The sequence below is a fragment of the Paraburkholderia fungorum genome, from assembly GCF_046027215.1.
Lineage (GTDB): Bacteria > Pseudomonadota > Gammaproteobacteria > Burkholderiales > Burkholderiaceae > Paraburkholderia > Paraburkholderia fungorum_D.
Window position 1 is genome coordinate 2,418,621 of the sequence record NZ_JAQQEN010000002.1, and the last position, 57,324, is coordinate 2,475,944.

At 61.7% G+C, this 57,324-nt stretch carries 51 protein-coding genes, 1 tRNA gene and 2 pseudogenes (2 of these 54 running past the window's edge); 18 read left to right on the forward strand and 36 right to left on the reverse strand.

Going from position 1 to position 57,324, the window contains the following annotated elements:
* The 3 genes in view from PQR27_RS31215 to PQR27_RS31225 are tightly spaced (each overlapping or abutting the next) and all read left to right on the forward strand, a layout consistent with a single transcriptional unit that may run on beyond the window.
* A protein-coding gene (locus PQR27_RS31215; RefSeq protein ID WP_120348982.1) for a DUF1656 domain-containing protein crosses the window boundary here: on the forward strand, positions 1–168 show its 3' portion. The gene continues 42 nt to the left of window position 1, outside the view; 168 of the gene's 210 nt are visible here — the last part of the coding sequence; its start codon lies beyond the left edge, outside the window; it ends in the stop codon at positions 166–168.
* Positions 165–1,169 (forward strand): efflux RND transporter periplasmic adaptor subunit, encoded by a 1,005-nt coding sequence (locus PQR27_RS31220; protein ID WP_408527423.1) that lies wholly within the window; start codon positions 165–167, stop codon positions 1,167–1,169. The genes PQR27_RS31215 and PQR27_RS31220 overlap by 4 nt, the downstream gene beginning before the upstream one ends.
* Positions 1,166–2,677, forward strand: a complete 1,512-nt coding sequence (locus tag PQR27_RS31225; RefSeq protein ID WP_408527424.1) for an efflux transporter outer membrane subunit — start codon at positions 1,166–1,168, stop codon at positions 2,675–2,677. Before PQR27_RS31220 ends, PQR27_RS31225 begins: the two co-directional genes overlap by 4 nt.
* A 266-nt stretch (positions 2,678–2,943) precedes the next feature.
* Here the strand turns inward: PQR27_RS31225 and PQR27_RS31230 are convergent, their stop codons facing one another.
* The 6 genes from PQR27_RS31230 to xylA form a co-directional block, all read right to left on the reverse strand.
* Positions 2,944–3,405, reverse strand: coding sequence for a (2Fe-2S)-binding protein (locus PQR27_RS31230; protein WP_408527425.1), 462 nt, complete (start codon positions 3,403–3,405; stop codon positions 2,944–2,946).
* A 43-nt stretch (positions 3,406–3,448) separates the two neighbouring features.
* A complete protein-coding gene (locus PQR27_RS31235) occupies positions 3,449–5,719 on the reverse strand; it encodes a xanthine dehydrogenase family protein molybdopterin-binding subunit (RefSeq protein WP_408527426.1) in 2,271 nt (756 codons plus the stop codon).
* Positions 5,720–6,029: 310 nt separating this feature from the next.
* Positions 6,030–7,229, reverse strand: a complete 1,200-nt coding sequence (locus PQR27_RS31240; RefSeq protein ID WP_408527427.1) for a sugar ABC transporter permease — start codon at positions 7,227–7,229, stop codon at positions 6,030–6,032.
* A complete protein-coding gene (xylG, locus tag PQR27_RS31245; protein ID WP_408527428.1) occupies positions 7,226–8,785 on the reverse strand; it encodes a D-xylose ABC transporter ATP-binding protein in 1,560 nt (519 codons plus the stop codon). The genes PQR27_RS31240 and xylG overlap by 4 nt, the downstream gene beginning before the upstream one ends.
* Positions 8,786–8,864: 79 nt before the next feature.
* Positions 8,865–9,893 (reverse strand): D-xylose ABC transporter substrate-binding protein, encoded by a 1,029-nt coding sequence (gene xylF, locus PQR27_RS31250; RefSeq protein WP_408527429.1) that lies wholly within the window; start codon positions 9,891–9,893, stop codon positions 8,865–8,867.
* A 172-nt stretch (positions 9,894–10,065) separates the two neighbouring features.
* Positions 10,066–11,388, reverse strand: a complete 1,323-nt coding sequence (gene xylA, locus PQR27_RS31255) for a xylose isomerase (RefSeq protein ID WP_408527430.1) — start codon at positions 11,386–11,388, stop codon at positions 10,066–10,068.
* A gap of 273 nt (positions 11,389–11,661) precedes the next feature.
* Between xylA and PQR27_RS31260 the strand changes: the two genes are divergently transcribed.
* The 3 genes from PQR27_RS31260 (at position 11,662) to PQR27_RS31270 (ending at position 14,458) form a co-directional block, all read left to right on the forward strand.
* Positions 11,662–12,879 (forward strand): XylR family transcriptional regulator, encoded by a 1,218-nt coding sequence (locus tag PQR27_RS31260; RefSeq protein ID WP_408528364.1) that lies wholly within the window; start codon positions 11,662–11,664, stop codon positions 12,877–12,879.
* A gap of 33 nt (positions 12,880–12,912) precedes the next feature.
* Positions 12,913–13,995, forward strand: coding sequence for an aldose epimerase family protein (locus PQR27_RS31265; RefSeq protein WP_408527431.1), 1,083 nt, complete (start codon positions 12,913–12,915; stop codon positions 13,993–13,995).
* A 175-nt stretch (positions 13,996–14,170) separates the two neighbouring features.
* The gene (locus PQR27_RS31270; protein WP_408527432.1) at positions 14,171–14,458 is read left to right on the forward strand and encodes a DUF4148 domain-containing protein; all 288 of its coding nucleotides are present in this window, start codon (positions 14,171–14,173) and stop codon (positions 14,456–14,458) included.
* A 114-nt stretch (positions 14,459–14,572) separates the two neighbouring features.
* On the opposite strand, the gene PQR27_RS31275 is transcribed toward PQR27_RS31270, so the two are convergent.
* Positions 14,573–15,226 (reverse strand): ureidoglycolate lyase, encoded by a 654-nt coding sequence (locus PQR27_RS31275; RefSeq protein WP_408527433.1) that lies wholly within the window; start codon positions 15,224–15,226, stop codon positions 14,573–14,575.
* A 281-nt stretch (positions 15,227–15,507) separates the two neighbouring features.
* Here PQR27_RS31275 and PQR27_RS31280 point away from each other — a divergent pair, with 281 nt between their 5' ends.
* Positions 15,508–16,146: a helix-turn-helix domain-containing protein gene (locus tag PQR27_RS31280; protein WP_408527434.1), complete on the forward strand. Its 639-nt coding sequence runs from the start codon at positions 15,508–15,510 to the stop codon at positions 16,144–16,146.
* 27 nt (positions 16,147–16,173) lie between these two features.
* Here the strand turns inward: PQR27_RS31280 and PQR27_RS31285 are convergent, their stop codons facing one another.
* Both PQR27_RS31285 and PQR27_RS31290 read right to left on the reverse strand, forming a co-directional pair.
* Positions 16,174–19,185, reverse strand: coding sequence for an FAD-binding and (Fe-S)-binding domain-containing protein (locus PQR27_RS31285; protein ID WP_408527435.1), 3,012 nt, complete (start codon positions 19,183–19,185; stop codon positions 16,174–16,176).
* Positions 19,186–19,234: 49 nt separating this feature from the next.
* On the reverse strand, positions 19,235–20,272 hold the full coding sequence (locus PQR27_RS31290; protein WP_408527436.1) for a DUF1338 domain-containing protein: 1,038 nt from the start codon (positions 20,270–20,272) through the stop codon (positions 19,235–19,237).
* Between the two features lie 168 nt (positions 20,273–20,440).
* On the opposite strand from PQR27_RS31290, the gene PQR27_RS31295 reads away from it, so the two are divergent.
* Positions 20,441–21,373 carry a LysR substrate-binding domain-containing protein gene (locus PQR27_RS31295; RefSeq protein WP_408527437.1) on the forward strand — a complete coding sequence of 311 codons (933 nt, stop codon included), beginning with the start codon at positions 20,441–20,443 and terminating at the stop codon, positions 21,371–21,373.
* Here the strand turns inward: PQR27_RS31295 and PQR27_RS31300 are convergent.
* The gene (locus tag PQR27_RS31300; RefSeq protein WP_408527438.1) at positions 21,370–22,503 is read right to left on the reverse strand and encodes a 4-hydroxyphenylpyruvate dioxygenase family protein; all 1,134 of its coding nucleotides are present in this window, start codon (positions 22,501–22,503) and stop codon (positions 21,370–21,372) included. The genes PQR27_RS31295 and PQR27_RS31300 overlap by 4 nt on opposite strands.
* Before the next feature lie 204 nt (positions 22,504–22,707).
* Positions 22,708–23,724 (reverse strand): pca operon transcription factor PcaQ, encoded by a 1,017-nt coding sequence (gene pcaQ / locus PQR27_RS31305; RefSeq protein ID WP_408527439.1) that lies wholly within the window; start codon positions 23,722–23,724, stop codon positions 22,708–22,710.
* 107 nt (positions 23,725–23,831) lie between these two features.
* Between pcaQ and pcaH the strand changes: the two genes are divergently transcribed.
* Both pcaH and pcaG read left to right on the forward strand, forming a co-directional pair.
* Positions 23,832–24,536, forward strand: coding sequence for a protocatechuate 3,4-dioxygenase subunit beta (gene pcaH / locus PQR27_RS31310; RefSeq protein ID WP_408527440.1), 705 nt, complete (start codon positions 23,832–23,834; stop codon positions 24,534–24,536).
* Positions 24,537–24,539: 3 nt separating this feature from the next.
* Positions 24,540–25,127: a protocatechuate 3,4-dioxygenase subunit alpha gene (gene pcaG / locus PQR27_RS31315; protein ID WP_408527441.1), complete on the forward strand. Its 588-nt coding sequence runs from the start codon at positions 24,540–24,542 to the stop codon at positions 25,125–25,127.
* A gap of 156 nt (positions 25,128–25,283) precedes the next feature.
* Here pcaG and PQR27_RS31320 read toward each other — a convergent pair whose 3' ends face one another.
* Genes PQR27_RS31320 through PQR27_RS31340 form a run of 5 tightly spaced genes read right to left on the reverse strand, consistent with a single transcriptional unit; the run spans position 25,284 to position 29,325 of the window.
* Complete coding sequence (locus tag PQR27_RS31320) at positions 25,284–25,562, reverse strand: DUF971 domain-containing protein (protein WP_408527442.1); 279 nt, start codon at positions 25,560–25,562, stop codon at positions 25,284–25,286.
* Positions 25,559–26,557: a HEAT repeat domain-containing protein gene (locus PQR27_RS31325; RefSeq protein WP_408527443.1), complete on the reverse strand. Its 999-nt coding sequence runs from the start codon at positions 26,555–26,557 to the stop codon at positions 25,559–25,561. The genes PQR27_RS31320 and PQR27_RS31325 overlap by 4 nt, the downstream gene beginning before the upstream one ends.
* A 9-nt stretch (positions 26,558–26,566) precedes the next feature.
* Positions 26,567–26,812, reverse strand: coding sequence for a 4Fe-4S dicluster domain-containing protein (locus PQR27_RS31330; RefSeq protein WP_030102639.1), 246 nt, complete (start codon positions 26,810–26,812; stop codon positions 26,567–26,569).
* Positions 26,813–26,821: 9 nt separating this feature from the next.
* Positions 26,822–28,555, reverse strand: coding sequence for a fumarate reductase/succinate dehydrogenase flavoprotein subunit (locus PQR27_RS31335; RefSeq protein WP_408527444.1), 1,734 nt, complete (start codon positions 28,553–28,555; stop codon positions 26,822–26,824).
* Positions 28,552–29,325 carry a GntR family transcriptional regulator gene (locus tag PQR27_RS31340; protein WP_408527445.1) on the reverse strand — a complete coding sequence of 258 codons (774 nt, stop codon included), beginning with the start codon at positions 29,323–29,325 and terminating at the stop codon, positions 28,552–28,554. Before PQR27_RS31340 ends, PQR27_RS31335 begins: the two co-directional genes overlap by 4 nt.
* Positions 29,326–29,647: 322 nt before the next feature.
* Here PQR27_RS31340 and PQR27_RS31345 point away from each other — a divergent pair, with 322 nt between their 5' ends.
* The 5 genes from PQR27_RS31345 to PQR27_RS31365 all read left to right on the forward strand — a co-directional run bounded on the left by PQR27_RS31345 (position 29,648) and on the right by PQR27_RS31365 (position 32,979).
* Complete coding sequence (locus PQR27_RS31345; RefSeq protein WP_408522999.1) at positions 29,648–30,589, forward strand: IS5 family transposase; 942 nt, start codon at positions 29,648–29,650, stop codon at positions 30,587–30,589.
* 6 nt (positions 30,590–30,595) lie between these two features.
* Positions 30,596–30,781: a hypothetical protein gene (locus PQR27_RS31350; protein ID WP_408527446.1), complete on the forward strand. Its 186-nt coding sequence runs from the start codon at positions 30,596–30,598 to the stop codon at positions 30,779–30,781.
* A 558-nt stretch (positions 30,782–31,339) separates the two neighbouring features.
* Positions 31,340–31,975 (forward strand): LysE family translocator, encoded by a 636-nt coding sequence (locus tag PQR27_RS31355; protein WP_408527447.1) that lies wholly within the window; start codon positions 31,340–31,342, stop codon positions 31,973–31,975.
* A 294-nt stretch (positions 31,976–32,269) separates the two neighbouring features.
* Positions 32,270–32,473: a cold-shock protein gene (locus tag PQR27_RS31360; protein ID WP_012428559.1), complete on the forward strand. Its 204-nt coding sequence runs from the start codon at positions 32,270–32,272 to the stop codon at positions 32,471–32,473.
* A gap of 281 nt (positions 32,474–32,754) precedes the next feature.
* Positions 32,755–32,979, forward strand: coding sequence for a hypothetical protein (locus PQR27_RS31365; protein ID WP_408527448.1), 225 nt, complete (start codon positions 32,755–32,757; stop codon positions 32,977–32,979).
* 64 nt (positions 32,980–33,043) lie between these two features.
* Here the strand turns inward: PQR27_RS31365 and PQR27_RS31370 are convergent, their stop codons facing one another.
* Entirely contained in the window at positions 33,044–34,675 is a 1,632-nt protein-coding gene (locus PQR27_RS31370; protein WP_408527449.1) for an acyl-CoA synthetase, read from the reverse strand.
* A 181-nt stretch (positions 34,676–34,856) separates the two neighbouring features.
* On the opposite strand from PQR27_RS31370, the gene PQR27_RS31375 reads away from it, so the two are divergent.
* Positions 34,857–35,603, forward strand: coding sequence for a Crp/Fnr family transcriptional regulator (locus tag PQR27_RS31375; protein ID WP_408527450.1), 747 nt, complete (start codon positions 34,857–34,859; stop codon positions 35,601–35,603).
* Positions 35,604–35,801: 198 nt separating this feature from the next.
* Positions 35,802–37,361: a methyl-accepting chemotaxis protein gene (locus PQR27_RS31380; protein WP_408527451.1), complete on the forward strand. Its 1,560-nt coding sequence runs from the start codon at positions 35,802–35,804 to the stop codon at positions 37,359–37,361.
* A gap of 240 nt (positions 37,362–37,601) precedes the next feature.
* On the opposite strand, the gene PQR27_RS31385 is transcribed toward PQR27_RS31380, so the two are convergent.
* From PQR27_RS31385 to PQR27_RS31465, 17 genes and pseudogenes are all read right to left on the reverse strand, one after another.
* Complete coding sequence (locus tag PQR27_RS31385) at positions 37,602–38,744, reverse strand: porin (RefSeq protein WP_408527452.1); 1,143 nt, start codon at positions 38,742–38,744, stop codon at positions 37,602–37,604.
* Between the two features lie 944 nt (positions 38,745–39,688).
* Positions 39,689–39,925: a hypothetical protein gene (locus PQR27_RS31390; protein WP_408527453.1), complete on the reverse strand. Its 237-nt coding sequence runs from the start codon at positions 39,923–39,925 to the stop codon at positions 39,689–39,691.
* 486 nt (positions 39,926–40,411) lie between these two features.
* A pseudogene (locus PQR27_RS31395) lies at positions 40,412–40,633 on the reverse strand (FCD domain-containing protein); the annotation flags it as partial.
* A gap of 184 nt (positions 40,634–40,817) precedes the next feature.
* Positions 40,818–41,486, reverse strand: a complete 669-nt coding sequence (locus PQR27_RS31400) for a response regulator (protein ID WP_408527454.1) — start codon at positions 41,484–41,486, stop codon at positions 40,818–40,820.
* 538 nt (positions 41,487–42,024) lie between these two features.
* On the reverse strand, positions 42,025–42,339 hold the full coding sequence (locus PQR27_RS31405; protein ID WP_408527455.1) for a hypothetical protein: 315 nt from the start codon (positions 42,337–42,339) through the stop codon (positions 42,025–42,027).
* A gap of 4 nt (positions 42,340–42,343) precedes the next feature.
* The gene (locus tag PQR27_RS31410) at positions 42,344–43,930 is read right to left on the reverse strand and encodes a methyltransferase domain-containing protein (protein ID WP_408527456.1); all 1,587 of its coding nucleotides are present in this window, start codon (positions 43,928–43,930) and stop codon (positions 42,344–42,346) included.
* Positions 43,866–44,264 (reverse strand): response regulator, encoded by a 399-nt coding sequence (locus PQR27_RS31415; protein ID WP_408527457.1) that lies wholly within the window; start codon positions 44,262–44,264, stop codon positions 43,866–43,868. The genes PQR27_RS31410 and PQR27_RS31415 overlap by 65 nt, the downstream gene beginning before the upstream one ends.
* 223 nt (positions 44,265–44,487) lie before the next feature.
* Positions 44,488–45,315: an EAL domain-containing protein gene (locus tag PQR27_RS31420; RefSeq protein WP_408527458.1), complete on the reverse strand. Its 828-nt coding sequence runs from the start codon at positions 45,313–45,315 to the stop codon at positions 44,488–44,490.
* Complete coding sequence (locus PQR27_RS31425; RefSeq protein ID WP_408527459.1) at positions 45,315–45,686, reverse strand: transposase; 372 nt, start codon at positions 45,684–45,686, stop codon at positions 45,315–45,317. Before PQR27_RS31425 ends, PQR27_RS31420 begins: the two co-directional genes overlap by 1 nt.
* Before the next feature lie 331 nt (positions 45,687–46,017).
* Positions 46,018–46,209: a hypothetical protein gene (locus PQR27_RS31430; protein ID WP_408527460.1), complete on the reverse strand. Its 192-nt coding sequence runs from the start codon at positions 46,207–46,209 to the stop codon at positions 46,018–46,020.
* 38 nt (positions 46,210–46,247) lie between these two features.
* Entirely contained in the window at positions 46,248–46,613 is a 366-nt protein-coding gene (locus PQR27_RS31435) for an Arm DNA-binding domain-containing protein (RefSeq protein ID WP_408527461.1), read from the reverse strand.
* Between the two features lie 174 nt (positions 46,614–46,787).
* Positions 46,788–46,875, reverse strand: a tRNA-Ile gene (locus tag PQR27_RS31440).
* A gap of 153 nt (positions 46,876–47,028) precedes the next feature.
* Positions 47,029–49,431 carry an RNA polymerase sigma factor RpoD gene (rpoD, locus tag PQR27_RS31445; protein ID WP_408527462.1) on the reverse strand — a complete coding sequence of 801 codons (2,403 nt, stop codon included), beginning with the start codon at positions 49,429–49,431 and terminating at the stop codon, positions 47,029–47,031.
* An 84-nt stretch (positions 49,432–49,515) separates the two neighbouring features.
* Positions 49,516–51,387: a DNA primase gene (dnaG, locus tag PQR27_RS31450; protein ID WP_408527463.1), complete on the reverse strand. Its 1,872-nt coding sequence runs from the start codon at positions 51,385–51,387 to the stop codon at positions 49,516–49,518.
* 78 nt (positions 51,388–51,465) lie between these two features.
* A complete protein-coding gene (locus PQR27_RS31455; protein WP_408527464.1) occupies positions 51,466–51,912 on the reverse strand; it encodes a GatB/YqeY domain-containing protein in 447 nt (148 codons plus the stop codon).
* A 225-nt stretch (positions 51,913–52,137) separates the two neighbouring features.
* Positions 52,138–52,355: pseudogene (gene rpsU, locus PQR27_RS31460) on the reverse strand (30S ribosomal protein S21).
* Between the two features lie 49 nt (positions 52,356–52,404).
* On the reverse strand, positions 52,405–53,640 hold the full coding sequence (locus tag PQR27_RS31465; protein ID WP_408527465.1) for a BaiN/RdsA family NAD(P)/FAD-dependent oxidoreductase: 1,236 nt from the start codon (positions 53,638–53,640) through the stop codon (positions 52,405–52,407).
* Positions 53,641–53,761: 121 nt separating this feature from the next.
* Here PQR27_RS31465 and tsaD point away from each other — a divergent pair, with 121 nt between their 5' ends.
* A complete protein-coding gene (gene tsaD, locus PQR27_RS31470; RefSeq protein WP_408527466.1) occupies positions 53,762–54,790 on the forward strand; it encodes a tRNA (adenosine(37)-N6)-threonylcarbamoyltransferase complex transferase subunit TsaD in 1,029 nt (342 codons plus the stop codon).
* An 85-nt stretch (positions 54,791–54,875) separates the two neighbouring features.
* Here tsaD and folE2 read toward each other — a convergent pair whose 3' ends face one another.
* Both folE2 and dxs read right to left on the reverse strand, forming a co-directional pair.
* Positions 54,876–55,682: a GTP cyclohydrolase FolE2 gene (gene folE2 / locus PQR27_RS31475; protein WP_408527467.1), complete on the reverse strand. Its 807-nt coding sequence runs from the start codon at positions 55,680–55,682 to the stop codon at positions 54,876–54,878.
* A gap of 156 nt (positions 55,683–55,838) precedes the next feature.
* A protein-coding gene (gene dxs / locus PQR27_RS31480; RefSeq protein WP_408527468.1) for a 1-deoxy-D-xylulose-5-phosphate synthase crosses the window boundary here: on the reverse strand, positions 55,839–57,324 show its 3' portion. It continues 422 nt past the right edge of the window; 1,486 of the gene's 1,908 nt are visible here — the last part of the coding sequence; its start codon lies beyond the right edge, outside the window; the stop codon is at positions 55,839–55,841.

Sequence of the window (57,324 nt, forward strand, 5' to 3'; positions counted from 1 at the left end):
GTGCTCGTGCTGATGTTGATCGCGTATCTCATCAACCTGGTCATCCGCACGGTGCTCGCACGCGTCGGCTTTTACCGCTTCGTCTGGCACCGCTCCATCTTCGATCTCGGCATCTACGTGCTGGTGCTGGGCCTTGTCGTTGTCGTTTCGCACAGACTAATAACGTGAAAAAAACCTGGTTCTCCGTCGGTCAGATTCTGCTGACCCTGATCGTCGTCGTGATCGCGGCCGCTGTGCTGTGGAAACTGGTCGCCTACTACATGTTTGCACCGTGGACCCGCGACGGCCACGTGCGCGCCGACGTGATCCAGGTCGCGCCGGATATCTCGGGGCTCATTTCGTCGGTGGAAGTGGTGGATAACCAGCAGGTCAAGCAAGGCCAGGTGCTGTTCGTGATCGACCAGGCGCGCTATACGCTCGCGCTGCGTCAGGCGCAAGCCACCGCGCAACAGCGCCGCGCCACGCTCGATCAGGCGCGCCGCGAGGATGTGCGTAACCGCAAGCTCGGCAACCTGGTCGCGGCGGAAGTCTCCGAGGAAAGCCGCTCGCGCGTCGAGCAGGCCGAGGCAGCGCTGGCCGATGCGAACGTGGCGATCGATACGGCCAAACTGAATCTGCAACGCGCCACGATCCTGAGCCCGGTGGACGGCTATCTGAACGACCGCGCGCCGCGGGCCGGCGAATACGTCACGGCGGGGCGCGCGGTGCTGGCGGTGGTCGACCTGCATTCGTTCCGCGTCGACGGTTATTTCGAGGAGACCAAGCTGCGCGGTATCGACATCGGCCAACCGGTGGATATCAAGGTAATGGGCGAGCCGAACGTGCTGCGCGGTCACGTGCAAAGCATCGTCGCCGCGATCGAAGACCGCGACCGTACGCAAGGCTCGAATCTGCTGCCGAATGTCAACCCAGCGTTCAGCTGGGTGCGGCTCGCGCAACGGATTCCGGTGCGCGTGGTGCTCGACGATATTCCCGCCGATTTCCGCATGATCGCCGGACGTACCGCAACGGTGTCGGTGCGCGATCTGTCGCCGGGCGGCAAGCGCCGGCCGGCCGCGGCCACGTCGGGCGCGGTGGATGCATCGGCGGCTTCGGCTGGGCCGGCTGCGTCCGCTGCTTCCGCTGCACAATCGGCCTCCGCCGCCGCTACCTCGGGCGCATCGCAATGAAGCTGTCGCGTACCCTGCCCTTACTGCCGCTGCTGCCGCTGGCTGTAGCGCTGAACGGCTGCATCAACGTCGGGCCCGATTACGCGCTGCCGAAAGAGGCGCTTGTCAACGCGCCGCTCGCCAATACGCCGATTGAAGGCGCGGATGCGAAGCTCACCTCGCAGCAGAACGTGCCCGCGGTATGGTGGAAACTGTATGACGATTCCCTGCTCAACGGCCTCGTCGATGAAGCGCTGCAATCGAATACCGACCTGCGCGTCGCGGCGGCCAATCTTGCCCGCTCGCGCGAGGCGCTGGGCGTCGCCGAGGCGCAAGGCGGCTTCTCCGGCAAGTCCTCGGCCCTGGTCTCACGCGCGCAGGAGTCGGCCGAGCAGTATCTGATGTTCAACAAAATACCGGTCGCCAACGAAGGCGATTTCGGCATCAGCATCTCCTACGAGATCGATCTGTTCGGCAAGTTGCGGCGCGGCGTGGAAGCCGCGCAGGCCGACACCGAGTCCGTGCAGGCCGCCGCCGATCTCGCCCGGGTCACGGTGGTGGCGGACGTGGTGCGCTCCTACGTCGAGCAATGCTCGGCAGCCGAGGAGCTCCACATCGCGCAGCAGTCGCTCGCCTTGCAGAAGGAGCGCGTGGACGTGTCGCGCCGTTTGCGCGACGCGGGACGCGGCAATCAGACCGACGTGACGCGTGGCCAGACCCAGGTCGATACTTTGTCGGCGGATATTCCGCGCTTTACGGCGCGCCGCAAGATCGCGCAATACCGGCTCGCGGCGCTGCTCGCCCGCGCGCCGTCCGACCTGCCGCCGGCCGTGCTGGCCTGCAACACGCTGCCGCGGATTCGTCAGCCGATTCCAATCGGCGACGGCGCCGCGCTACTCAAGCGCCGTCCCGATGTGCGCGAGGCCGAGCGTCAACTCGCGGCGTCGACCGCACGTATCGGCGTCGCCACCGGCGCGTTGTATCCGACGGTGAGCATCGGCGCATCGGCCGGTCTGACCGGCGTGCTCGAAGACATTGGCACGCAGCCAACCGCTCGCTGGTCCTTCGGCCCGCTGATCAGCTGGACCTTTCCGACGAACGGCGCGCGCGGCCGGGTGCGCGAAGCGCAGGCGTCGAGCCAGGTGGCGCTGGCGAAGTTCGACGGCGTGGTGCTGACCGCGTTGCGCGAAACCGAAACCAGCCTCGCCACCTACGCATCGGACTACGCCCGCGCCGACGCTTTGCAGGCTGCGCTGAAGTCGGCCAGCCAGTCCGCGGACGAAACGCATCGGCTGTATCAGGCCGGACGCGAGTCGTTTATTTCGGACCTCGATGCAACGCGCACACTGACCTCGACCAAGTCCCAGGTGGCGGCGGCGGAAGGCCAGGTGGCGATCGATCAGGTCAACCTGTTCCTCGCGCTCGGCGGCGGGTGGCAAACCGATCCGCCGCCGGCGGCGCCTGCGACGGCAACGACGAAGCGTGCTGTCGCCGTGCCGACTGCCGCGACGGCGACCCACGCCCCCTGACAGCCATCTGATTTCCCCTGAAGAAAGCCGCTCGACGCAGCAGCTCGCGGCCTTCAAAACCTTACAGAATTATTTTTGACAAGCTTTCTTTTAGCTTTCAGTTCAGGTTAAATACGTGCATTCACATCACGTTTCGGGGGCACGTATGTCGCAGTTCATGCAAGGCGCAGCAACGCTGGGCGGCTGCATCGGCGTTTTCACGGTAGTGGTCGCGATGGTGGAGATGCTGGCGAATTAGGCGGCATACAGCATGAGCGGCGGCGGCCCTAACCCGTCCGCCGCTTCGCCGCCGCCTGGTGAATCGCGGCCCGCACCCGCGGATACGTGCCGCAACGGCAAACAATATTGGACATCGCCGCGTCGATGTCGGCATCCGTAGGATTGGGCTTCCGCTTGAGCAGCGCACACGCCGCCATGAGCTGTGCGCTCTGGCAATAGCCGCACTGCACCACGTCGAGATCGATCCACGCCGCCTTTAGCGCCTGCGCTTCCGCGCCCTGCACGCCTTCGATCGTCGTCACCTTCTGCGCATTCAGACTCGATATCGGCGTCTGACATGCAAGGGCCGCCTTGTCCTCGAGATGAATCGTGCATGCGCCACAAATACCCACGCCGCAGCCGAACTTGGTGCCGGTCATGCCGAGTTCGCAGCGCAGCACCCACAACAGCGGCATATCCGGTTCGGCCTGCACGGCCACTGCGCGGCCATTGATATTCAGCGATCCCATTCCGTTCTCCGTGTGCGTGTGCGTGTGCTGTGCGTCTGCCGTCTCAGGCAAGCTTTAAAGGCAACCTGCGCAAGCGCTGGCCGGTCAGCGCGAACACCGCGTTCGCCACGGCCGGCGCGACCGGCGGCACCCCCGGCTCGCCGACGCCTTGCGGATGCATCTGGCTCGGCATGATGTCGGTCTCGATGACCGGACAGTCGTTCATCCGCACCACCGGGTAGTCGACAAAGTTCTTCTGCTGCACCTGGCCACCGTCGATCACAATCGCGTCCTGCAGCGCGGTGGAAAGGCCGAACACGATCCCGCTTTCCATCTGCTGGCGGATCAGGTTGGGATTCACCGGCAAGCCGCAGTCAATCACGCAGATCACCCGGTGCACGCGAATCCGTTTGTCCGGTGCGAGCGACACCTCCGCCACTTGCGCGACGACGCTGCCGAACGCCTCGTGCAGCGCCACGCCACGCGCTCGCGGTGCGCCATCGGCCGCATGGGTCAATGGATGCCCCCATGCCGACAAGACCGCCACGCGCCGCAACACGGCCAGATGGCGCGGATGCCGCGCGAGCAGCGCGGTACGAAACGCAATCGGGTCCTGGCCCACGGCCGCGGCCAGTTCGTCGGTAAAACTCTCGGTGAAAAACGCCTGATGCGAATGGCCAACCGAGCGCCAGAAGCCGACCGGCACCGGCAACTCGACGATTTTGTGCGCGACGCGCGCGGTGGGCCATTCATAGGGTTGATCGAAGGCGCCTTCGCAAGTGGTCTTGTCGATCGGAATACGTGGCACACCGTAGTAACGCACAAGCGACTCCGGCACGATGGCCTGACCCGCCGACGTGGCATGCCACGCCACCAGCCTGCCGTCCTTGTCGAAACCGCCTTTCAGCCGGGACACGCACGCCGGACGATAGAAGTCGTGCGTAAAGTCTTGCGCGCGCGACCAGATCGTTTGCACCGGATGTCCGCCGCCTTCGCGCGCAATCGCCGCCGCCTGCGAGATGAAATCGAGCTCCAGCCGCCGGCCGAACGCGCCGCCGATCAATTGGGTCTGCATGTCGACCTTATCGACATCGATATCCAGCACTTTCGCGACGTGATGTTGCGCGAGGCCGGGCATTTGCGTCGAGACCCAGACGGTGGCCGCGCCGTCCGCCACCTGCACCGTGCAATTGACCGGCTCGACCGCGCCATGCGCGAGATACGGCGCATGGTATTCAGCGCTGACGGTGTGCGCCGCACCGCTCAAGGCCGCATCGACGTTGCCGAGATGGTAGTAGGCGTGGCCGTCGCTGTCGTCCAGTGCCGCCATGAGACGGGAGTCCACTTGCGCGCTCGACAGATTCGCCGCCGGACCCTCGTGCCAGTTCACCTTGATCGCGCTGACCGCGTTCATCGCGCGAAACGCATTGTCGGCGATTACCGCGACACCGCCGGTCCCGCCGTTGTAGGGTGCCACCGCAAATGCCTTGATAAAGCCGGGCATTGTTTTGGCCGCCGAAGCATCGAAATTCGCTACCGTGCCGCCCAGCGTCGGGCACATCACGACGCTGGCGTACAGCAGGCCGTCGGGTAAGACGTCGATGCCGAAGCGCGCCGAGCCGTTGATTTTTGACGCAGCCTCGATACGCCGCACCGGTTTGCCGATCAACTTGAAGTTGGCGGGATCCTTTAGCGTGACCTTGCGCGGCAGCGACTGTTGCGCGGCCTCCACCGACAGTTCGCCGAAGCTCGCCTGATGGCTGGACGCATGCCGCACGTAGCCGCCTTGCGTGCGGCACTCGCCGGGCGGCACCTTCCATCGCGCCGCCGCCGCGCCGATCAGCATCATCCGTGCCGAAGCGCCGGCTTCACGCATCGGCGTCCATAGATCGTTAATGCTCGACGAGCCGCCAGTCATCATCGTGCCGCCTTCGCGCACCAGCTTGCGGGTCATCCACACAGCGACGCGTTTGATCTCGCTGTCGTCGTCCGGGCGAAACGGCAGATCGTCGATGATGTTCTGCACGCTGTTATAAATCTTGTCGATCGGCGCATTCTCCACCCGCACCTGCGACCAGTCGGCGTCCAGTTCTTCGGCCAGCAGCATGGCAAGGCCGGTGTGAATACCCTGCCCCATTTCCGCCTTGGACATCATGATCGTCACGCTGTTATCCGTGGCGATCTTGACCCAGCCGTTGAGCGCCACCTGGGTCCCGTCCACCGGCAAGGGCGTGGAGGTGGTCAGGCGCTGCCCGGGCGGCAGCACCGACCAGCCGACCAGCAGCACCCCGACAGCGCCGACGCCGCCGAGCAGAAAGGTTCTGCGCTTTACCATGACATGACTCGCTCCGCGTGCACGAAGGCAGAAAAGCTGCGAAAGCGCCGCTTGGCGCCGGAGGCCACTTCTTCGGAACAGTAATAAGACGCGCGAGTGCGGGCTCGACTGAAAGCTCGCGCGCTTTAAGCACTTGGAGCGGTGAGTGGGCGGAAGGTCGCCATGGACGGAAGGCGCAACCCGTGTGTCATTTCATTAAATGTCATTGGAGACACAACGGCACGCTGCAATGCAAACTGGACTACGCGGGCACGTGACCGTGCCCAGGGTTAGTAGAGACATGAGCCATCAGATGATGACGCTCCGTTCCTTAGCGCCGGTTCGACCCCGACACCACATCGATCCACACGGCCAGCACCAGAATGCTGCCCTTCACGATCATCTGCCAGTACGCGTCGACATCGAGCATCGACATGCCGTTGTCGAGGCTCGCCATCACCAGCGCGCCGATCAACGCGCCATAGACCGTGCCGGAACCGCCGCGCATCGACGTGCCGCCAATAAAGCACGCCGCAATCGCGTCGAGTTCGCCCATCGAGCCCGCAGACGGCGAGCCTGCCGCTAGCCGCGCCGTATTCACGATTCCGCCGAACGCGCACATCAGCCCCATCAGCGCGAAAATGGCCAGCTTTACGCGATTCGTATTCACCCCGGACAGCCGGGTCGCTTCGAGATTCGACCCAACCGCATAGATGCGGCGGCCAAACACGGTCTGCGTGGCAATCCACGTGAAAATGCCCAGCAGCGCGAGCAGCAAGAGAACCGGCACCGGAATGCCGCCGTAACGGTCGAGCGTGGCGACGAACGCGGCGAGAATCACGCCCGCGCCAACCACCTTCACGACGTCCTGCCACACCGGCACGACGGTCAACTGATAGCGCTCGCGGTTGCGCCGCTGCCGCACCGTCAGAAAGGCCAGCAACAGGAACAGCACGACGGCGAGCGTGTCGCCCGCGAGGCGCGGCAAATACCCCTGACCGACAAACACGAAACCGTCCGAGACGGGCGCGATTGTCGAGCCGCCCGTGACGCCAAGCAGAATGCCGCGATACGCCAGCATGCCGCCGAGGCCGACAATAAATGACGGCACGCGCCGGTAAGTCGACCACCAGCCGTTGAACATCCCAACCAGCACACCGAGCAGCATCACGACAGGCAGCGTGACACCGATCGGCCAGTGCCGGTTGACGTCGAGAATCGCCGCAACGCCGCCGAGCAGACCGAGCAATGATCCGACCGACAGATCGATCTCACCGGCGATGATCACGAACACCATGCCGCACGCGAGCATGCCGGTGATCGACATCTGCCGCAACAGATTCGACAGATTGCGTGGCGTGACAAACGCGCCATGCGTCAGAGCCGAAAAGAAAATCCAGATGACGGCCACGGCGATCAGCAGCGCCAGAATCTTGTAGCGCGCGAACAGTTGCTGAATGCGCTGCGGACCGCCGAATGCGCCTCGCGGCACGGCCTCGTCGGCGCGTTGGGAAGTGACGTCGGGAGTCATGCGGCACTCGCTGCGGTTGGGTTCGGGGATCGCTGCACGGGAAGAATCGCGGCGCTGAGAATGTCCTCCTGCGTGAGACCGTGGTTGACGAAATCGCCACGCAGTTCGCCTTCGCCGATCACCAGCACGCGATCGCTGATGCCAAGCACTTCAGGCAATTCGGACGACACCATCACGATCGACATGCCGCGCAGCGCCAGTTGGAAAATCAGCTTGTAGATTTCGTATTTCGCGCCGACATCGACGCCCCGCGTCGGTTCGTCGAGAATCAGCACTTTCGGGTCGGTCAGCAGCATGCGCGTCAACACGGCTTTCTGCTGATTGCCACCAGACAGGCTCGCGATCGACAGCATCGGATGCGCCGCGCGCACCGACAGCCGCTTCATCTCCGTGTGGATCGTATCGAGCTCGGCAGCGGAATCGATCCGGCCGCCAGTAGCAAAGCGCTGCAATACCGCAAGCGTAATGTTGTGGCCCACGCTCAGACCCGGCACGATGCCATGGCGCTTGCGATCCTCAGGCACCATGCCGATGCCCGCGCGAATCGCATCGATGGGCGCGCGAATCTTCAGCGGCTTGCCCTCCATCACCACTGTCGCCTCGCTCACGCCCGGATAGGCGCCGAAGACCGCCTGCATCAACTCCGTGCGCCCCGCGCCGACTAGCCCGGCCACGCCAAGTATCTCGCCACGCCGCAGCGCGAACGACACGTCGTTCACCCGCTTACGGCGCGGATTGGTGACGTCGAAGCAGGTTACGTGGCGCGCTTCGAAAATCACGTCGCCTATCGGATGCGGCTCGCGCGGAAACAGATTCCTGATCTCGCGGCCTACCATCAGCGAGATGATGCGGTCAGTGGTCAACGCGCGCATCGGCTCTGTTGCGACATGGCGGCCATCGCGAATCACGCTGATCGTGTCGCACACGGCTTCCACTTCATCGAGTTTGTGCGAAATATACACACAGGCCACGCCGCGCCGCTTCAGATCGCGCACGATGTCCAGCAAAATGCGTATTTCAGACGCGGTCAGTGACGACGACGGTTCATCCAGAATCAGCAGCTTCGCACGCTTGTTCAACGCCTTCGCAATCTCGATCAGTTGCTGATGGCCGCCCCCGTAGTTCATCACCGGCTGCGCGGCGTTGATGCCGTTTATGCCGAGCTCGCGCAGCAGTTCGTCGGCACGCTGATACATCGCGGCGTAATTCATCCGGCCGCCGGGCAACGTGATCTCATTGCCGAGGAAAATGTTCTCCGCCACCGACAACTCCGGCACCAGCATTAATTCCTGATGAATGATGATGATGCCGGCGCGTTCGGTATCGCGCACGCTGGCGGCCTTCAACGGCTGGCCTTCCCAGATTATTTCGCCTTCCCAGGTACCGTGCGGATAAACGCCGGACAGCACTTTCATCAGCGTCGATTTGCCTGCGCCGTTCTCACCACACAAGCCGACGCATTCGCCCGGCGCCACCGTCAGGTCGATGCCATCGAGCGCCTTCACGCCTGAAAACGCCTTGACGATGCCGCGCATCGTCAGCAATGGTTGCGTCATTCGCTATGCCTCGCTGCAAGGCGCGCGGCGAAACCGATGCGCGTAACACGCACCGACCCCCGCCGCACACTCGTTACGCTCATTGGCTCGCGAGCTGGGCCTGGGTATAAAAGCCGTCCTTGACGACTACATCGACATTGCTCCTGGTAAGCAAGGTGGGTTGCAGCAACACCGTGTCAACTTTCTTCTTGCCGTTGTCATATTGCGAGTTAAAAGCCGGTTTCTCGCCCTTCGCAAGCGCGACAGAGAGTTTGGCGGCTTCGCCCGCAATCAGCTTGAGCGGCTTGTACACGGTCATGGTCTGCGTGCCGGCGATGACGCGCTTCACTGCGGCGAGGTCGGCGTCCTGACCCGATACCGGCACCTTGCCGGCCATATGTTGCGCGGCGAGCGCCTGGATCGCGCCGCCCGCCGTGCCGTCGTTCGACGCGACGATGGCATCGATCTTGTTGTTATTCGCCGTCAGTGCGTCTTCAACGATACGCAAAGCGGTCGAAGCACTCCACTCAGGCACCCATTGCTGACCGACGACCTTGATATCGCCCTTATCCATCGCGGGCTTCAATATCTTTAACTGGCCTTCGCGCAGCATTTTCGCGTTGTTGTCGGTCGGCGCGCCGCCCAGCAGGAAGTAGTTGCCCTTCGGCTGCGCGTTGAAGACCCCCTGCGCCTGCAACTCGCCCACCTTTTCGTTATCGAACGAAATATACGCATCCACATCGGCATCGAGAATCAGCCGGTCATATGAGACCACCTTGATGCCCGCTTTTTTCGCTTCGGCAACCACGTTGCCCAGCGTCTTCGAGTTGAAAGGCACGATCACAATCACATCGACGCCGCGCGAGATCAGGTTCTCGATCTGCGAGATCTGCCGCTCCTCGCTCGCATCGGCCGATTGCACCGACACTTTCGCGCCGAGCTTTTCCGCTGCTGCAACGAAATAATCGCGATCGCGCGACCAGCGCTCGACGCGCAGATCGTCGATACAGAAACCGATTTCCGGATGATCCTTGCTTGCGTGCGCGAGCGGCGCAACAAGCGACAGGCTGGCGAGCACCGCTCCACATACGAGCGAACTCAGAACGGTACGGCGCGTTGCGAATTTCATATCTGTCTCCTTCTTGTAATAGCCGGAATACCGGATTGGACGGCCTGCGCTGCGAGCCGCATAGCCGGACAAGCGACAACCCAAAGCTCCTGTTTGTCGCGCGGTCAACGTGGCCGCGCGATTCTTCTAATGTGTGACTGCCCACCGTTCGCGGCGGGCACTGCGACGCGCGTCAGCGTCCGCTGTAGATGGCCTGGTTCACGACGTTTTCCAGCTGCTCCTGATGACCGCTCGCGTGCTGTGGATTCAGGCCGCGCGTCAACGCGTCCGCGGCCAGCGTCGACAGCGAAAAATCACCCGACAGGATCTTGCGGCCGAATTCCGTATCCCAGCCCGCGTAGCGCTGGCGTTTGAACGCTTCGAGACGATCGTTCCCGATCAGCACCGCTGCGCGCTCGACGGCGAGCGCGAGGTTATCGATTGCGCCGATGTGACCGTAGAACAGATCTTCCGCGTCCACGCTCTGCCGCCGCACCTTCGCGTCGAAGTTCATGCCGCCGGTCGTAAAGCCGCCATGCTTGAGAATTTCGTAGAAAGCGAGCGTGAGTTCCTCGACGCTGTTCGGGAACTGATCGGTATCCCAGCCGTTCTGCGGATCGCCGCGATTCGCATCGACGCTACCGAAAATACCGAGCGCAAACGCCGTGGCGATTTCGTGATGAAACGAGTGGCCAGCCAGCGTGGCGTGATTGGCCTCGATATTCACGCGAATCTCTTTCTCCAGGCCGTGTTGCAGCAGGAAGCCGTGTACGGTCGCGACGTCGTAGTCGTATTGATGCTTGGTCGGCTCCTGCGGCTTCGGTTCGATCAGCAAGGCACCTTTGAAGCCGATCTTGTGCTTGTGGTCGACCACCATATGGAGAAAACGGGCGAACTGGTCGCGTTCGCGCGGCAGGTCGGTATTGAGCAACGTGTCGTAGCCTTCGCGGCCACCCCACAATACGTAATTCTCGCCACCAAGCCGTTGCGTCGCGTCGAGCGCGTGGCGCACCTGAGTGGCGGCAAAAGCAAAGATCTCCGGATCCGGACTGGTCGCGGCGCCCGCCGCGTAACGCGGGTGCGAGAACAGGTTGGCCGTGCCCCACAGAAGCTTGATGCCGCTATCCTGCTGCTTGCGCGCCAGATAGTCCGTAATGCGGGAAAAATTCTCGCTGTATTCCTTCAGACTCGCGCCTTCCGGTGCGACGTCGGTATCGTGAAACGTGTAGTACGGTGTGCCGAGCTTAGAAAACAGTTCGAATGCCGAATCGGCTTTTTGATGCGCCCGCTCCATCGCATCGCCGGCTTGCTGCCAGGGACGCCGAAATGTTCCTTGCCCGAAAATATCCACGCCGGGCCAAACGAAGGTATGCCAGTAACACACCGCAATGCGAAGGTGTTCTTCTAGCGTCTTGCCGAGTACATGCCGGGTTTTGTCGTAGTGGCGATACGCAAGCGGATTATCCGATTGCGGGCCTTCGTAGCGGATCTCGGGAATGTGTTCGAAATAGGACATCAGCGTCTCCTGTTTATGCTGCATTGCAACCCACGCGACATTGCCGCATCGGCCGACAAGGTGACGCCATGCTGACGCTTGCACGATGCCTCGGCAATTGCGAAATTGCGCAGCGTGCTTGATGTTTCTTACCGCCCGCGCGTTTGTTTCGCACCGGCGAGAGATTCGGGGCCTAGAATAACCAGACGCTTAAAAAACGGTGCAGCCTTCCGGGCGCACTCAACAGGAGACGATGGCGTGACGGGTCTGCCGATCCGCGCGCCGCCCACCACCATGACCCGCCCGCAAACACCACAGACGACCCATCGGATCGCCCTGCTGTTCAACGCGAACAAGGTGTACGACCGCGAGATCATCACCGGCATCGGCAACTATCTGCTGTCCACACGCGTGGCGTGGGACCTCTTCCTGGAAGAGGATTTCCGGTGCCGGCTCACGGGCATCGAGCGCTTCGACGGCGACGGTATCATCGCGGATTTCGACGACCCCGCAGTGGGCGAAGCGTTGCGCGATTGTCCGTTACCGGTGGTAGCAGTGGGCTCGTCGTTTGAAGATCCGGCGCACTACCCTCCGGACTTACCCTATATCGCTACCGATAACGCGAAACTCATCTCGCTCGCTTACACGCATCTGATCGGCGCAGGGCTCGAGCACTTCGCTTTGTATAGCCTGCCGCAAGCGCAGGAGAATCGCTGGGCCCAGCAACGCGAACTTGCGTTCGCGCATCTGCGCAAAGCGGACGGCCACAGCGCCGAGCAGATCGACACCGAGATCTATCGCGGTCTGTCCACCAGCGCGCCGTCGTGGAATCAGGCGACCGAGCAACTCACCGCGTGGCTGCGGCAGTTGCCCAAGCCGGTCGGCATCATCGCCGTGACTGACGCCCGCGCCCGGCATCTGTTGCAGGCCTGTCTGATCGCGGGTATTCCCGTGCCGGAAGAAGTGGCGATCATCGGTATCGACAACGATCCGCTCACGCGGACGCTGACCCGTATACCGCTTTCGTCGGTGATTCAGGGTACCGACGAAATGGGTCGTACGGCCGCCCACCTATTGCATCAGATGCTGCGTGGCGCGCGTTTTCCGGGGCGACGCATTCTGGTGCCGCCGGTCGGCATCAACGTGCTCGAATCGACCAGGCACCAGCCGCTCGCAAGCCCGTATGTGATGCGTGCCCGGCACTTTATCCGGCAATACGCCTGCCAGGGGATTCGCACCGAACAGGTTGCCGATTATGTCGGCGTGTCGCGATCGTCGCTTGAAGAGTACTTCCGGCGCGAACTGCAGTGCACGGTGCATCAGGAAATCCTGCGCCACAAACTCGATGTCGCCAAAGCACTGCTTGCCAGACGCGACGCGTCGAGCGCCGAAGTGGCCATCCGTTGCGGCTTCACGTCGTTGCAGTACATGTACGCGGTGTTTCGCCGCGAACTCGGTTGTACGCCGCGCGAATATCAGGAACGAGCGAATTCGACGGTAGCGCCGGGCTGAGCGTGCCTTTTCTCCTTTATCCCGACCGACGACATGATCAGCATCGCACCACTTTCTTCTGAGCCCTGGGGCGCGTTGCCCGGCGGCGATCCCGTGCGGCTCTTCACGCTGCGCAACGCGCATGGCATGAAGGTCGCCATCAGCGATCTCGGCGCGACACTGGTCTCGTGGCTCGCGCCGGACCGCGCGGGACGTCTGGGCGATATCCTGCTCGGCCACGACACCCCCGCCGAATACGTCGCGGCGACCACCTATATGGGCGGCCTGATCGGCCGGTGGGCCAACCGTATCGCCGACGCACGCTTCACGCTCGACGGCATCGAGTACACGCTCGATCGCAATGAAGGCTCGAACCTGCTGCACGGCGGCACACTGGGTTTTCATCGTGCGCTGTGGGACGTGAGCGAAGACAACGGTGCACTGGTCATGCGTCTCGACTCGCCCGAAGGCGACGCCGGCTTTCCCGGCAACGTGACGGTGCAGGTGCGCTACACGCTCGACGACGACGGCACGCTGACCATCGCCTATGAGGCCGTGACCGATGCGCCGACGCCGCTCAATCTGACGAGTCATCCCTACTTCAACCTGACAGGACGTCCAGGCATCGACATTCGCGGTCACGTATTGTCGATCGACGCGGACCAGTTCTTCGAGGTCGACTCAGCGATGATTCCGTGCAAGCTCGCCGAAGTCGCCGGCAATGCGTTCGACTTCCGGCAAAGCGCACCGATCGGCGCGCGTCTGGACTGGCCGCATGCGCAACTGGCGACGGCTAAGGGCTTCGATCATTGCTACGTGTTGCGCGACACGTCTGGCGCGTTGTCAGCAAGCACGCCAACCGTGCGCGAGGTGGCCTGGGCCTACGACCCGGGCAGCGGACGCGAATTGACCGTCTCGACCGACCAGCGCGGCCTGCAGTTCTATACCGGCAACTGGTTGAATGGCGACGCGGGTCGCGGCGGCGTCGCGTATCAACCGCACGCCGGCTTATGTCTCGAAGCGGGTGGCTACCCCAATCAGCTCAATATGGCTGATCAGGAAACGGTCATCGTACGGGCCGGTAATGCGTACCGTCAGGTGACGACGTACAGGGTCGGCGTACGTTCTGGAATCTGAAGTAATCCTTCATATCCCTATGCGTGCCATTACATAACGCCGACTTATCGTTTGCTGCAACACTGAATTCCGTGATTAGGGGTTTCCCCTGGGGCATCCGCTTCCTAGAATCTCTCCATAGGTCGCCGCACACATGTTGTGGCGCTACATAAAACAATCCTTGGAGGGAAGCGTCATGAAATCGCTCATTAAAGCAGTCGCACTGGCAATCGTTCTTGCAGCCCCGGTGGTGTCGTTCGCGCAATCCGAACAGCCGCTGACGCGCGCGGAAGTGAAAGCCCAGTTGGTCCAGCTCGAAAAAGCGGGTTACAAGCCTGCTGTCGCAACCGACGCAACCTACCCCGCGGATATTCAGGCCGCCGAAGCACGCGTTGCCGCGCAAAACGCGACCAGCTATGGGCCCGCTGTAAGCGGTTCGTCGCAATCGGGTCACAGTGCCGATCCGACGAACAACAATCAGTAAGCGTCAGTGAACGATGGTCCGAGAATGGCGGTCGCGCTGCTGTCTTTGCGTTGTCTAATGCGAGCGCATGGTTTTACATGCGCTCGCAAGCGTACTTAATGGACGTGTGCGCGCTTACGCGCCGCTCGCGATCGGTGCCTCAAGAAGACAATCGAACTCCCGCGCAAAATCGACAGAGACGCGCGCGTGGACGGCGCCCTGCTTGTCAAAGAACCGCTGCGTCCCTTCAAGCGTGAACACACCTTCATGCCAGATGTTTGGATGAATGTAGAGACCCTGCTTTCCATCGAAGCGAAAGCACACGAACTTCTCCGGCGTAACGTCGTCCCCCGGCAAGGCCAGTGGAACGTAGAACGGGCGGTGGTCGAGCGGAAACAACAGTTGTCCGCCGTCGGGGTGGTAGTTCGCGTGCCACAGCAACATACGGTCTGGCGCATTGGCGTGGTCGTCGCGAGCCGCTTCAGGCTCTTTCGCGTACGCGAGAATGTAGTTGCCGCCCACGGCTTCATTGCGACCGTAGAGAATGTCCCCGCGCCATTCGCTGACAAACGTGCCTTCGGTGGTGCCTGCTTCATCACCGGTTCCGGGGTCTACGGGCCTTGATCCGAGCGCCGGCCACCGCACAATCTCGATCGGGCACTCGCTCGGATCTGTCACGAGCCGGCCAAATCCATCAAGCGTTGCAGGGGTGGCGTCGACCACGGGCATTGACACGCGCCGAAGGCCGGCAGGAAGGGCGGGGTTGAGATAGTCGATTTCTTGGGACATCGCCATAGTTTCTTGGGAAATCGGCTTAGTTTACACGAGCCGACCATCCGGCCACAGATGCTCGAGCAACTCGAGCGATCGAGACTTCCCGTCGTTTCCGATGGGAAAAGTTGGTCACTATTCCACCAGAAACGCCGTTCGATCCACTCGTCGCCAGCGAGGCGTCCATTGAACGACCGGCATGCCCGCCTTAAGGCGGCCAACCGCCGCCCGCCCACTCAAATGTTATTATCGGAAACACGACCCGCCTTTCAAGGCGCGCAATCAAGACGCTGGACCCCATGGACACCCACCTCACGAAACCCGTCGATCAATCCACCACCGACCTCGGCCGCCGGGTTCGCGCCGCCCGCCAGGCGCAGGATTTGACCCTGGAAACCGCGAGCCGCCTGTGCGGCGTGTCGCGCTCGACGCTCTCGAAAGTGGAAAACGGCCTGATGTCGCCGACTTTCGACGTTCTGCAAAAAATCGTCCTTGGTCTGAAGATCGAAATTGGTGAGCTGTTCGGCTCCACGCCGAAAGTCAGCGCCAGCGGCCGGCGTGCCCTGACGCGCAAAGACGCGGGCCAGCGCCACGCCTATCGCGGCTACCAGATGGAATTGCTCGCCACCGATCTGGCGCACAAGGCGATGCTGCCGTTCCGCATCCGCATCTCCGCGCACACGCTCGACGCGTTCGACGACTGGGGACGCCACGAAGGCGAAGAATTCCTGTACGTGATCAGCGGCAGCGTGTGCCTCTATTCGGAGTTGTACGCGCCAACGCATCTGAACGCCGGCGACAGCCTGTATTTCGACAGCCGCACCGGCCACGCCGCGGTCTCCACCAGCGACGAAGACGCGGAAGTCTTGTGGATGGCGACCAGCGCCGACATCCCGCCGGTCGCGGCAGTCGCGCCAGCCGATACGCCTAAAAAATAGCGTCCATGTCCGTGAACGCGCGGCGCTTTATCGCGCCGCCAGCGCCCGCTGCGCCAGTTGCGCGATATGCAGCGCGTGTTGCCCGGTCCCCTGCTCGATCTGCTCACGGCAACTAAAGCCGTTGGTCAGCACGATCGTTGCGGCATTCGCCGCCGTGGCGTCGCGCACGGCTGGAAATAGTGTGTCTTCGCCGATCTTTTCTGAAAGCGCGTGATGCTCGTCGTTGAAACCGAACGATCCCGCCATGCCGCAGCATCCTGTGTCGAGCAATTTCCACTTCACGCCGAGTTTGTTCAGCAGCGCGGTATCGCCTTGCATGCCGAACAGCGCCTTCTGGTGACAATGCCCATGCACGATCACATCGGCGGCGAGCGTCGGCCAATCGAACGGCTGGCGTGCGACAAAATCGGAAAACAGGAAAGTCTGCGCCGACAGCTTTTTGGCCAGCGTGTGACCGGGGAGTTGCTTCAGCAGTTCATCCTTGAACACGGATAAGCATCCGGGTTCGAGACCGACCAGTGGCACGCCAGCGGCAATATCGTCCGCGAGATCGTCGAGAATATGCGTGAGCAATTCACGCGCACGGTCGAGCAAGCCGAAGTCATACAGCGGACGCCCGCAGCACAAACGGTTCTTGGGCAACACGACGTGCCAGCCCAATTGCGTCAACACATCGGCAGCAGCTTGCGCGATCTCGGGCGTGAAGTGATCGTTAAAGGTATCCACCCACAGGATGACTTTCTTGACCTCGCCACGACTACGAGCGTCACGCTCTGCCTGCGGCGAGCGCCGCGCGATCTGCCGGTAGGTGTGCGTCGCGAACTTCGGTAATTCACGCGCTTGCGCAACACCCGCGATCCACTTGCCCACCGAAGACAACCCCGGCGCCGACGTCATGAAGTTCGTCAGACGCGGAAAGCGCGCCGCCCACGGCGCCCATTCGCCGATACGTCCCATGAACCACGCCTCGCGCGGACGACGATTCGTCTCGTAGTAATGCGAAAGAAATTCCGCTTTGTACGAAGCCATATCCGTATGCGTCGGGCAGTCGGATTTGCAGCCCTTGCACGCGAGACAGGTATCGAGTGCCTCTTTCACTTCGCGGCTGTTCCAGCCGTCCGCGATCACATCGCCTTGGAGCATTTCCCAGAACAGATGCGCACGGCCACGCGTCGAATATTTCTCTTCACGCGTCGCGCGATAGCTCGGGCACATCGTGCCGCCGTCGAGCGAACGGCACTTGCCCATGCCGATGCATCGCTCGATCTCGCGCTGGAAACCGTCGCCTTCCTGGCTGGCGAAAGTCAGCTTCGTTTGCAAAGTGACCGGCTTGTACGTTGGCCCCATCCGCAGGTTTTCGTCGACACGATAGGCATGGACGACTTTGCCGGGATTCAGCCGGTTGGCCGGGTCCCAGATTGCCTTGAACTGCTCCATCGCCTGCATCAGTTCTGGGCCGTACATGATCGGCAGAAACTCGGCCTTGGCCTGGCCGTCGCCATGTTCGCCCGATAGCGAGCCGCCGAATTCGACCACCAGTTCCGCCGCCTCACGCAGAAACTTTCGCCATGTCGCAACACCTGCGGCGCTGCGTAGATCGAAGGTAATGCGCGCGTGCACGCAACCATCGCCGAAATGACCGTACAGACTGGTTTCGTAACCGTAGCGATCCACCAGCGCCTGAAACGCGCGCAGATAATCGCCGAGACGCAGTGGATCGACCGCCGCGTCTTCCCAACCGACCATCGGATCAGGCGTGCCGGCATCGACGGACAACGCCACCGCCGACGCCCCCGTCTCGCGGATCGACCACACCTTCGCCTGCAACGCGCGGTCTTCGACGAGCATCGCCGACACGTTCGGCCCGGCTTCGCCCGAAGCAAAAAATGCCGCGGCGGTTTGCGCCTGGCGCACGGCATCGTCTTGCGTATCCGCGCCGAATTCGAGCACGACCCATGCGTCGCCCGCCGGCAGCAACGCAATCTCGTCCTTCTTCAAACCGCGCGCCTGCAAGCCGCGGATGATCGCGCGGTCGAGTCCCTCGATCGCGATCGGCGAAAAGCGCATGAAATGCGGCACGGCGTCCGCCGCGGTGTAGATATCGGTGAAGCCCACCACCACGATCACGCGCTTCGCCGGACTCTTCACGAGCCGCACTTTCGCCTGCAAGGTCAGCGCGCACGTGCCCTCGGTGCCGACCAGCGCACGCGCGACGTTAAAGCCGTTCTCGGGCAACAGTTGATCGAGATTGAAGCCCGACACGCGCCGCTTGATCTGCGGGAATTTCGCGCGGATCAGATCGGCGTAAGTGTCGCGCAGTTGTTTGAGCGCCGCGTAGATTTCTCCCTGACGGCCGCCTGCCGCGATGATGCGTTGAAGTTCGTCGTCCGAAGTCGGGCCGACCCAGAAACGCGCGCCGTCGTAGGTCGCGATTTCCAGCGCCTCAATGTTCTCGACGGTCTTGCCGGCCATCACCGAATGCGCGCCGCACGAGTTGTTGGCGATCATGCCGCCGAGCGTGCAGCGGCTGTGCGTGGCGGGATCGGGCGCGAACGTGAGGCCGTATTGCTCGGCGGCGTCGCGCAAGGTGTCGCACACCACGCCGGGCTCCACGATGCCCACACGCGCGGCGCGATCGATCGAGACGACGCGGTTCACATACTTGCTCGCGTCGGCGATCACCGCGACGTTCACGCATTGGCCGTTCTGCGATGTGCCGCCGCCGCGCGCGAGGAACGGCACGTCGTTGCGACGGCAGGTGGCGAGCGTCTGAAGCAGATCGTCGACGTCCGCTGGCACGACGACAGCAAGCGGGACCTGCCGATAGTTCGATGCATCCGACGCATACACCGCTTTCGAGCCCTGATCGAAGCGCACTTCGCCACGCACGCTGCGGCGCAAGTCGGCTTCGAGCGCCTGCATCAACGCGGTGGTGCCGGCAAAAGGCGTGGCGACGCTCGGCTTCTGCAAGCCGCGGTGCGCCGCATCGTCTGACGCGTGGATGTTCGCGCTCTGCTCTTCATCGATTGACGTTCCCACTGCGCCTCTCATGTGTTCGGGCCCACCGTCTTGTGCCGCAGCCCCACGCTCACGCCGCCTGACTGGCGGTCATCCTGAAGATGCCCTGGGCGTTGCCCGCGTCGAAACGCAGGTCGGTTTCCCAGCGGCGCGCGTCCTGATCGAACGTGCGTTTGCGCGTGATGAATTCGTAGAACGAACCCGGCACCTCGCGCGTCACGAGACTGCCGTCGGCCGCACGGAATTCGCGCCGCACGATGTCCGCACGATACGCGGTCTGAAACACGCGGCCCGAGCGCGAGCGCTCGACTTCCGGCTTCATCGGACGGCCCTTGGCCTTTTCGTCGTCGGAGAGTTTGAATACGTCCGCGACGCGATCGGTGGCGTGATTGAAGGCGTTGCCTTCCGTCGCGATCCACGCCATTTCCGCCGATTCCTTCAACAATACTTCGTAATCGGCCTCGCGTGGCGTCTCGTGCTGCCGCGCAAATGCGCCGACGATCACCGGCAGCAACGCGTGTGCCGCGTCGAGCGGCAGCACGCCTTCGCGTTCGAGCTCCCACAACTGAGCCACGGCTTGCGGCGTCAACGGATCGCGCGAAGCGCCGATGACATTCGTCACGGCCTGCTGGAACCCCGCTGAAAAGCGCTCCGGATGCAATTCGCTGACGAAGAACTGCGCAATCTCGTCGGGCGCGTCGTCGTGCGCCCACGCGCGGCCGGTCATGCCGAGGCGGTCGAGCGGATAGCGGCCGTTAATGCTGAAGCCGAGCGGCCGCAGGATGCGCGCGAAGGCGGCTTCACCCGGCGGCAGCGCGCCGCTGTGCGCCCAGCGCACGGTGCGCAACGCGCCGTGGTCGAAGTACACGCTGCCACCGGCGGCAATCGTCTCCTGCGTGTACACGCGGCCGTTCGCCGAACGCGCCAGCAGGTCTTCGAACAACGCCATATTCATCGCCTGGGCGAGTTCGGCGCGCGTTACCACGCCGTCTTCCCATTCGTTAAGAATCTGCGGATGGTTCAACGTGGCAAATAGCACCGCGGTCTTGTCGGGACCCAGCAGTTTCAGCAACAGTTGTTCGACATTCGCATTCTTGAGGTTTCGCATATCGGTTCTCGGCGTGGCGCGGTCAGTACGCGTTCGGGTGCTTGCAGCGGATTAATGGGCGCGGCTGCAAGGCACAAGCGCGGCATCGTTGAAGACGAGATTATTCAAATCCCCGAGGTCGCCGTAAAGCGAGATAAAATCGCCACTTGATGCGTTTTTGGAATCATCGTGCGAAAGTTCAAGATCCCCAACATGGGCGCCCTGCTTGCTTTCGAGGCCGCCGCGCGGCACGAAAGCTTCACGCATGCGGCACGCGAGCTGTTTCTCACCGAAAGCGCGGTGTCCCGGCAGATCAATACGCTGGAGACGAATCTCGGTGTACGGCTATTCGTGCGCGTCAAACAGCGCGTGGTGCTGACCAAGGCGGGCAAGGTTTATAGCGCGCAGGTGCGGCGCTCGCTGGAGCAACTGGACCGCGACACGCTGTCGATCATCGCGCACGGCAGCGGCGGCGGTTATCTGGAGTTGGCGGTGCTGCCGACTTTCGCGTCGCAATGGCTGATTCCGCGGCTGGCGGCGTTTAACGCGCAGCATCCGGATGTGCGGGTCAATATGGGCGTGCGGACCGGCACTTTCCCGTTCGCGGATACGCATTTCGAAGCGGCGATTCACTACGGCAAGCCGACCTGGCCGGGTACGTCAGCGGATTTTCTGTTCCGCGAAGAGGTCGTGCCGGTGTGCGCGGCGAGTCTTCTGAAGCAGCCGGTGTCATCCGCCGCCGATCTTCTGGACTATCCGCTGCTGCACTCCACCACGCGGCCCGACGGCTGGGCGGCATGGTTCGCCAACCTCGGCGTGGACGACAACCGCACCATGCAAGGCGTGCGCTATGAACTCCACACAATGCTGATTAGCGCCGCCGCGGCCGGCCTCGGCATTGCGCTGGTGCCGCGCTTTTTTGTCGACGCACAACTCGAGCAGCTCGGACTCGTGATGCCGCTCGACGCGCCCGCGGTTGCCGATTCGGCGTACTACCTCGTCTATCCGACCGAGTTGAGCCACGGCAAACCGCTCGCCAGCTTCCGCGACTGGCTGTTGCGGGAAGCCGCCGCGTTTGGCGCGGTGAATCCCGAACTCGCCGCCAAACGCGATTCCGACTAGGCGCCGGCCGGCTGGCGGGCCTGCGCCAACGCGCTCAGATTGCCTTCGCCGAAGCCGTGGTGACCTTGCCGCTGCACGATCTCGAAGAAAATCTCACCTGCGCGACGGCGCACAAAGGTCTGGAAGAACAGGAGCGGCACGCCGTCGGCGCCGATCTCGCCGTCCACCAGAACGTGCGTGCGCTTGAGCCGTTCGACGTCGAGCCCATGGCCGGGCAAACGGGCACCGAGCTGCTCGTAGTAGCGCGGCGGCGGCTCGACGAATTCGACGCCGTTCGCCAGCAATTGCTCGACGCACGCAAAGATATCGTCGGTGGCGAGCGCGATATGCTGCACGCCTTCGCCCGGATGATCCGGCAGATATTCGTGCATCAGCGCCGTGCGGCGCGTGCCTTCCTCATACAACGGAATACGGATCGCGCCGCACGGCGACACCATCACGCGCGATTCCGCCGACACATGCCAGTTCGCGTGTAACTCGTGGATTTCGCGGAAATTGAGCAGGTCGCGATAGAAATCGAGCCACTCCTGCATCCGCCCCTCGCCGACCGTTTGCGTCAGATGATCAACCGCGACGAGGCCCGTGCCCGCATGGCTCAGATCGGCGTGCGCGGTATCGATCTGGATGGGCCGGAAGTCGATATCGAAGATCGAGATGTCGCCCAGGCCGCCGCGCTGGCCGCCACGGCCGCGCCAACGGTCGACGAAATAGATGTGGGAGTCGCCAATGCCCTGGATCGCTGGAATCAGCAGCTCGCCAGTCCCGAGCCGCTCGCCTTCGAACGCCCACGCGCCGAGTTCGATCGCGCGATCGAAGGCGCGCTGTGCGTCGGCCACGCGAATTCCGATCGCGCAGATGCCGGTGCCGTATTCTTCGGCGTAGCGCGCCGCGAAAGAATCCGGCTCGGCGTTAAGCAGAAATTGCATCTCGCCCTGGCGATACAGCGTGACGTCCTTGCTGATGTGGCGCGCGATCGCCTTGAAGCCGAGTTTCGTGAAGATCTCGCTCAGCACCTGTGGCTCGCGCGCGGCGAACTCCACGAATTCGAGGCCGGCGGTGCCGAGCGGATTGTGCTCAGGAACCGACACGGCGCGTAGCGCGGTGTCTGGAGTGGGCAAGTCGCTGGGCATGGCAATCTCCTTGTACAGTCTTTCGACGCTGATCCTAGTGTTCGACGCAAGCTGTCATAGGTGGACAGTGTGACACCGCGCGCGTGGTGTGCCGCAGCAACATGGCTCGCGATAGCTTTTGCACCGTGTTTGTACACCGGGTCGCGGGGCATTCGCAACCTACATTTTGTACTGAATGGTTCACGCATGCTGAAGCCGTGGACCTCACGGCTTCAGCACCCCACGTTGGCCACGTTGGCCACGTTGCCCACGTTTTGACGCGCGCTTGACCGCGGGCTTGCCGGCAGCCGCCTCCATGCGCTGCCGGGCCACCTCGCGTACTGCGTCGATCAGCGCCCGGCCCACTGGCGAAGGCTGCGTATCCGAGCGCCGGATCAGTCCAACCGGTTCGTCCGTACCCGCGAAGGGCAGTGGTAACCGCACCAGCATGCCGTGCGCCAGCTCATATTCGACGGCGCTCAGCGGCACGAACCACACTGCGTCGTTGCCGAGCGTCAGGGCCCGCCCCGTGGACACCGACAGCACTTCGACAAACCCCGACAAAGGCGGCACGCCCCACGCGGTCAACAGGCTCTCCGCCGACTGCCGGATCAGCGTGCCGAACGGCGGCAGCACCACCGGAAAATCTTCCAGCGACGTCGCCGGCAAACCCGGCCCTAGCGCCAACGGATGGCCGGCGCGCACCACGGCAACCAGCGGTTCGCTGAAAAGCTGTTCGAAGCTCAACCCGACCATCCGTTCCGGGTCCGCCAGACGCCCGATCGCGAATTCGATCGTGCCCGCTTTGAGACGTTCGAGCAATTCGGGGTTGGCGCCGGTTGCGAGCCGCACGATCACGCGTGGCCAATGCGCGGCGAACAGTTTCAGCACCGGCGGCATCAGCGCAGCGGCAACCGTTGGCAGGATGCCGAGGTCCAGTGTAGCGGCGGCCTCGCCTTCCGCGCGCGCCAGCAGGTCGACGCCCTGGCGCAACGCGCTCACGCAGGCGCTCGCATGCGGCATGAAGAGCTGCCCCTCGCGAGTCGGCACGGCGCCGTGGCGGCCCCGCTCGAACAGCTTCACGCCGAGAATCGCCTCGAGTTCGGCGACCGTCTTGGATACCGCGGGCTGCGTGATGGACAGACTCTCGGCCGCCCGCTGCACGCCGCCAAACTGCGCGACGGCCAGAAAGCACTGGAGATGACGGAATTTGACGCGGCTGTCCGCGAGGCTGCGTTGCATAACGGGAGGTTATACGAATCGGGCGAAAACGTCATTTTGCATAACTTCTCAGGTTGGATAAAGTCGCTCCATACGCTCTATCCCACAATTCCTCGAAGGAGACACAGATGGACGATTCCTTTCTCACCGCGCGCGACTTCGCGTCCCACCCCGAATATGTCTATCCGGGCTACGGTTCATCGGTCAAGCGCGGCCCGACGCGTCCGCTGATTCCGCTGAAGGAAAAGCTGCGCGACCAGCGCGTGCCGGTCTACGGCACCGACGACCTCGGCGCACTCGATCACGATCTGACACGCAACGCGGTACGCAATGGCGAACCGCTCGGCGAGCGCATCATCGTGACGGGCCGCGTGCTCGACGAAGGTGGCCGCCCGGTGCGCAATACGCTGGTCGAGATCTGGCAAGCCAATGCGGCCGGCCGCTATGTGCACAAAGCCGATCAGCACGACGCGCCGCTCGACCCGAACTTCCTGGGCGCGGGCCGCTGCATCACTGACAACGACGGCCGCTATCGCTTCCTGACGATCAAACCGGGCGCCTATCCGTGGGGCAATCACCCGAATGCATGGCGTCCGAACCATATCCATTTCTCGCTCTTCGGCGACCATTTCGGCTCGCGCCTGGTCACGCAGATGTACTTCCCCGGCGACCCGCTGCTGGCGTTCGACCCAATTTTCCAGGGCACGCCGGAGCATGCCCGTGAGCGCCTGATTGCGGGCTTCTCGCTGGACACCACGAAAGAAGCCTACGCGCTCGGCTACGATTTCGACATCGTGCTGCGCGGCCGCAACGAAACCCCGATGGAGCGCTAAGCCATGACCACTCTCAAGCAAACGCCCTCGCAAACGGTTGGACCGTACTTCGCCTACGGCCTGTGCCCGCAGCAATATGATTTCGACTTCAAGAGCCTGTTCACGCCCGTTCTCGCAGATCGTGAAGCGGCCGGCGAGCACATCACGATCGTTGGCCAGGTGTTCGACGGCGACGGCAAGGTGATCGGCGACGCCATGCTCGAAGTGTCGCAAGTCGACGCGCAAGGGCACTATCCGGCATCGCGCGCGGAAGTCGAAGCCAGCGGTTTTCGCGGCTTCGCCCGCGTCGGCACAGGGACCGATCCGCACAAACGCTTCGTCGTGGAAACGGTGAAACCCGGCCGCGCGAGCCCGCAGGAAGCGCCGCATCTGAACGTGATCGTGACGATGCGCGGCATGCTGCTGCACACGTTTACCCGCGTCTATTTCGAAGACGAAGCGCAAGCCAACGAAGGCGATGCGGTGCTGGCGGCCGTGCCCGCGGACCGCCGCGACACGCTGATCGCGCGCCGCGAGCCGAATACGGCCAACGTGTATCGCTTCGACATCCATATGCAAGGCGATAAGGAAACCGTATTTTTCGACCTGTAACGCGGATTTCCTACACTTTCATATCGCTTTCACATACACTGAAAGCGATCCGTCTAGCGACTGGATCGCGAAACTCCGAGTTTTAGTTAAGGCCCGCCTTGTGCGGGCTTTTTTTGCGCGTGCCGGATTCTTCGTCCGGCCGGTCGGTCAGCTCGGTCAGCGCAGCGCGCTCAGATAGGCCCAAGGGTAAACACCCCGATCATGGCCATCGCTGAATACGAGCTGCACGCCGTAGCCCATTGATTGCACATCGACGATCGCAATGTCTTTGTCAGCAGTCACAACCGTTCCTGCCAGCGACAGCCGGCGGCACGTCGAGCAGGGGCAGCGTTCTCTCAACGTAGTGTTGTCGATGAGTTGCACGTCGGCGTCGTTCCACCTCAGTGAGAGTCGCCGCCTCGTCATGTCGATCTCGACGCGCTCGGGAACGTTCATGAGTTGGCCTGCCCGATCTGCGTGAGCGCGATGCGCACCGCTTTGCGCACTTCCGGATCGGCGTCCGTGCTGGCCGACTGCAGGGACGGCAGCGCCGCGACGTCGCCGAGTTCGCCAAGCGCCAGGGCGGCCTCCTTGCGCAAGTTGCTGATCGTGTGCGTCAGCAATGCCGCGACCGCTGCCCATGCCTCGCGCTCGCGCAGTTTGCCGAGCGCGCGGACGGCTTGCAGACGGACTTGCCAGTACTCGTCGTCGAGGGCGGTGGTGAGGGCTTCGCGTGCAGCGCGCGCTTTAAGTTTGCCGAGGGTTGTCGCCGCTTCTTCACGAACCTGCCATGCGGCGTCGCGCAATGCGCTCAGCAAAGCCAGCACGGTCGGCTCGCTCGCCGCTGTCGCGCCGCCCAACGCGCCAATCGCCGCGCGCCGCACTTCGGCATCGGGGTCGTGTGCGGCAAGCGTGGTCAACGGGGCAAGCGCGCTCGCGTCCTTCAGCCAGCCGAGCACGCTGACCGCCTCCAGGCGCACCGCAGCCTCGCTTGCCTGCAATGCGTTTAGCGCAGGTTCAAGCGCCCCGGCGTAGCGCAACTCGCGCAAACCACGGAGCGCGGCACGACGCACGAACGCATCGGCGTGGGCCGCCCAAGGGGCAAGCAGCGGCCCCGACTGCGGATCTTTCAGTTGCGACAGACTCTGCGCGGCAGCGTCCCGCACCTCGTGGGCGGGATCGGCCAAGGCGGCGCACAGCGCCTGAACCACGTCGGCGCGCTCCCATGCACCGAGTACTTGTGCGGCCTCGGCGCGCACATCGGCGGATACGTCATCCTGCAACGCGGCGACAATCGGTGCGAGCACCGCTTCGTCTTCGAGATCGGCGAGGCCAAGCAGTGCGATACGCCGCACGGCAGCGTCCGCGGACGCGAGGCGTGACAGCAGTTGCGCCGCCTCTGGATCGAGGGACTCGGGGTCGAACGTCAACGGTAGTGAAGTGTCGGTCATGGGCAAGGATCAGCGCAGCAGGTAGGGGATGTCGACTCTGACCGCGTCGGTCGGGCAATCCTTTTCGCACGGCATGCAGTACCAGCATTCGTCGAACTTCATATAGGCCTTGCCTTTGGTCAGGTCGATCGCGAGCAGATCGAGCGGACAGACGTCCACGCAGACCGTGCAGCCCTTGTCGGCGATACATTTGTCTTCATCGATCGTGACGGGCGCGGCGCTGCGCTGGAAAATGTTGTGCGGTGTCGTGGACATGACGGCTCCTCAAGCGTCGGCGAGCGCGGGCTCGCCAATGCGCAGGTTCTGATAGGCGTGACTTTCGTGATCGTCGAGCGGCACGACGTACGGCTGCACCGCGCGTTTTTCGCTGACCATGCGGCCACTTCCGTCTTTTCGCAGATGCGTGTGGCAGAACCACTCGGCGTCGTTGCGCTGCGGATAATCGACGCGATGGTGATACAGGCCCCAACGGCTCTCGGTCCGATAAAGCGACGCATGCGCCGCCATTTCCGCGCAGTCGCGAATCGCCCGCACTTCGGCCGCGCGCATCAGTTCGTGCGGGTTATCGGCTTGGAGCTGGTCGATGTCGTCAGCGATTTCGGCGAAACGTTGCAGGCCGATTTCCATCTTGCGCGTGACCTTCGGCGGTTGCAGATAGTCGTTGACCATGCGGCGCAGTTTGTACTCGACCTCCGCCGGGGCCAGACCGGATTCGCGTTCGAGCGGCGCGTAGATGCGGTTTCGTTCGGCCTCGATCTGAGCATTGTCGAGCGGCGCGTGTTCGCGTCCGTCGACGTACTGCGCGGCGTTCTGACCGGCGAACCAGCCGTAGGTGAATGCGCCGAGCATGTAGTTGTGCGGCACCGCGGCCATGTCGCCGGCGGCGTAAAGGCCGTTCACCGTCGTCTCCGCGCGCTCGTTCACATAGACGCCGGAAGCGCTATGGCCGCTGCAAAAACCGATCTCCGAGATATGCATCTCGATCATCTGCTGACGGTAATCGGTGCCGCGTCCCTCGTGAAAGCGTCCCCGGCTCGGACGTTCATTCGTATGCAGAATCTGCTCGATGGTCTGGATGGTTTCTTCAGCGAGATGATTGAGCTTCAGAAACACGGGACCGTTGCCGCTTTGCAGTTCCTGATAGAACTCCCACATCATCTGCCCGCTCCAGTAATCGCATTCGATGAAGCGTTCGCCCTTGCCGTTCGCCGTGAAGCCGCCAAGCGGACCCGTCACATAAGCGCACGCGGGGCCGTTGTAGTCCTTGATGAGCGGGTTGATCTGGAAACACTCGAGATTCGCGAGTGCAGCGCCGGCGTGATAGGCCATGGCGTAGCCGTCGCCGGCATTGGTCGGATTTTCGTAGGTGCCCATCAGATATCCGGACGACGGCAACCCGAGCCGGCCTGCCGCGCCGCAGCAGAGAATCACGGCCTTGGCGCGCACCACATAGAAATCCGCTGTGCGGCAGTCGAATCCCAGCACGCCGCAGGCACGCCCTTGAGCATCCGTGAGCACGCGCGTGACGACGATGCGATTGGTGATGGCGATGCGGGCGCGTTTGAGCTGGCGGTACAGCACTTTCTTGATGTCGTGACCTTCCGGCATCGGCAGAACATACGAACCCATGTGATGCACTTTCTTGACCGCGTAGTCGCCGGTGCCGTCTTTTTCGAACTTCACGCCCCAGCGATCGAGTTCCTCGATGGTTTTGAAGCTGTGCTGTGCGTATGCGTAGACGGCGGCCTGATCGACGATGCCATCGTTGGCGATGGTGATTTCTTTGGTGTACTGCTCGGGCGTTGCGTGGCCCGGAATGACGGCGTTATTCAGGCCGTCCATACCCATTGAAATGGCGCCGCTGCGTTTGACGTTGGCCTTTTCCAGCAGCAAGACCTTCAGATTGGGGTTCTGTTCTTTCGCTTTGACGGCGGCCATGGGCCCTGCTGTTCCGCCGCCGACCACGACCAGGTCGTACTCGATTACATGCGTATTCATTTGCTCTTCCTCGCGGAGTTCTTTTCTTTCTGACGGTCGATGCGAAAGCGGTACTGGAACGCGTCGCCGCGGAAATACAGGTATTCGTAGTCGATCGGTGTGCCGTCCGCGCCATGCGTGAGACGTTCGATGCGCAACACCGGGCTGCCCTCTTCGACATGCAATGCCTCGACGATTTCATCGTCGGCGAGGATGGCGTCGATAGACACATCCGCGTGCCCGAGCGCCACGCCGCAATCGTTTTCGAGGATGAGGAAAATATCTCGCGTGACGAGATCCGCGCCTGCCAGCCGTTTGCCCAATGATTCGGGTACCCAGGTAATTTCTAGCGAGACCGGTTCACGATTGAGCAAACGCACGCGGTGGATTTCGGCGACTTTCGCGTCTTCCGGCAGCTTCAGACGGCTGGCGATCTGCGCGGTGGCCGGAATGAAGCGCACGTGTTTGAGTTCGTTGACGATCTCATAGCCCATTGACGACATGGCTTCGCTGAAGCCCTGCAGGGCGCTGACGTTCTGGAAGGCTTTCGGTTTGGAGACGAAGGTGCCCTTGCCGTGCAGTTTGAAGACGAGGCCTTCTTTTTGCAGATCGCCGAGGGCTTGCCGCACGGTGATGCGGCTGACGCTGAACATCGCGCAGAGATCGTTTTCAGACGGCATCTGCGAGTGGGGGGCGTAGGTTCCATTGAGGATCCGGGCGCGAAGGTCGGATTTTATCTGCTCGTAGAGCGGGGGTTTGGATGCGTGCAGTACCGTGATGGGGGTCGGCATGGTGTTGCCTTCTTCACTTGTTATGACAAGATGAAGCACAGCATAGAAGGGGGAGGCCCCTGCGGGGAACTATGTTTTTGTTGTTTGTATTTCTTGTTTGGTGATTTTGGGGTTTTGCCTCTTGGCGATGGGGGTCTTCTTTTTGCCTACGGCGTTGGCCTTTCCTTGCATTCTTATTGGTTTGTTAGCGTTCCCCCTGTGCGGGGGGGCACCTACTTTTCTTTGCCGGCCGCAAAGAAAAGTAGGGGAATGTCTGCAAAAGTCCTGGCGTTGACGTGAGCGTGGACTATCCTGGGAGCAGGGGAATTCAAGGAGTGACGTGATGACGCAACTTGGTCTTGGTCTGGATCTGTCAACGAAGCGCACCCGCAAGCGTGAATTTCTCGACGAGATGACACGCGTGGTGCCGTGGCAGAAACTGATTGCGCTCATCGAGCCGCACTACCCTAAAGGCAAGACTGGCCGCCCGCCGTTTCCGATTGCGACGATGCTGCGCATTCACTTCATGCAACAGTGGTTCAGTCTCTCGGACCCGGCGATGGAGGAGGCGCTGCACGACATTCCGCTGTATCGGGAGTTCGCGCTGCTGGACGTTGGCATGACGCGGCTGCCCGACGAGAGCACGATCCTGCGGTTCCGGCACCTGCTCGAGGCTCATGAACTGTCGGTCAGCATGCTGGCGACGGTCAATGAGATCCTGCAGGCGAAGGGCTTGATGCTCAAGGTGGGCTCGGCGGTCGACGCGACGCTGATTGCCGCGCCCAATTCGACGAAGAAGCCCGGCACGCGGGACCCCGAGATGAGCCAGACGCAAAAGGGAGGCAGCTGGTACTTCGGCATGAAGGCGCATATCGGAGTCGATGCCGAATCGGGTCTGGTGCACACGGTGAAGTGCACGCCGGCGAACGTTCACGACATCACCGTGGCGCACGCGCTGCTGCACGGCAAGGAGAAGGTTGTATTTGCCGACGCGGGCTATGTGGGCATCGAGAAGCGAGGCGAAACGGGTGCGGTTCAGTGGCACGTCGCGATGAGGCCGAGCAAGCGGCGAAAGCTGGACAGGAGCAAACGAATCGATAAGATTTACGACGAGATCGAGCGGCTCAAAGCGGCCGTGAGAGCGAAGGTGGAGCACCCGTTTCGGGTGCTGAAATGTCAGTTTGGATATCTGAAGGCACGGTATCGGGGATTGGCGAAAAACACGGCGCAGATCGAAACGCAGTTCGCGCTGGCCAATCTCTGGATGGCGCGCAAGACGCTGTGAAGCGCAATGAAGGACGAAAACGAACCGCACGGGCGCAGCGCCAATGACAAGACGCGACAGGTATTGGCTCAACTCAGTGCGAATGACGGCGCGATCTTCACTCTGAGTGTGCCAGTTAAAAATCCCAAGCAGAAAACGGGTTGTTCAGACCTTCCTAGGCAAAAGAAAGCGGCTCAAACCGCCAATTCTTAAGTGGGTCCCCTGGCTTGGAGGGGATCGTGGCTCCGTAGAGAGTGAGCCTGCGCACCTTCCCGCCCGAGTGACCAGGCCGTCATGCTTCCAGCGGCGCTGCGCGCGCCGATGCGGTACTTCATCAAACCACTGGTGTGTTTCGGCGCCTCGCCGAGGCGAAGCCGATGGCCCCCGCCACGCACAAACGAAGCACCCGGTTTCCCTGGCAGACCCATCCGCGACGCACGCAGTGCGGAGTGGGAGCGGATGACGGCTGTGTCACAGACCCTGATTGAGCGAGGCGTGATCCGTTAATCGCACCACCGGCCCCTCCAAGCCAGGGGACCCGCTTAAGAATTGGCGGTTTGAAGCCGCTTTCTTTTGCCTACTTTTCTTTGCGGCCGGCAAAGAAAAGTAGGTGCCCCCGCACAGGGGGAACGCTAATAAACCAATAAGAAAACAAGGAAAGGCCAACGCCGCAGGCACAAGGAAATGCCGCCGCAAAAGGCAAAAAGCAAAAACCAAACCCATCCCTCTTATACTATGTTCCAAACCTCAAGCCTCCGCAGGAGCCCCAATATGTCAGCCTCAACAGCCATCATCACCATCCTGGCCGCGCTACTTCTAGGCGCGATGAGCCCGGGTCCCAGCTTCGTGATCGTCGCCCGCAATGCGATCGGCCTATCCCGTGGCGACGGCCTCGCAACCGCGGCTGGCATGGGCATCGGCGGTGTATTTTTCAGTGGCATTGCGCTGCTAGGCCTCTACACATTGCTAGCCACCGTCGAGTGGCTATACATCGGCCTGAAAGTAGCCGGCGGCCTATACCTGATCTACCTTGCGTCGAAAATCTGGCGCGGCGCAGCCAAACCACTCGCGTTCGATGCCGCGCAAGCCGCCGCCACCAACGTGCGCAAATCCTTCTGGATCGGTTTGAGCACTCAACTCAGCAATCCGAAAACCGCCGTCTACTACGGCAGCATCTTCGCGGCACTGCTGCCGCAACATCCACCACTGTGGTGCTACTTCGCACTGCCGCCCGCGATCTTCGCCATCGAGGCCGGCTGGTACACCGTCGTCGCGCTATGCTTCTCAAGCAAACGGCCCCGCGAAATCTATCTGAAGTGGAAAGCCTGGATCGATCGCGTCGCCGCAAGCGCAGTTGCAGCGCTCGGATTGCGCCTGATCCTCACCGCACATAAAGTGGGCATCTGAAACGTTAGCCCTCCAATCCGGCGTGCGGCCCGACACCCCGCGCGCGGGAACCAGGGCCGCATCGTCCTGCGAGCCAAACGCTGCGCTCTAAAAAGAGCGCGCAGTGAAACAGTTACAAGATAAGAGTTGACGCTAACCCACCCCAACGGTTACTGTGGCATCCGAAGTTCAAGAAGTTCGATTGCTGTTCATCAATGTCTCGCTCCTCAGCGGTATTCGTTGTCCTCTCCCTCCTTGACGCTTCACGCGCTCTGAACAGAGCAAATTTTCTATTTTTTTACTCAAGGATTCTTCATGGATACCGGTACCGTTAAGTGGTTCAACGACAGCAAAGGCTTTGGCTTCATCACCCCGGACAAGGGCGGCGACGACCTGTTCGCGCACTTCTCCGAAATCAGCGGCGACGGCTTCAAGACGCTGGCTGAAAATCAGAAGGTGAGCTTCGAAACGAAGCAAGGCCCGAAGGGTCTGCAAGCGGCTAACATCAAGCCGCTGTAAGTTTGAAGGGCTCGGTGTCCGGCAACGGACATCGGGCTGCAGCGACATCCTCGCGGAGCTTCGTCTCCCACAGTTGGCGCGATCGCTTTTAGCCGCATCTCAGCGGCTAGCTCAAGCGCCAAACGCCTCGTTGCACCTCATTCTCCCCTCCGGCTTCAACGCCCTTTTTTCGCTTTCCGACTGCGTCAAGATTCGGCTCGCAATGGCTTGAATCAGCTCGTCCGCGTGATTCGTACAACGATTCGCACGGCATGCGCGCACTCGAACATCATTAAAATAAAATGCAAACTAAACAAATTCATTACTACAACGGCTACGCCGTCCAACCCTCGGCGCATCGCTTGCCCGACGGTAGTTTTTCATCCAACCTACTGCTCGAACGCGCCGACAGCGCGCGTGCCGAAGGGCGCTACCAGTTCTATTCGCTCGATTACTTCACCAGCGAAGAACAGGCCTTGCAGCACTCGGCACGCTGGGCACGCCGCTGGGTCGATACGCGCGGCTAAGCGTCATCGCCCACTTCCAGCACGACGTCGCGCGCCGTAAGGCGCGCTGTGCATCGCGCGCGGTCTATTCGGCGCTTTCCGCCTTGATCCGCGCGCGCAGTTCAAACTTCTGGATTTTTCCCGTCGACGTCTTCGGCAACTCGCCGAAGCGCACCGCCTTCGGCAGCTTGAATCCCGCAAGAAACAGCCGGCAGTGCGCGATGATCTCCTCCGCGCTCACCTGAGCGCCTTCCTTGAGCTCAACGAACGCGCAAGGTACTTCGCCCCACTTCGGATCGGCCATCGCCACCACGGCGGCTACAGACACCGCGGGGTGCCGGTACAGCGTGTCTTCGACCTCGATGCTCGAGATGTTCTCGCCACCCGAAATGATGATGTCCTTGCTGCGATCGCGGATACGAATGTAGCCGTCAGGCATCCGCACGCCCAGATCGCCGGTATGGAACCATCCGCCGCCGAAGGCCGCTTCCGTCGCGCGCTCGTTCTTCAAATAGCCCTTCATGCAGATGTTGCCGCGGAACATGATTTCGCCGAGCGTTTCGCCGTCGGCGGGAACCGGCGCGAGCGTATCCGGATCGAGCACCGTCACCGCTGCCTGCAGGTGGTAGCGCACGCCTTGCCGCGCATTCAGTTCGGCACGCGCGCTATCGTCGAGCGCGTCCCATTCCTCCTGTTTCGCGCACACCGCGGCCGGTCCGTAGGTTTCGGTGAGCCCGTACACGTGCGTGAGGTCGAAACCGATCTCCTTCATCTTCGCGATCACTGCCGGTGCGGGCGCCGCGCCGGCCACCATCGTCGACACGCGTTGCGTGATGCCCTCGCGCCACTCAGTCGGCGCATTCGCCAGCGCGCTTTGCACGATCGGGGCGCCGCAATAGTGCGTGATGCCTTCGCGGCGAATCAGTTCGAACACCGTCTTCGCGTCGAATTTGCGCAGACACACGTTGACGCCGGCACGCGCGGCGACGGTCCACGGAAAACACCAGCCGTTGCAGTGAAATAGCGGCAAAGTCCACAAGTAGACCGCATGTTTAGGCATATCCCATTCAAGGATATTGCTGAGTGCATTCAGATAGGCGCCGCGATGATGATAGACCACGCCCTTCGGATCGCCGGTGGTGCCGGACGTATAGTTCAGCGCGATCGCATCCCATTCGTCGACGGGCAACGTCCAGGCGAATTCAGAGTCGCCGGAAGCCAGGAATGCTTCGTAATCGGTCGCGCGGAGGAATGTGTCCGCGTCCGCGGGCATCGCGTCGGCCACGCTGATCACCCGCAACTCGGGGAATTCGAGCGCTGCGCGATGCGCCAATTCGCTGTATTCCGTATCGACGATCAGCGCCTTGGCCTCGCCATGGCGCAGCATGAACAGCAGCGACGAGACATCGAGCCGCGTATTCAGCGTATTGAGCACGGCGCCGGCCATCGGCACGCCGAAGTGCGCTTCTATCATCGGAGGAATATTCGGCAGCAAGGCGGCAACCGTGTCGCCGCGTTCAATCCCGGCGCGCTGCAACGCACTGCCCAGACGGCGCGCGCGCTCATATGTTTCGCGCCAGTTGCGGCGAATTTCGCCATGGACGACCGCAAGCCGCTCACCGTAAACTTCCGCGGCGCGTACGATGAAATCAATCGGCGTTAGCGGGACATAATTGGCCTCGCGGCGCGCCAGACCTTCTTCGAACATGTGCTTCATTGCGTCGTCTCCTGAGGCGCGGGCGGCGCCGTCAATTATTCCGATTGATGAACGAGCGTAACAATGGTCATGGTGAACTGTCTGTCATTCAAATGACAGAGTAGCGCGCCCGAACACCTCAACGAGCCTTAACTCACGCGTGAAACCGAGTCTTAACCCAGATATCCGCCCCGAATCGCTTATGGATGATGCCCCGTTCACCCCTTTCACCGACGCCTGCCCGCCCCGACCGCAGCGGGTCGCGCGCGCCGATCTGCCGCAGTTGTTTGCCTCCTGCGCCTGGTTCCGGGCGCTCGCCGTAGAGCATCAGGCCTTGGTCCTCGCGAGCGCGCACGCGGAGCGTCTGGAAGGCGGAGCGTGGATCGCGCGCCGTCAGGCGCCTTCGGACTACTGGATCGGCGTGCACTCCGGGCTCATCAAGCTGGCGATCTACAACGCTTCGGGCCGCAGTTGCACGCTCTCCGGCGTGCCACCGGGCGGCTGGTTCGGCGAAGGCAGCGTCATCAAGCGCGAGTTGCGCAAATACGATGTGGCCGCGATTCAGGCGTCCCTCGTGTTATTCGTGCCCGCCGGAACGTTTCATACGCTTCTCGAATCGAGCCTGCCGTTCACCGGCTTTGTGATCCGGCAGTTGAACAACCGGATGGGCGAATTCATCGCGTCGATCCAGAATAGCCGGTTGCTGGACGTCGACGCGCGGGTCGCGCAGTCGCTTGCGCAACTGTTCAATCCCGATCTCTACCCGGACACCGGCCACACGCTGGCCATCTCGCAGGAAGAAGTGGGCCTGCTGGCGGGCGTCTCGCGGCAACGGATCAACCAGGCACTGCAAAACCTTGAAAAGTTGCAGATGCTGCGCCTCTCGTACAACCAGATCGAGGTGCTCGACCTCGAACGTCTGAGCGCATTCGGCCGGGAGCAGATCTAGGCGAGGCGACCCGTCTGCTGCCTGCCCCGCTGTCTGCCCCACTCTCTCACGGCCGCCTCAGGGCGGCCGTTTCGCATCTGAGCCCCCGCGCGCCATCCTTGGAATAAAGAATCCGTCACAACGGCCGTTATGCGGTCTATGCAGCGCAGATTGCAGCCCCTCCGCATTCCGAGCCCAACGTATCGTCGAATCCGAAAAATGAACCGTCTGACACTGAAACAGAAGTTGTGGGTGCCGTTGCTGCTGTGCTGGGCGGCGCTCCTGATCGTCACCGTTGTGAACGCGTTCAGCGCACGTAACGAACAGATGGACGCGCGGCGCGCCGATCTCGCCGATGTGACCGACATGGCGGTATCGATCGTCGCGGACTACGCGAAGCAGGCGGACGCCGGCAAACTCTCCGCCGACGACGCTAAGCAGCAGGCCATCGCCCGTATCAATACGCTGCGTTACGGCAAATCCGGCTACGTGACGATCGTGCGCAGCGATTCGGTGATGATCACCCACCCGATGAGCCCGTCGCTCAACGGCAAGGACATGAGCGGCTTTCGCGATGCCAAGGGCAACGCGCTCTATAACAACATCGCCCAGGCAGGCGGCTCGGCGAGCGGCGCCGGTTATCTGCGCTACTGGTGGCCGAAACCCGGCGAAACCGCGCCAAGCGAAAAGATGAGCTACGTGAAGCGCTTCGGCCCATGGAGCTGGGACTTCATCGCCGGCGCCTATATGGATGACATTCAGGCGCAGTTCTACGCCACCCTGGCGCGCGCGGCCGGCATGTTGGTAGTGCTCGGCGTGGTGGTGTCGTTCGTCGCTTCGCGTGTGGTGCGCAGCGTCTCACGTTCGATCGGCGGGGAGCCGTCCGCCGCAGCGGCTATCGCGATGCAGATTGCGCGCGGCGATCTCTCCACCTCCATCGATTTACAACGCGACGACACGTCGAGCCTGTTGTTCTCGCTGCGCGAGATGCGCAATCAACTCGCCGCTACTGTCGCGCGAATCAAGACATCAGCGGAGACGATCACGGTCGCCTCGAAAGAGATCGCCGCGGGCAACCTGGATCTGTCGAGCCGTACGGAAGACCAGGCCGCTTCGCTGCAGCAAACCGCCGCCAGCATGGACGAACTCACCAAGACCGTCACGCAGAACGCCGACAATGCAGCGACCGCCTCGGAACTGGCGACGGATGCGTCGACCATCGCCGAGCGCGGCGGCCAGGTCGTCAACGACGTGGTCGAGAAAATGGCCGGCATCACGCATAGTTCGCACAAGATCGGCGAGATCATCAGCGTGATCGAAGGCATCGCGTTCCAGACCAATATCCTTGCGCTGAACGCCGCGGTGGAAGCGGCGCGCGCCGGCGAAGAAGGGCGTGGCTTTGCGGTGGTCGCCGGTGAGGTGCGCAATCTCGCGCAACGCAGCGCGAGCGCGGCCAAGGAGATCAAGGTGCTGATCGACCAGTCGGTGGCGCAGGTCGGCGAAGGCGCGACGCTGGCAGGCAAGGCTGGCAGCACGATCGGCGAGGTGGTCGACGCGGTGCGTCGCGTGACGGCCATCATGAACGAAATCTCGGCGGCCTCGAAAGCGCAGAGTACGGGCATCGGCGAGGTCAACCTCGCGATCCGCCAGATGGACGACGTGACCCAGCGCAATGCTGCGCTCGTCGAGCAGGCCGCGGCCGCCGCCGGTTCACTCGATGAACAGACCGAACAGTTGCGGCATGCCGTTGCCGTGTTCAAGGTGGAACAGCATGCGTGATTGAGTCACGCTGACGCGATAGGGTCCGGCTCGGCATTGAATCGGTGTGGAATGGCGCGCGTACGATGCTCGCGAGCACACCTGACTTTTTCCAACGCAGATGGTAACGATGCGCAGTCTGATAAGGCGCGCGGCATCCCGCATTCAAGTACCCTCGATGCCGGCCATCGAATTGCAGCAGCCATAAAAAAAGGTGCCGCGAACGGCACCTTTTTTACCACCACTCGCTTCTGCTAAAGCTTAGAAGCGGTGACGCAGACCGACCGTAGCAGCCGTCTGGTTCTTCGACGACGACGGCAGTTGCGTGTTGTCGCCGCTGTAGATCGAAGCGACACCGCCGTCGCCCATTGCGTGCTGGTACACGGCTTGAGCGTAGACGTCCGTACGACGCGACAGCGAGTAGTCAGCCTGCACGCCGATCTGGTGGTAACGCACCGACTCCGAAGCACCGTTCGCGCCGACGCCGTAGCCCTTGCCGTCCGTGAACGTGTAAGCAACGCCCAGACCCAGAGCCGGCGTCAGGTTGTACTTGCCGTTGACTTCGTAGTTGTTGGCGCGCAGCGATTGTTGTGCGCCAGCGACGTTGTCGATACGCGATTGCGTCCATGCCAGACCGACGGTAGCCGGGCCGAACGAGTACGAACCTGCTGCACCGAATTGACGTTGACGGAAGTTGCCCGTCGCGCCCAGGAAGCCGCCGTCCGAAGCACCGCCGTTGCTTGCCGTGCCTGCTGCGTTTGTTGCGCCCGGGTTATTCTGCTGTGCGTAAGCAGCGCCCAAACGCAGGCCTTGCCACTGGTATGCGGCACCGACGCTGTATTCGCGGTTGTTTGCGAATGCGCCAGCCTGGTTCGAGAAGCCGTACGTGCCGCCGAACGAGAAGCCAGCGTAGTTAGCGCTCGAGTACTTGACCGAGTTGTTGACTGACAAGCCGCCGTTCGTGTTCAGGTTGTCGTTGTTGAACGGATGCGCGAAGTTCGTACCGCCCCAGCTGCCCGTTGCCGTCAGCGGTGCCAGATAGTCTTGAGCTGCGTCGTATTGACGACCCAACGTGATCGTACCGTATTGCGCGCTCGACAGACCAACAAACGCTTGACGGTTGAACATGCCGTTGTTGTTAGCGAACTTGCCGTTGTTGATGTTGAAGCCGCTTTCCAACGTGAAGATTGCCTTCAGGCCGCCGCCCAGGTCTTCCGAACCGCGCAGACCGAACATGCTTTGGTTGATGCCACCACTGCCCGCTGCCCACTTGGAGTTGTGGCCGACGTTGCTGGTGTACGTCAGGCCCGCGTCCAGCAGACCATACAGGGTCACGCTGCTTTGTGCGTGAGCGACGGAAGCGAACGATGCGGCAACCGCAACGACGATGAGACTCTTTTTCATGTGGGACTCCTGTTCGATAAATTTACAGGGGGAGCGGGACCTGCCTCTGCAGCGCTTGCATCGCACTGCCGCCCTGTTGGCCGAACCGTTTCAGGCCAGCCGGGCAACCCTTGAAACGAAGCGTGAGTGTAGGGGGACACCCTGGTATCGAAGCTCGCGATTTCCGCAAGAGGATTTTTCAGAATCCGCAATAATCCAATTGTCGCAGGCATTAAGTCTTTGTTTTTCCGGCTTTTATCGCAGAATCAGGCATTTTCGTACCTGCTCTGGACAGAAAAAATTAGCAACATCTCAATATTAAAGTTGTACGCATGCAACAGCCTTTTAATATGCCCGACGTAATCGGGTCGGAACGATTGCCGTTTGTGTGGGTACGAATGGCGGAAAATCATGCCATTACATTGCGAGATTCAAGCGCGGTACAAATTTATTTTCGAAAAGTGGGAACTTAATTAGGTTAGCGTGGTCTGGCGATTTAACGCCGATTATTTGGCGGCGCAAATGCATCCCATTACTGGAGGAGAAAAACAGGGGGAGAACCCGGTGGAGAAAAGCGGCACTGATAACGCGGCGATCCTGATAGCTTATCAATGGCTATCGGCGCTATCGGCGAGGAACGCCTGAACCAGCAGAGTGCGCAACCTTCTGGCCGCATGATGGGCCGGCGGCCCCTCGGCCCGCATCCACGTGAAGCCTCCAGCACGGGTGTTGCCCGGAGGTGAGTTGCGGCGCCGGCCGCCGCGTGGCAACAAACCCGTACTGAAAGCGGACGGCAAACATCGAACAGCCTTCCGTATCCAATTAACGACCTTGCCGTCCCCTTTTTTACACGGAGTTTCCCTACTTCCCGGGCAGACTCCCTTATGACGCACGCGAAACTCATCTGACGGCACGTTCTACGCTACATCAGCCTGTAGAAATTGCGCAGCAGCGCCGCGGAAATTTCAACGCCGGTCGGTGCGGTAGCGCACGTCAGCGGCGACAGCCGACGGAGCACGTTGCTCGTTGACCGCCCCGGTTAGACACGGCTCCAGCCCGAAGAGCCGTGCGAAACAGAAAGTGACGCGCGTGAATACGCTCATCTGCCGCGTTGGCTCACTCTCGTCGTCGACAACTTTCAGTGGCGAGGCGAGCAGCGACTGGTGCGGGACGAAATCGGTAGCGGTGTGGTCGGGACGCATGGTGGTTCTCATTATTGACATAGCTGGAAGCTGCCGGTACGAATAACTGGAAGCGCTAAATCAATGGAATTAAATCGCCGTGATTTTGCCGCAGCAAGGCAATAGCCCAATCGCGATATTGCCGCAAGGGGCTCGGCACGCTTGACGCTCTTCCGCTGGCCAGGTGAACGTCAGAAGCACGACGTTGAAACCGACTGATGTCCCGAAAATAAACGCGTCCGCGGCCTGGCGCGATTCCACTCAGGTCGAAATTAATGACGTCGCGAAAGTGGCAAATTGCCGTGTTCGATATTGAAGTCACTCGACAAAATAAAAAGGGTTCCGAAATCCCGGAGCCCTTTTTTACATTTTCGGTGGGCCAGATCAGATTCGGGCGGCAATGCCGATCCGGCGGATATCCACCCCGTTTGTATCAAGGCATTTTGGGCGGCGTCAGCCCTCGCCGAACTCCGTCTCCCACACTTCCTCGATCGCCTGCAGCGCGGTCTATACGATCGACCGGTTCAGCGCCGCCGCGAGCGTACCGTCACGCTCCGCGTACGCTTCGCACAGCCGTTGATGATCGGCGCACGAGCGCTGCATCCGGCCTGGCAGCGACGTGCTCAGGGGTCGCAGCCGGTTGGTGCGCATCCGCATCGAATCGAGCACTTCCTTGAAGATGTTATTGCGGCTCACCCGCAGTTCTTCATCGCGAAACGCGACGTTAGCCATGTTTGTGATCGTCGTGATTGTCGGGCTACCAAAGCCGAAAACCAACGGCATTCGTCTGGAGGAATTGTCTCAATGAGTTCCATCGCCGCCGCATTCGCGCACCGGTCTTTTCGCACTGGCGCAGCGTCCCCTGCCGGTTCCGGTCGAGGTGCATCCTGCGATCCGGCAAAAAAGCGTTCCATCAGGCCAATCCCATCTCAATGGCGCACTTGACGAGATCGACGTGATTCTCGACATGCAGCTTACGCATCGCCGACCGCTTCTGCGTCGCGACGGTCGGCACCGAGCGGCTCAGGGTCCTGGCGATCTCCGTTACGGAACGACCTTGCGCGAAAAGACGCACTACCTCCAGCTCGCGCGGCGACAACGGTTGTTCACGCCGAAGGTCTTTGGTCGTCGAGCCTTCCCGCGCGAGCCGCTGCTGGATGCGCGGCGAAATGAGCGTTTCCTTGCTGGCGAGAGCTCGCACGCAAATCTGGGCCAGTTCGCTGGTGGGTTCTTCCTTGCTGACGATCGCGGCAACACCTAGCTTGCACAACTCATGGAACATCGCGCCGCTTGCGACCATCGTGAAGACGACAAGTGGAATGTCCGGGTGCGAGCGCCGCAGCAAGCTGACGAGGCGCAAACCATCGAGCTCGACCCCCTGTTCGTCGGCTTGCATCACCAGATCGGTAATGACGAGATCAGCGGGGTCCTTTTCGAGCAGCCCGATCAGTGCCGCACCGGAATTCGCGGTCGCAGTGATGGTATAGCCCGGCATCCTGGAGAATGTATCGGAAATGGCCATCAGAACGATTGGATGGTCATCGGCCAACACCACGCGGACATTGCGGGTCTGCCCACTCATGAGCCCACCTAGCAGAGAGTCTTTGACGTTTGCTTCGAAAAACGAAACAAACGAACAGCACGGTTCATCACGACTTTCCGATTCGGGCATGTGGCCCGCTAAATCATTGTAGGACATGGCTAGTCGCGTGGGAGAATCCGCGGATGACGCTCAAGCGTGATCTTCATCCGTTCGAATGCGCTTAAAACTATCTGGCGCGACGCCGCCCCGCGCAGGCTGAGAACGCCGGGAAAGATGAACGAACGCAGGAAACATACCGGCAATAGGAACATCGAAACGCTGTCCATCCTCTCGCACCAGCGTTGCAGCGTTCGGTTAATCGGCTTACAGACAAACATGCCAGGACCTTCATGAAAAGATAGCCGGCAACGATATAGATCGTTGCCGGTGGAAAACGCACAATCCGCTTGACGTCGATACCGGGCGTGCGGAAGAGGTAACGCGCCTTTCGCACTTTCGGTATCGGAACTTTAGATAAGGCGCCTCCATTCAGATATAGAGGAAACTCGAATCGCTCAGTCGCGCTCGGGCCGCGAGACTACTGGAGCAGATTGAATAACCAGAGGCTCGCGATCACGCCGAACACCAGGCCCATCACGCGGCCAATCAGCATGCTGTCGATATCCTGATCCAGCAGGAATGGGCTGCGGCGCGCGCGCAGCAACGTGCGCAGCAGAACCGGACGCGGAAAGACGATGCCTACGGCGATGCTCATGCCGATCAGAAGCTGTCTGATGCCCAAGGTGCCATTGAGTGCCGGCACCGGCAACGCCGGCAGTACCATCAATATCGCGAGGGTGATGAGCGAGGTCAGAAACAGACCGCCAAACATCTTGTCCACTGGGTGTCCCATTGCCTTACTCCTTGTGTTCACCCTTGCTGGCAAGAAGCTGCAGCAAGTGTCCATTGATACGCGCGACGACTTCCGACCAGTCGCACCCGAAGCGCCGACGGAACAGCTTCATCGTCGGATACCAGGGGCTGTCTTCACGCGTGTAATGCCAGCGCCAGTCGCCATAGGCGGGCAACATTAACCACACCGGCTTGCCCATCGCGCCCGCAACGTGCGCAACCGACGTGTCCACGGTCAGCACCAGATCGAGCGCGGCAACCGCGCTGGCTGTTTCCGCCATCGTGTTCAGGCTCTCGCCGACATCATGGAAGTTCGCAAGCTTTGCTGCGTAGGCGGCAGCCTCATCGGCGCCCGCGCCCTTCTGCAGACTGAAGAACTCGATGCCTTCCAGATTCATCAGGTCGTCGAGTACGGCCAGTGACGGCAACGAGCGTTGCCGGTCGTTTTCGTGCGTCGGATTGCCCTTGAACACGAGGCCCACCTTCAGCTTCTCCGCACCGACCTGAGGAAGCTTCGCAGGCGTTCCTCGCGGCGCGCGCAGGTATGGAACCGTTGCAGGCAGCGCCTCCAGATCGAGCGGCAAACAAGCGGGAATCGCGTGCGGGAACACCCAGTAATCGAGTGGCGGCAACACGGATGCCTGCTCGATGCTGATCACCTCGTCCATTTCGCCAGAAGCTCTGTAGAGATCGACGAGTGGCGCCTGGCACACCACTGTCACGTGCCGCGCGCCGCATCGTTCACGGAAAATTCTCGCAAAGCGCAGGAAGAAGATTTCGTCTCCCAGACCGAACTCACTCCAGATCGCAATGCTCTTTCCGGCGAGCGGCTGTCCGGTCCATTCAGGAACTGTCGATGGCGGTTGCGCGGTCGTGCGGCGCTTCCAGCCAAGCGGACCCATCATTGCCTCGCGCAAGGCGAAACCTTCCTGCAGCTTGCCTCGCGAAATGGCGTGCAGTGCCTGATACAGGCGCGGCGGGTGCTCGCCGGGAAGGCGCTCAACACACTGCGCCCAGAACGCGTCTGCTTCTTCCGGCACGTTCCAGCGCAGCATCTCCATCAGCGAGCGATGGTACATTTCGAACCGGTATGGGTATGTCTGAATAGCTTGCCTGCATGCGGCAATGCTCTGCTGAGCGCTGCGCGCATGCGTCGCTGCGTCGAGCAGCTCGCGCGCAGTCGGAACCGCGCGTTTGCGCAGCACGATCTCGATCGCGCACTCCGCGACACCTCTCGCCGTTTGATCTTCTTCGCGGCGGCCATCGTCGTAGTGCTCGCGCACCAGCGTCACGCGCTCGCATGCCGCCACGTGGGACACCTCGCGCACGAGGTCCAGCACGTTGACCGATTTCGGCAATGCACGGGCCGGCTTGTGGATCGTGAAGCTCGCCTTGTGACTGCGGTTGAATCGGTTCGGCCACTCCCCTTTTCCGTACAGGTCCTCGTCGGGCAACGTCAGGATTGCGTAACCACCCGGCTTCAACAGTTCGAGCCAGCGTGACAGCGCCTTGGCTGTGTTTTCCTGATCAGCCAGGCAATGGCTTGCATGCACGAAGTCGAACGACGCGTCGGTCAGTCCGGACGCTCCCAACCAGGAAGGGATCGTCAAATTCGCTGTAGACCAGCACCGGCAAGTCCGGATACTCGCTCGAAACGGAAGAGAGAAAACACCATCCATCCAGCGCGTTTCCGTCGGGCATCGAGTAGTCGGTGATCAACACGTCACAGAATGAGTCATTCAGCAACGCCATCAACTTCGACGCATTACTTTCTGCTCCGACTACGATAGCGCCGGTCTCCTCTATCGCTTTACCAAGCCAGGCTCGCACGAGCGGATAATCGTCGGCGATCGCAACCCTGATGGATTTTCCCTTCACAATCCTCTCCTTAACGGGCGACTGACGCTCCTCACCCATTCGATTCATCGACCGTCGCGATGTCGTTTTTCATGACATCGGGCAGGAGTGAATTTTGCACCCTTCCTTTTAGCGACCTGTCTTCAACGATATCCAATGAATTTTTCTATACATATAGAAAGACATCGAAAATGGATTGTGCTTCGTGCGTATTTGATTTCTTAAAACGGCGCACACGGAAGGCGTATTCAGCCTCGACGCCCGCCGATTTACGTATTTTCAATACAGTGCATCAGATGAGCAATCCGCGCGCGGGTTGAGTGCGAGACAGAAGAGTGGGCAGCAGTTCACCAGGAAGCGCCCGCGAAATCAGATAGCCCTGCACGAAATCACAACCTGCCGCCGTGACTTCCTCGAGGTCCGCAAACTTTTCAACACCTTCAGCGGTGATCTGCATGCCGAGACGCTTACCGAGCAGAACGCAGGCGTCCAGTGCCGCGTGAACTTTAGGGTCGATCGACGCGCGCTGCACAAAGGCGCGGTCGATTTTCAGTTCGGTAAAGGGGCACTGCATCAGCCGAAGCAAAGAGCTATGGCCAATACCGAAGTCGTCAATCGCGAGTCCAAATCCGGCCGCACGCAATTCTGCCGTTGCAGCGGGGAGCGTAGCGTCGTCGTCAGCCGTACCCGTTTCGACGATTTCCAGCACGATGCGTTGCGGCGTAGCAGCACACTCGTCCACCATTCGCAGCAGGCGGTCCCGCGCTGCGGCGCGCCCGATCAGACTTGCCGGCACGTTGACCGCAACCGATAGCGGATAACCCGCCGCCGTCCAGTCGCGTTGCGCGGCAAGCGCCTGCGACAGGATCGAATACGTCAGTTCCTCGATCGCGACAGGCGACGCGGTCTCCAGAAAGGCTGCCGGCGACGATACGCCGTGAACAGGGTCCATTATTCGCGCAAGCGCTTCAACGCCTACGATCTTGCCCGTCGCAAGTTCGGTCTTCGGTTGGTACCACGCAGTCACGGGCGGCAGCTTCGTTTCAGGCAGCCACCCTTTGGCATGCGCGCGCCGCCCATCCCGATGCGGACAGCGCAGTAGTTCAGATTGCGCGCTCATCATGCGCCCCGTGCTGCTTCAGCCGGTTGCTGGCTTCGCGGCGCGGTCGTCCGCCGGCGAAGCAGACGCGAACGCGCTGCAATTGATTTGCGCATCGTTTCGGCGGCGTCGCCGAACAGCTCCTGAAGCGCTTTCGCCAGCAATCCCATCTGCGACCACATCTTGAAGCGGAGATGGCAGATGTGGAAGTCAGGCGTGCGCGCGGGCGGAGTGGACCACGGCGCGCCGTTGGCGATAACCCAAATCACGCACTCGAAGACGTCCCGGTTGCGATAGGCCGGACGCCCACGCGTCTCCGCTCCCGGGGCCCGTTCAAAGATCCGGCTGATACGGATCCATTGCTCATCCGTTAGCACTGCCCTAAATTCCATGCTCATATCGTTTCCCCTGGATAGCTTCCAACGATACGAACCTTGCCATCGAGAATCCATCGAACAAATTCGAATCTCGGCGGTGTTGCGAGTGGACCAACGCGGATCAATCGAGAACGTCTTCTACGAGGACGGTGCTCAGGCGAAGTAAGAGGCAGGTGACGATGATCGGCCGTTCGGCGGCATCTCTCGCAAGTTACGAAGTCGACCAGGGCAGGGTCGATCGTGTATTGGGCTATTGGTCATTTTTCAGGCCAGCCACCCGGATTCCGCTTTCCGCACCACCGCGGACCACATTGCCAGGATTGGATCGATCAGCTTGCCGGTTCCTTCAGCCAACCTCGCGCAGTACTGCGATCAATGCTCCATCGTCTTTTTGACGCTTCTCAAACATGCCGCCTCGCTGATACGCGCACCGCATCTTATTGTCGCTCTCGCGGGCAATCGCATTGTCAGAAAACACTTCGGCATACCAATCATAGTCCTCGACCCAGTCCTGATATGTGGAGCGAAAGCCATGCACCGTGAATAGCCTTTACCTGGTCTTTGCCGGTGTGCTACTCAGTTGTGGTTTCGAAGCCGGCTGAGTAGGCGCTGCGTTTTCCCGCCCGCACCCTCCTCTTTCCTTCCCGCTGCAGATAGCGTCTGCATCGAGACGCTGCCGGATCGGTAGGCAACCCTCCCGCATAGGCTAGCGCCAGCAGCCGCACACAGCGCCTCTGGTGGTGTCATCAGACCATCCTTCAACGACACCTCTGGATAAGAGCCAAAGGCAAGAAGTTTTTCCGTACCCGCAAAGCGGTACGTTAGGCGCCAAAGACGGGAACCGTTCGGGTTCAGCAACAAAAAAAGGCCACCGTCGTCGGATAGCTTCGTGGACTTAGCGCCAGCCTTGACCTTGCGGACTGCTGCGTCGGGAAGAGCCATTGGGGGTATCTCCTCATTCCGAGGACGGGATACCCCCAAAACTGCCCCCAGCGACCCGAAGATGTCAACGGATGACAGAGGAGTTTGCGGGAAGCAGCGACGTCCTGAAACGCCCGTGCATTAAGGGTTTAGGAGGTTTGGGCGGAATGCCCGGGATCTTGCTGGAACAACGGATGGTGGGCCGGGTCGGAGTCGAACCGACGATGTCCTTTCGGAGGCGGATTATGAGTCCGCTGCCTGCAACCAGCACGGCGTCCGGCCCAAGGAAGAAACCCGGTCTGGACGACCGGGTCTATTCGCTGATTGGCCGACATACTACACGAAAAAGGGGCCTCCGCAACCGCTTCGCTTACGCGAAACAACCGGGAGGCCCCTTCAAACTGCTACATCCACTGCAACGACCCGCCTGCTTCGATCAATTTCCTTCGAGGAACGACTTCAGCTTGTCTGAGCGGCTCGGATGGCGCAGCTTGCGCAGCGCCTTCGCCTCGATCTGACGAATCCGCTCACGCGTCACGTCGAACTGCTTGCCGACTTCTTCCAGCGTGTGATCGGTGCTCATCTCGATACCGAACCGCATGCGCAGCACCTTTGCTTCGCGCGGGGTCAGCGAGTCGAGCACGTCTTTCACGACATCGCGCATGCTGGCGTGCAACGCCGCGTCCGCCGGCGCGACCGTGTTCGTATCTTCGATGAAGTCACCCAGATGCGAATCGTCGTCGTCACCGATTGGTGTTTCCATCGAGATCGGCTCCTTCGCGATCTTCATGATCTTGCGGATCTTGTCTTCCGGCATTTCCATCTTCTCCGCCAGCGTTGCCGGATCCGGCTCGAGACCGGTTTCCTGCAGAATCTGACGCGAGATGCGGTTCATCTTGTTGATCGTTTCGATCATGTGAACCGGAATCCGGATCGTACGCGCCTGGTCAGCGATCGAACGCGTGATGGCCTGACGAATCCACCACGTGGCATACGTGGAGAACTTGTAGCCGCGACGATATTCGAACTTGTCCACCGCCTTCATCAGGCCAATGTTGCCTTCCTGAATCAGGTCGAGGAATTGCAGACCACGGTTCGTGTATTTCTTCGCAATCGAGATCACGAGACGCAAGTTCGCCTCAGTCATTTCGCGCTTCGCCTGACGCGCCTTCAGTTCGCCGGCCGCCATCTGACGGTTGGTTTCCTTCAGGTCCTTCAACGGCAGCACCACACGCGCCTGCAAATCCAGCAGACGTTGCTGCTGTTCGCGGATCGCCGGAATGTTACGCGTGAGGATCGCGCTATACGCGTGGCCTTCACCGACGATCCTGTCGGCCCACTCGAGATCCGTCTCACTGCCCGGGAAACGCGCGATGAACTCCGCACGCGGCATGCCGCATTTGTCGACCACCGTATGCAGAATCTGACGCTCGACCTGGCGCACTTCGTCTACCTGCGCGCGCAGCGTGTCGCACAGACGCTCAACCGTACGCGCGGTGAAGCGGATCGTCATCAGTTCGTTCTGGATCGTTTCCTGCGCTTTCAGGTACGACTTGGACTTGTAGCCTTCCTTCTCGAACGCGCGACGCATCTTGTCGAACCATTCGCTGATCATGGCGAACTTCTCGAGCGACGCACGCTTGAGCGCTTCCATCTGCGCCGCGTTGGCCGTGGCCTGAGCCGTGCCGTCGTCTTCTTCCTCGTCCGCTTCGTCTTCTTCCTCGACTTCCTCGTCTTCGCTCTCGATCGCTTCCGCCTCCTGCGCGGAGAAGCCATCCGCGTCTTCCGCGTTGGCGTCGATCAGGCCGTCGACCAGTTCGTCGATACGGATTTCCTCGTTCGCGACGCGCTCGGCCATCGCCAGGATGTCGGCGATCGTGGTCGGGCACGCGGAGATGGCCATCACCATGTGCTTGAGGCCGTCTTCGATACGCTTGGCGATTTCAATTTCGCCTTCGCGCGTGAGCAGTTCGACCGTACCCATTTCACGCATGTACATGCGGACCGGGTCGGTGGTGCGGCCGAATTCGGAGTCGACGGTAGAGAGCGCGACTTCCGCTTCTTCTTCCACTTCGTCGTCCGAAGAAGCCGCCGGCGCGTTGTCGTTCAGCAGCAGCGTTTCAGCATCCGGTGCCTGCTCGTACACCGCCACGCCCATGTCGTTGAACGTGCTGATGATGCCTTCGATCGCCTCGGTTTCAGTGAAGTTGTCCGGGAGGTGGTCGTTGATTTCAGCATACGTGAGGAAGCCGCGCTCCTTGCCGAGCTTGATCAGCGCGCGCAGTTTGGAACGGCGCTCTTCAAGCTCCTCGACAGTGCCCGGCTGCGATGACGCAAACGCGTCTTTCAACAGCGCTTTTTCCTTTGCACGACGATCGCGAGCCTTGACCTTTTCCACCTTGCCCGGAACGGCCGCAGGGGTTTCTTCGCTCTGGGTTGCGTCGTCATCGACGGGTACTTCATTCAGCTTTTTCGTCATGGAGTTCGCCGTACCGGCTGTAGTCTCGACTCGCGGCTGGTGGACAACAGCCGGTAGAACCGTGGATACTGAAGTCTCGCGAACTGCCGCATCGTCCTGCGCGGCAGCCGCTTCCCTTGCGCTACTGACACCCGGCCGTGTTGTGACCGGTAGTGGTACAGCTGTCGCCGCCCTGACCGGCTCCGCTCGCGCAGCCGAAGTGGTCGAGGGTTTCTTCCCGGCAGCAGGTGTGACGCTGACCGCAGACGCTTTTCGGGTAGAAGATACTAACTTGGCCTCGGTGACCTTTCTGGTCGGCTCCCCGGAGCTCGTGCCCGTCGTTTTCTTTCCGCCCGTATTTCCGCCTGTAGTCTTTGCCATCGCATCGCCTTTGCTAGGAAAACCTTTGGAAAACAAACCCGCTAGAAACCTTTTATTATAGCACCCAGGTTTCGCCCTTCCCGCCTACAGCCCAAGCTGGCGCTTCATGTCGGCCCGCTTCCGATTCAGCTCCGAGAGCTCCGCAAACTCCTCCGGCGTGTGCCGGGATTGCCGCGAAAGCTGCTCGAGACGATCGCAGTAAGCGTCATACCGCATCTTCAGGATCGCCGCTTTCAATTCCTCTCCAACGATCCGTTCCTGCTCGCGCCGTTCCTCGATGACGGTCGCATCCGCCGGGTCCTTCAGCAGTAAATCCCGGACATTTTCATCATAGTCTAGAATTTTGCGAAAGATTTCCTCGAAAGTTGGGGCGTTTGCGCCGTTTCGCAATAGGTCGGACAGTAGTTGAAACTCCGCCGAATCGCCCAGAGCGCGCGCATGCGTCGTCACTTCTTCGAACAGTTCGCCGTGCCGCGTGACGCTCAGAAGCGCCTGCTCGGCTTCTTCGTCGAGCACCGCCACGGTTCGCGGATGCATCACCAGATTACGCAGCGTTTTCTCCTCAATACCCGTCACGCGGCGCCGGTCTTTGCGGGCCGGCGCCGCGCGGGCGGCCGCCGCAATGCGGGCATCGACCTCGCACAACCCGGCCACTTCGTCGAACGGCACGTCGAGCCGGTCGGCGAACATATGCATGATCTGTGCGCGCAGCGCATTGGCCGGCAGCGCCTGCAGCAGCGGCTTGGCGTCGAACAGCGCCCGGGCGCGGCCTTCCGGCTGATCCAGTTCCTTGCCGGTCAGCACCTCGTTCAGCATGAACTGCGAGAGCGGCATGGCCCGCTCGACCTGCTCGGCGAACGCCTCGGTGCCGAATTCGCGCACATAGCTATCCGGATCGTGTTCGGACGGCAAAAACAGGAAACGGATGGTCCGGTTATCGGCCGCGTGCGGCAGGCAGGCGTCGAGCGCACGGCGCGCGGCGCGCCGCCCCGCCGAGTCGCCGTCGAAACTGAAAATGACCGTATCGGTCTGACGCATCAGTTTCTGCACATGAATCGGCGTGCAGGCCGTGCCGAGCGTGGCAACCGCATTCTGAAACCCCAATTGGGCCAGCGCGACCACGTCCATATACCCTTCGACCACCAGCACGTAGTGCTGTTCGCGGATCGCCAGGCGGGCCTCGAACAGCCCATACAACTCGCTGCCTTTGTTAAATAGAGGCGTTTCCGGCGAATTCAAATATTTTGGTTCGCCACTGTCCAGCACGCGGCCACCAAAGCCAATTACCTGTCCCTTCACATTGCGTATCGGGAACATGATCCGCTCGCGAAAGCGGTCGTAGCGACGGTTCTGACCCTGCGCATCCGACTTTTCGCTGACGATGACCAAACCCGATTCGACCAGCGCATCGTCCCGATAGTTAGGAAATGCGGGTTCAAGGTTCTGCCAGCCGTCCGGCGCGTAGCCGAGACCGAAGCGGGCCGCGATCTCGCCAGTGAGACCGCGCTTTTTCAGATACTGGATTGCGTCCGGCGCGCTGCGCAACTGTTTGCGGTAGAAATCGCACGCGGTCTGCATGACATCGGACAGCGCCGTGGTGACCGCTTTGGACGCCGCCGGCGTGTAGCCACCCGAGCCACCGCCCCCGCCATATCCCGGCGAGGGTTCGTTCGGCACCGTCAACCCGACCGACTGCGCGAGATCGTTGACCGCCTCGGGAAACGAGGAGCCGACGTGCTCCATCAGAAACCCGATGGCCGTACCGTGCGCGCCACAACCGAAGCAGTGATAAAACTGCTTAGTCGGACTAACCGTAAATGAGGGGCTTTTCTCGTTGTGAAACGGGCACAGCCCCATGAAGTTCGCGCCGCCTTTTTTCAACTGCACATACCGACCGACCACGTCGACGATATCAACGCGGTTAAGCAGATCCTGCAGGAATGACGGTGGAATCACAGTAAATGACGCTACCTTAGAAGCTCAAGGCTGCGCACCCCGCCAACCGACGGCGCGCGCAGACCGGAAATACGGGAGTTACTTCGCGAGCGCGGCTTTGACTTGCGCCGAAACAGCGGTCAAGTCGGCGCGGCCGGCCAGCTTCGGCTTGAGCACGCCCATTACCTTGCCCATGTCCTGCGGGCCCGCAGCGCCGCTTTGCGCAACCGCGGCCTGCACTTCAGCGATGATCTCCGCCTCGGACATCTGCTCCGGCATGTAAGCCGTGAGAATCGCGAGTTCAGCCTTTTCCTTGTCGGCCAGATCCGTGCGGCCCGCGGCTTCGAACTGGCTGATCGAGTCTTTGCGCTGCTTGATCATCTTGTCGACGACGGCGGTGATCGCGCTGTCGTCGAGCGTGATGCGTTCGTCGACTTCACGTTGCTTGATCGCGGCGAGCAACAGGCGGATCGTGCCGAGACGCTCGGTCTCACGCGCCCGCATGGCTGCTTTCATATCGTCGTTGATCCGGTCCTTGAGACTCATCACTCACCTGAATGCGTTGAAAATTGAAAAACCGGCCAGGTCATCTGCATCAACACAAATACCCGCTTGGGACTGCTTCCTCAAGCGGGTTGGTGCAAATTCGCGTAGTGGATGCGACCCTGCCGGCTGGCCCGAAGGGGCCGTATTTTCCGTGATGGCACCTGCCGTGCCGCCACCGGTTGGATATCGCCGCTCCGTTTCGACGGGACCGCGGCGACGCCAGAATCAGTAGAACTTCTCGGGCAGCATCTGCCCACGCAGACACTTGGAATAACGGCGGCTGCCTTCTTGCGTTTAGTTTCACGCTGTGGGCTTTTCGTAAAACTCGTTGGCACGCAGTGCTGTTAGCAGCCCGTTCCTCTCCGCCGTGCGCCTGAAGCGGCGCGTGGCGGCTTCAAACGGCTTGTTATCTGCCCGTTGTCTTTTACGCGGATGGTCGTCATTTTTCAATAACGGAACTTCGTAAAGGTTCAGGAGTATAGCAGAGCTTTGTCACAAAGCTAGGGCGCCGTCAAGCCCCCTGACATACTCCGCAGCCGCCTGGCCGGCCGCCACGCCGGAGGCCCACGCCCATTGGAAATTGTAGCCACCGAGCCAGCCGGTCACGTCGACCGCTTCGCCGATAAAGTACAGGCCCGGCGCGCGGGCGCTCATCATCGTCGATGAAGACAGGTCGCGGGTATCGATCCCGCCGCGTGTCACTTCGGCTTTGCGGTAGCCTTCGGTGCCGTTCGGGATGAGCGTCCAGCGCGACAAGGCTTCACCGATGCGCCGCAAGGTTTTGTCCGGCAAATCGGCGACGCGGGCTTCAGCGAGAATCTGGTGAGTTTCCAGCCAGACATGGGCGAGCCGTTGCGGAACCCATTCCGCGAGCAGATTCGCGATCTGGCGCTTCGTGCCGGCTTTCGCTTCGATTAGCGCCTCGGTCGCGTCCCGCTCAGGCAACAGATTGATGTGAATCGGTTCGCCCGGCTGCCAGTAGCTGGAAATCTGCAGCACGCCCGGGCCGGACAGGCCGCGATGTGTAAGCAGCAGGTCTTCGTTGAACTCCGCGCCGGTCTTCTTGTTGCCGGTCGCCAGCTGTACGTCGAGCGAGACGCCCGAGAGCGCCGCGAACGGCTCCCAGTCGGCAGCGGCGAAGGTCAGGGGGACCAGCGCCGGACGCGTGTCGATCAACTTGTGGCCGAATTGCCTGGCGAGCCGGTAGGCAAAATCCGTGGCGCCGATTTTGGGAATCGACAGGCCGCCGGTCGCCACCACCAGGGCACCGACGGTAATCGGCCCGGATTGGGTGTCGAGCGTAAACCGCCCTTCAGCGTCTTGCCGCACCTGCTCGACCGCCAGCGGCGTGCGCCACGCAACGCGGCCGGCATCGCACTCGTTCTTCAGCACATTGATGACCGCATCGCTCGACTGATCGCAGAACAGTTGCCCCTTGTGCTTCTCATGCCATGTCACGTGATGGCTTTTGAGCAGCGCCATGAAATCGCGCGGCGTATAGCGCGCCAGCGCCGAGCGGCAGAAATGGGGGTTGGCCGACAGGTAATTGGCCGGGCCGGCGTACAGATTCGTAAAGTTGCAGCGGCCGCCGCCGGAAATGCGGATCTTTTCCGCGAGACGTTGCGAATGGTCGATCAGCACCACGCGACGGCCGAGTTGCCCGGCCACCGCCGCGCACATCATGCCGGCCGCGCCTGCGCCGATCACCGCGATATCGAAGGATTCCATGGGGCCGCATTGTACCCGCGCGTCGGCGGCCCCTTGGCCGCACTGCTATACTTTGAGACTTGCCTTTTCACTTTTGGGCGCCGGAGTGGCCTCACTCGCGCGCCCATCGAGTCCACAAATCATGCTCGTTCTCGGCATCGAAAGCTCCTGCGACGAAACCGGTCTCGCGCTCTACGACACGGAGCGCGGGCTGCTCGCGCACGCGCTGCATTCGCAAATTGCGATGCATCGGGAATACGGCGGCGTGGTGCCGGAACTGGCGTCGCGCGACCATATCCGGCGCGCCCTGCCGTTGCTCGAAGAAGTGCTGGAGCGCGCCGGCGCGGCGCGCGGCGACATCGACGCGATTGCCTACACGCAAGGCCCGGGGCTCGCAGGCGCGTTGCTGGTCGGCGCCAGCGTCGCCAATGCGCTGGCGATGGCGTGGGACAAGCCGACCATCGGCATTCATCACCTGGAAGGGCACTTGCTGTCGCCGTTGCTGGTGGACGAGCCACCGCCGTTTCCGTTCGTTGCGTTACTGGTGTCGGGGGGTCATACGCAACTCATGCGCGTGACTGACGTCGGCGTCTACGAGACGCTCGGCGAAACGCTGGACGACGCGGCAGGCGAAGCCTTCGACAAAACCGCCAAGCTCCTTGGCCTCGGCTATCCGGGCGGCCCGGAAGTCTCGCGAATGGCGGAGTTCGGCACGCCCGGCGCGGTCGTGCTGCCGCGCCCGATGCTGCACTCCGGCGACCTCGACTTCAGCTTCAGCGGCCTGAAGACCGCCGTGCTCACGCACGCCAAAAAGCTGGGCGGCGCGAACATCTGCGAGCAGGCCAAGGCGGATCTCGCGCGCGGCTTCGTCGATGCGGCGGTGGAGGTGCTGGTGGCCAAATCGCTAGCCGCGCTCAAACGGACCAAGCTCAACCGGCTGGTCGTGGCAGGCGGCGTCGGCGCGAACCGCCAACTGCGCGAAGCGCTTTCCGCGGCCGCGAAGAAGCGCAATTTCTATGTCCACTACCCGGATTTGTCGCTGTGTACGGACAACGGCGCGATGATCGCGCTGGCCGGTGCATTGCGACTGCAACGCTGGCCTGATCAGTCAGGCAAAGACTACGCGTTCACGGTGAAGCCGCGCTGGGACCTGACCTCCCTCGCGCGCTGAGCGTTCCAGCGCATTGCCGCAAAAAAGCCGCTTCGAGGTACAACTCAGGAAGCGGCTTTTTTTAATGCGGTCAGCTAAAGCGCTATCAGGCGACTCGCTTGTCCCGCTCGATCACCGCGTATGCGCTGTGATTGTGAATCGACTCGAAGTTCTCGGCTTCGAGGACATACGCGACGATCCGCTCGTCCGCGTTCAGACGCTGCGCGACATCGCGCACCAGGTCTTCGACGAACTTGGGGTTTTCATATGCGCGCTCGGTGACGAACTTCTCGTCCGGGCGCTTCAGCAAGCCCCACAGTTCGCACGACGCCTCTTCTTCCGCAATACGGATCAGCTCTTCCACGGCAACGTCGCCTGCCAGTTCGGCCTTGATCGTTACGTGCGAGCGCTGATTGTGCGCGCCGTACTGCGAGATCTTCTTCGAGCACGGGCACAGGCTCGTGACCGGCACCAGCACCTGCAGGAACAGACGCGTTGCGCCGTGACGAGTCTCGCCGGTCAACGTCACTTCGTAGTCGAGCAGGCTTTGCACGCCCGAGACCGGTGCGGTTTTGTTCACGAAGTAGGGAAACGACACTTCGATTCGGCCCGCCTCGGCCTCCAGCTTTTCAAGCATCGCGGCCAGCATGGTGCGGAACGTGGCCGGCTCGAGGGGGGCCTTGTTTTCTTCGAGCAGCGCGACGAAGCGCGACATGTGCGTGCCCTTCTGGTCCGCCGGCAGATGTACGTCGAGGTTCCACGTACCGACCGTCGGCTGCGCCTCGCCGTCTGGCGTGCGCACACTCAACGGATGGCGCACAGCCTTGACCCCCACGCGCTGGATAGGAATCTGACGCGTATCGGGCGTGCTTTGCACGTCGGGCATCACAAAGGCGGGATTCATCTGGTTCATATTCTTATCGTCCTCACAGGCCGTGCGGATCAGGGCGCGCAACGGCAAACGCCGGCCCTTGCCGGCGTTGGATGATGGACCCGAAAGTCCATCGATTCAAGTTGGAGATCGCTATGGCCGCATAGCATCGCGGCGGCACAGCAAACGGCCGCGCAGTTACGCGACGCGCTTCACCGACGGCTGACCGGCAACCGCACCGCTCGCGAGAAAGCGCTCGCGGATCGACTTGGCGATGCCTGCACCGTCCAGACCACACTGGGAGAGCAGTTTGGCCGGGTCGCCATGATCGATGAACCGATCCGGAAGGCCCAATTGTAGTACGGGGCGCATCACCCCGCTTTCAAGCAGCGCTTCGACGCATGCCGAGCCTGCACCGCCCATCACACAGCCTTCTTCGACCGTGACGATGGCATCGTGCGTTTCGGCCAGCTGGCGAACCAGTTCCGCGTCCAGCGGCTTCACGAAGCGCATGTTCGCTACCGTGGCGTCCAGCTGTTCGGCCGCCGCCAGCGACGGCGCAACCATTGTGCCGAACGCCAGAATCGCGATGCGCTTGCCCGCCGGCTGCGACGTTTCGCGACGGACCTCGCCCTTGCCGAGCGGCAGCGCCGTCATCTGCTTGACCGTTGCCACGCCGGTGCCCGCGCCGCGCGGATAGCGCACCGCCGTCGGATTCGGCTGCTGCAATGCGGTGTACAGCATCTGGCGGCATTCGTTTTCATCCGACGCGGCCATCACCGTCATGTTCGGGATACAGCGCAGGAACGCCAGATCGTAAGCGCCCGCGTGCGTGGCGCCGTCCGCGCCCACCAGACCGGCGCGGTCGATCGCGAACACCACCGGCAGGTTTTGCAGCGCGACGTCATGAATCAGCTGATCATATGCGCGCTGCAGGAAAGTCGAGTAGATCGCGACGACCGGCTTCATGCCGTCAGCGGCCAGGCCGCCGGCGAATGTCACTGCGTGCTGCTCGGCGATGCCGACGTCGAAGTAACGGTCCGGGAAGCGCTTCTCGAACTCGACCATGCCCGAGCCTTCGCGCATGGCGGGCGTAATGCCGATCACGCGCGCGTCCAGCTCGGCCGCGTCGCACAGCCATTCGCCGAACACCTGCGTGTAGGTCTTCTTCGACGGCGTGGTGGCCGGCTTGATGCCTTCAGCCGGATTGAACTTGCCCGGGCCGTGGTACAGCACCGGATCGGCTTCGGCCAGCTTATAGCCCTGGCCTTTCTTCGTCACGACGTGCAGGAATTGCGGACCGCGCAGTTCCTTGATGTTCTGCAGCGTCGGGATCAGCGAGTCGAGGTCGTGACCGTCGATCGGGCCGATGTAGTTGAAGCCGAACTCTTCGAACAGCGTAGCCGGCACGATCATGCCCTTCGCGTGCTCTTCGAGCTTGCGGGCGAGATCGAGCATAGGCGGCGCGACGCGCAGCACGCGTTCGACGCCGGCACGTGCCGCAGCGTAGAAGCGGCCCGACATCAGACGCGCCAGATGGCGATTCAGCGCACCGACCGGCGGCGAAATCGACATGTCGTTGTCGTTCAGGATGACCAGCAGCGGCACGTCGTCTTCAACGCCGGCATTGTTCATCGCCTCGAAGGCCATGCCGGCCGTCATCGCGCCGTCGCCAATTACGGCG

Coding starts and splice junctions, on each gene's coding strand:
- PQR27_RS31225 (WP_408527424.1), top strand. CDS start 1,166: ATGAAGCTGTCGCGTACCCTGCCCTTACTGCCGCTGCTGCCGCTGGCT.
- PQR27_RS31300 (WP_408527438.1), bottom strand. CDS start 22,503: ATGCCCAGCGACTTGCCCACTCCAGACACCGCGCTACGCGCCGTGTCG.
- pcaH (WP_408527440.1), top strand. CDS start 23,832: ATGGACGATTCCTTTCTCACCGCGCGCGACTTCGCGTCCCACCCCGAA.
- xylA (WP_408527430.1), bottom strand. CDS start 11,388: ATGTCCTATTTCGAACACATTCCCGAGATCCGCTACGAAGGCCCGCAA.
- PQR27_RS31355 (WP_408527447.1), top strand. CDS start 31,340: ATGTCAGCCTCAACAGCCATCATCACCATCCTGGCCGCGCTACTTCTA.
- PQR27_RS31380 (WP_408527451.1), top strand. CDS start 35,802: ATGAACCGTCTGACACTGAAACAGAAGTTGTGGGTGCCGTTGCTGCTG.
- rpoD (WP_408527462.1), bottom strand. CDS start 49,431: ATGGCAAAGACTACAGGCGGAAATACGGGCGGAAAGAAAACGACGGGC.
- PQR27_RS31240 (WP_408527427.1), bottom strand. CDS start 7,229: ATGACTCCCGACGTCACTTCCCAACGCGCCGACGAGGCCGTGCCGCGA.
- PQR27_RS31320 (WP_408527442.1), bottom strand. CDS start 25,562: ATGAACGTTCCCGAGCGCGTCGAGATCGACATGACGAGGCGGCGACTC.
- PQR27_RS31230 (WP_408527425.1), bottom strand. CDS start 3,405: ATGGGATCGCTGAATATCAATGGCCGCGCAGTGGCCGTGCAGGCCGAA.
- pcaQ (WP_408527439.1), bottom strand. CDS start 23,724: ATGCAACGCAGCCTCGCGGACAGCCGCGTCAAATTCCGTCATCTCCAG.
- PQR27_RS31340 (WP_408527445.1), bottom strand. CDS start 29,325: ATGCCGACCCCCATCACGGTACTGCACGCATCCAAACCCCCGCTCTAC.
- PQR27_RS31400 (WP_408527454.1), bottom strand. CDS start 41,486: ATGAGTGGGCAGACCCGCAATGTCCGCGTGGTGTTGGCCGATGACCAT.
- PQR27_RS31280 (WP_408527434.1), top strand. CDS start 15,508: ATGGACACCCACCTCACGAAACCCGTCGATCAATCCACCACCGACCTC.
- pcaG (WP_408527441.1), top strand. CDS start 24,540: ATGACCACTCTCAAGCAAACGCCCTCGCAAACGGTTGGACCGTACTTC.
- PQR27_RS31335 (WP_408527444.1), bottom strand. CDS start 28,555: ATGAATACGCATGTAATCGAGTACGACCTGGTCGTGGTCGGCGGCGGA.
- folE2 (WP_408527467.1), bottom strand. CDS start 55,682: ATGAACCAGATGAATCCCGCCTTTGTGATGCCCGACGTGCAAAGCACG.
- PQR27_RS31390 (WP_408527453.1), bottom strand. CDS start 39,925: ATGCGTCCCGACCACACCGCTACCGATTTCGTCCCGCACCAGTCGCTG.
- PQR27_RS31420 (WP_408527458.1), bottom strand. CDS start 45,315: ATGAGCGCGCAATCTGAACTACTGCGCTGTCCGCATCGGGATGGGCGG.
- PQR27_RS31385 (WP_408527452.1), bottom strand. CDS start 38,744: ATGAAAAAGAGTCTCATCGTCGTTGCGGTTGCCGCATCGTTCGCTTCC.
- PQR27_RS31435 (WP_408527461.1), bottom strand. CDS start 46,613: ATGGCTCTTCCCGACGCAGCAGTCCGCAAGGTCAAGGCTGGCGCTAAG.
- xylF (WP_408527429.1), bottom strand. CDS start 9,893: ATGAAATTCGCAACGCGCCGTACCGTTCTGAGTTCGCTCGTATGTGGA.
- PQR27_RS31270 (WP_408527432.1), top strand. CDS start 14,171: ATGAAATCGCTCATTAAAGCAGTCGCACTGGCAATCGTTCTTGCAGCC.
- PQR27_RS31370 (WP_408527449.1), bottom strand. CDS start 34,675: ATGAAGCACATGTTCGAAGAAGGTCTGGCGCGCCGCGAGGCCAATTAT.
- PQR27_RS31465 (WP_408527465.1), bottom strand. CDS start 53,640: ATGGAATCCTTCGATATCGCGGTGATCGGCGCAGGCGCGGCCGGCATG.
- PQR27_RS31360 (WP_012428559.1), top strand. CDS start 32,270: ATGGATACCGGTACCGTTAAGTGGTTCAACGACAGCAAAGGCTTTGGC.
- PQR27_RS31365 (WP_408527448.1), top strand. CDS start 32,755: ATGCAAACTAAACAAATTCATTACTACAACGGCTACGCCGTCCAACCC.
- PQR27_RS31275 (WP_408527433.1), bottom strand. CDS start 15,226: ATGTCCCAAGAAATCGACTATCTCAACCCCGCCCTTCCTGCCGGCCTT.
- PQR27_RS31260 (WP_408528364.1), top strand. CDS start 11,662: ATGACCCGCCCGCAAACACCACAGACGACCCATCGGATCGCCCTGCTG.
- xylG (WP_408527428.1), bottom strand. CDS start 8,785: ATGACGCAACCATTGCTGACGATGCGCGGCATCGTCAAGGCGTTTTCA.
- PQR27_RS31330 (WP_030102639.1), bottom strand. CDS start 26,812: ATGTCCACGACACCGCACAACATTTTCCAGCGCAGCGCCGCGCCCGTC.
- PQR27_RS31345 (WP_408522999.1), top strand. CDS start 29,648: ATGACGCAACTTGGTCTTGGTCTGGATCTGTCAACGAAGCGCACCCGC.
- PQR27_RS31375 (WP_408527450.1), top strand. CDS start 34,857: ATGGATGATGCCCCGTTCACCCCTTTCACCGACGCCTGCCCGCCCCGA.
- PQR27_RS31415 (WP_408527457.1), bottom strand. CDS start 44,264: ATGAATCGAATGGGTGAGGAGCGTCAGTCGCCCGTTAAGGAGAGGATT.
- PQR27_RS31425 (WP_408527459.1), bottom strand. CDS start 45,686: ATGGAATTTAGGGCAGTGCTAACGGATGAGCAATGGATCCGTATCAGC.
- PQR27_RS31265 (WP_408527431.1), top strand. CDS start 12,913: ATGATCAGCATCGCACCACTTTCTTCTGAGCCCTGGGGCGCGTTGCCC.
- PQR27_RS31350 (WP_408527446.1), top strand. CDS start 30,596: ATGAAGGACGAAAACGAACCGCACGGGCGCAGCGCCAATGACAAGACG.
- PQR27_RS31455 (WP_408527464.1), bottom strand. CDS start 51,912: ATGAGTCTCAAGGACCGGATCAACGACGATATGAAAGCAGCCATGCGG.
- tsaD (WP_408527466.1), top strand. CDS start 53,762: ATGCTCGTTCTCGGCATCGAAAGCTCCTGCGACGAAACCGGTCTCGCG.
- PQR27_RS31235 (WP_408527426.1), bottom strand. CDS start 5,719: ATGGTAAAGCGCAGAACCTTTCTGCTCGGCGGCGTCGGCGCTGTCGGG.
- PQR27_RS31325 (WP_408527443.1), bottom strand. CDS start 26,557: ATGACCGACACTTCACTACCGTTGACGTTCGACCCCGAGTCCCTCGAT.
- PQR27_RS31405 (WP_408527455.1), bottom strand. CDS start 42,339: ATGGGACACCCAGTGGACAAGATGTTTGGCGGTCTGTTTCTGACCTCG.
- PQR27_RS31290 (WP_408527436.1), bottom strand. CDS start 20,272: ATGCGAAACCTCAAGAATGCGAATGTCGAACAACTGTTGCTGAAACTG.